The organism is Streptomyces sp. NRRL WC-3605, from assembly GCF_001509795.1.
GTDB lineage: Bacteria > Actinomycetota > Actinomycetes > Streptomycetales > Streptomycetaceae > Streptomyces > Streptomyces viridochromogenes.
In genome coordinates this window covers 55,196-112,866 of the sequence record NZ_LLZN01000024.1, presented here as the reverse complement: position 1 = coordinate 112,866, position 57,671 = coordinate 55,196, and the positions used below count along the sequence as shown (strand labels likewise).

Genomic DNA, 57,671 nt, shown 5'->3' with positions numbered 1-57,671 from the left:
ACGGCGGTGGCACCGCCGGCGGCGTACACCTCGTCGACGCCGAGCAGCGCGCAGGCGGCCAGGATCGTGGGGTGCGGCAGCCCGCCGAACTCGGCCTGGGCCGGGGAGGCGAGCGCGATCGACTCGACGCCGGCCTCCTGGGCCGGGACGACGTTCATGATCACGGACGACGGGTAGACCGAGCGGCCGCCCGGCGCGTACAGGCCGACGCGGTCGACGGGCACCCACTTCTCGGTGACCGAGCCGCCGGGGACGACCTGGGTGGTGTGCGCGGTGCGGCGCTGCTCGCGGTGGACGAGCCGGGCGCGGCGGATGGACTCCTCCAGGGCCGCGCGTACGGCCGGGTCGAGCTCGGCGAGGGCCTTGTCCAGGGCCTCGGCGGGGACCCGCACCTGGTCGAGCCGGACCCCGTCGAACTTCTCGGCGAAGTCGATCAGCGCCGCGTCGCCCCGATGATGCACGGCCTCGCAGATCGGACGCACCTTCTCCATGGCGGCCGAGACGTCGAAGTCGGCTCGAGGCAGCAGGTCGCGCAGTGCGGGGCCCTCGGGGAGGGCGTCGCCGCGCAGATCGATTCGGGAGATCACGTACCCAATTCTCTCAGACCCGCGTCCGGCACCGGGGACGCGTATCAATGGCTGATACAGAGCGTCCGGGAACCCGGAAGATCCTCTTCACGTCTTGCGTTCGGGGCGTCACTCAGCGGGCATGACGGTGGTACGGGGCCACTGACTCGCGAGTAGCCGAGGAGGATGAGAAGGACGTGACCGAGGGGGCCGGCATCCGGGACGGGGACCTGCCGGACGATCTGACCGCCGCCGAGGCCGGGATGTGGCAGGCGTTCCGCAACGGCAGCGTGTACGACCTGAGCAGCGGCGACACGGTCGTCGACGATCCGCACGGCGGGCACCCCTGGGGCGACGAGCGGACCGTGCGGGCCCGCATCGTGTGCTGGCTGCTGCTGGACGGGCCGCCCCCGCTGGCGGGCCGGGTGTCCTCGCTGAAGCTGGTGGGAGTGCAGGTCAGCGGCGCGCTGGACCTGGCGGGCGGCACGGTCGAGCCGTACGTCGAGATGCGCGGCTGCCGCTTCGAGCGGGAGGTCCTGCTGCCGGAGGCGCGGTTCACCACGCTGCGGCTGGTGGACTGCTCGGTGCCGCGCCTGGAGGCGGCGCGGGTGCACACCGAGGGCGATCTGCATCTGCCGCGCTGCCGTTTCCACAACGGGGTGCGGATCACGGACGCCCACATCGGCACGGACCTGCTGCTCAGCCAGGCGGTGGTGTACCGGGACCGCAGCGGCCGTTCGATCGCCGGGGACGGCATGAACGTCGGCCAGGACCTCCAGGCCGAGATGCTGGAGTCGCACGGCGAGCTGAGTCTGCGGGGCGCGAGCATCGGCGTGTCGCTGAGCCTTCGCGGGGCGCGGCTGGTGAATCCGTACACCCGGCTCGCGCTGAACGCGCCCCAGCTGACCGTCGGGCGGACCCTGTACCTGACCCCGGCGGGCGTCGGCAGTCCGCTGCTGAGCGGGCGCACCCCCGCGCGCGGGACACGGGTGCAGCGGTTCGAGTGCCGGGGCGGGGTGCGGCTGGACGACGGGCGGTTCGGGGACGCGGTCGACCTGGAGCGGGCCCGGTTCGTCTTCACGGACGAGCAGGAGCTGTCGATGCGCCGCGTCCAGACGCCGGAGCTGCGCTTCCTCGGGGAGCGGATGGAACGGGGCCGGGTGCTGCTGTCGGGGGCGCGGGTGGTCAACCTGATGGACAGGGCGGACGCCTGGCCGGGGCCGGGGCTGCTGCACATGGGCGGCTTCAGCTACGAGAACCTGGTGCCGCGCGGCCCGTTCCCGCTGGAGCGGCGGCTGGAGTGGGTGGCCGCCGCGACCGCCGAGTACAACCCGGAGCCGTACGAGCTGCTGGCCTCGGTGCTGCGGGCGGGCGGCGAGGACGAGGACGCGCGCGAGGTGCTGCTCGCCAAGCAGCGCCGGCGGCGCGAGACGCTGCCCCCGGCCGGGAAGCTGTGGGGGTACGTCCAGGACTGGATGGTCGCCTACGGCTATCGGCCCGGGCGGGCCGCGGTGTGGATGGCGATTCTCTGGGCGGCGGGCTCGGTGGCCTTCGGGTACGCCGATCATCCGCCGATCAAGGGCGGCGAGCATCCGACGTGGAACCCGACGTTGTTCGCGCTGGACCTGCTGCTGCCGGTGATCGATCTGGGGCAGGTGGGGTTCTGGCAGTTCAGCGGTGTCTGGCAGTGGCTGGCGGCGGCGATGATCCTGCTGGGCTGGATCCTCGCGACGACGGTGGCGGCGGGGGCGACCCGGACGCTGCGGCGCAGCTGAGCCCGGTGGGGCTTTTGATGATGTGGGGATCTGTGCGACCGGTGAGCTGATTTCATGGATGTCCGACTGTTGTTGAACAGTTGACCTTTACCGGTTCTTGACCGACGGCGGTACAACTTTCGCCGTCTTGGCCTTTCCCTCTGGCGCCGGTGTGACCTGCGGACCTTCAATGGTCGACACCATGGCTCTGCTGCTCCCGTTCGGCCGGGCGTCACGGACGCCCGGGCCCTCAGCGCAGCACCCCGCCGCCGGGCTCCCCGCCGACGACGAGGTGCTCCTCGACGCGCCCGACGACCGCCTGGGCCCCGCGCTGGTCGCGGCCGGGCAGGGGTCCCACCGCGCCGCGGCGGACCTCCTCGCCGCCACCCGCGCGCACGGCCGGTGGGAGGACCGCGACCGGTACGTCCTGCGGCTGGCCGCCTTCGCCCGCTCCCGGCCCGAGTGGGTGCAGGCCTGGTACGCGGCAGCCCCGGACGACCCGGACGTCCTGCTGCTGCGCGCCCAGCTCGCCGTGGACCACGCCTGGCGGTCCCCGGCCCGTGCCGAGCTGCTGCGCGGGGTGAGCCCGCTGATCACCGCCGCCGCCCGCGCCGACGACCGCGACCCGGTGCCCTGGCGCCTCGCCCTGGACCACGCGCGCGGCTCCCGCGCCGGGCACACCTACTTCGGGGAGCTGTGGGAGGCGGCCCTGCGCCGCGCCCCGCTGCACTACGGCTGCCATGTCGCCGCCCTGCGCTACCTGGCCTCCTCCTGGCACGGCTCCCACCGCGAGTGCCTGGACTTCGCCGACCGGGCCGCGCAGGACTCCCCCGACGACTCCCTCGTCCAGGCGCTGCCCGCCCGGGCGGCGCTCGCCTACCTGGACGACGGGTGCGGCCCCGGCGTACCCGTCGAGCGGCTGCACGCGGCGGCCGACCGGGCGGTCGCGCTGTCGGCCCGCTTCCCGGCGGCCGACCCGTGGCCCGCCGCCGTGCGCAACAAGCTCACGTACGTCCTGGTCGAGCTCGGCCGCTGGGAGGACGCCCTGGATCAGCTGCGGCTCATCGGGCCCTACGCCACGTCCTACCCGTGGAGCCGGTTCGCGGAGGATCCGCTGAGCCGCTTCCTGGAGGTACGGCAGCAGGTCCGGCGGCGCGCGGGCTCCGCCCCGGCCCGGGGGCGCTCCGGGCACCCACCAGGTGGGCGCGCCGGTCGCGCCGCGCGGCGCGACCACTAGGCTTTGGCGCCGTGACCGTCCGCCTTCCGCTCTTCCCCCTGAACTCGGTGCTCTTTCCCGGGCTCGTCCTGCCGCTGAACGTCTTCGAGGAGCGGTACCGCGCCATGATGCGCGAACTCCTGAAGACCCCCGAGGAGGATCCGCGCCGTTTCGCCGTGGTCGCCATCCGCGACGGCCACGAGGTGGCCACGACCGCCCCCGGGATGCCCGATCCCACCGCCGTGCCCGAGCGCGGCCCCGCCGCCGGCTTCGGCCCCGACCCGCTCAAGGCCTTCCACACCGTGGCGTGCGTCGCGGACGCGGCGACGATCCGGGAGCGGGCCGACGGCACGTTCGAGGTGCTGGCGACGGGCACGACCCGGGTGCGGCTCGTCTCCGTGGACGCGTCGGGCCCGTTCCTGACGGCCGAGCTGGAGGAGCTGACCGAGGAGCCCGGCGACGAGGCGGGAGCGCTCGCCGAAGGCGTGCTGCGGGCCTTCCGACAGTACCAGAAACGTCTCGCCGGGGCCCGCGAGCGGTCCGTGTCGACCACCGCCGACCTGCCGGACCAGCCGTCCGTCGTGTCCTACCTGGTGGCCGCCGCGATGATGCTGGACACCCCGACCAAGCAGCGGCTGCTCCAGGCCCCGGACACCGCGTCCCGGCTGCGCGACGAGCTGAAACTCCTTCGCGCCGAGACCTCGATCATCCGTACCCTGCCCTCGCTCCCGGCGTCGGACCTGACCCGCGGACCGACCAGCCTCAACTGACGCACCACCCTGGGGAACGGCCACCAATGGCGAAGAAGTCGAAGAAGCAGCAGCAGCCGGGCGGCACCCCGGCCACGGTCGCGCTGACCGCGGCCGGTGTCGCGTACACCGTCCACTCCTACGAGCACGACCCCGCACACCCCTCGTACGGCGAGGAGGCGGCGCAGGCGATGGGCGTCTCACCGGACCGGGTCTTCAAGACGCTGGTCGCGGACGTGGACGGCACCCTGACCGTCGCGGTCGTCCCGGTGGCGGGCCAGCTGGACCTCAAGGCGCTGGCGGCGGCGGTCGGCGGCAAGCGCGCCGCCATGGCGGACCCGGCGCTCGCCGAGCGCACGACCGGCTATGTGCGGGGCGGCATCTCGCCGCTGGGCCAGCGCAAGAAGCTGCCCACGGTCCTGGACGCCTCGGCCTCGGGCCACGAAACGATCTGCGTCTCGGCGGGCCGCCGGGGCCTGGAGGTCGAGCTCTCCCCCGCCGACCTTGCCGCGCTCACGGACGCGGTCCTCGCACCCGTCGGGCGCGGGTGAGCCCACGGAACGGGCGTAGATGAGCCCACGGCCTGGCCTGTATGGGCCCTCGACGGCGGGGCCGTCCTCGGTTAAGCACCAAGGACATGTCGAAGAGGACGCGCAAACGGAAGTGGCGTATCAAGAAGGGCCGTTCGAACCACGGACGCCGTCCGGCGTGAGGTGACGGCCCACCGCTCAGGGGGCGGACCCGCCCCCTGGGCCTCCGGCCTCAGGCGGCCGGTGAGCCGTGCGTGTCCTTCGCCTGCCCCTGTGGGGGCTGCTGCTGGTACGGGTCCGGCTCCCGCGGGCCGAACAGCGCCGTCAGCCCGAGGTGCACCACCAGGGCCGCGAGCGGCCAGGCCAGCCAGGCCCCCTTCGCGCCCAGCTTCAGCGGCGCCGAGAAGGTGACGCCCTTGCCCACCGCCTTGGCGTGGGCGATGACGTCCTCCGTGGGGCCGAGCCAGACCCCGATCCGCCAGGCGAGCAGCGACCCGAGGAAGCCGCCCAGGGCCAGCCCCACCACCAGCGGCACACCGCCGCGCCGCCGCCACAGGAACACCGCCACGGCACTCACCAGGCCGAACGCGAGCGCGAGCAGCGTGAACGTTCCGTCCACCCCGATGGCCTGCTCGCCCTCGGAGTCCTTGAAGTACACGACCCAGCCGTCGTCGACGACGTCCCCCACGAGCGGCACGCTGGGCGCCAGCCGCCACCACAGCACGCCCAGCAGCGCGCCGAGGAGCGCGACCACCACGGTGACCACGGCGCCCTCGCGCAGTTCGGTCTTCATACCGGGACCGTCCTGTCCGTACGAGCCCGGCGCGCCGTACGGGCCGGGCGAGCCCTGCGGACTCCCGGCGGCGTCGGATATGGCGTCGTGCGGCACGGCGGCCGTGTACCCGGCAGCGGGCTGCTGCCACCCTCCGGGGGAGGACGGGTCACGCGGCGGCGGCGGAGGAGTCAGCGGAGCGGTCACCCTGCCATCGTGCCAGGCCGCCCCGCGCGGCGCGTCACCGGACGGCCGCCCGGCGGTAGGCCCAGGTGGCGACGGCCAGCGAGACGACGCCGACCACCGCGCACACGGCCAGGTCACCGAGGACGAACCCCCAGGCGGGCGCCTCCCCGAAGGTCCGCGCGAACGCCTCCACGCCGTAGGTCGAGGGCAGCAGGTCGCGGGCGAACCGGACCACCTCGGGCATCCGGTCGGCGGGCAGGACGCCCAGCAGCAGCGCCGCCGACATGCCGAGCTGCCCGAGCAGCGTGGCCAGCTCGGGGCGCGGCGCGAGCAGGCCGAGGGCGGCGCCGAGCCCGGCGAGCGCGGCCCCGGCGAGCGGGATCACCGCGACGAGGATCCACAGGTGGGTCATCGGCAGGCCGAACAGCAGGCAGCCGGTCACCGCGGTCACCACGGTCCCGGGCACCGTGAAGGAGGCGTACGCCCCGGCCGCGCCGAGCACCACGGCCGCGGGCGGCACGGGCAGCGTGGCGTAGTGGTCGAGGCCGCCGCTGGCGCGCAGTTGCCCGAAGTACTGGGCGAGCAGGTTCAGCGCGACGAAGGCGACGACGAGCACCGACGAGCCGGCCACCACGGCCTGCGCCTCGGCCCCGCCGTCGACGACCCCGCGCATCAGGATCATGATCCCGATCGACTGGAAGGTGGCCACGAACAGCAGCGGGATACGCGCGACCCGCGCCCGGGACAGCTGGGCGCGGTACACGGCGCACAGCGACGGCCACAGCCGCGCGCGCGGCCCGAGCGCGGCCGGGGCCCGGCCGGACGTCTCGTCCGCGGCCAGGGCGCCGCCCGGCAGAACCTCGGCGGGTACGACACTCACGTGGCGCTGCTCCCTTTCGCACGGGGGATCGAGACGACGGTGGTCGTGACGCGTACGGCGTCCAGTACGGGTCCGGCGGTCAGCGTGCTCACGCCTTCACCAGCCCCTTCTGCGCGGCACCGCCCAGCGCCAGGTAGACGTCCTCCAGGCTGGGCGTGGCGAGCGTGAAGTCGTCCAGCGCGGCGAAGGCGGCTCCGCCGGTGACGGTGGCGACGACCGTGCGGGCCTCCTCGGGGGCGAGCCGCAGGGTCCAGCGGCGGCCGGATTCGAGGGCGCGGTCCTGGAGCGCGGCGACCTCGGGCACCTCCAGGGGTGCCCGCTCCCGCCACAGCAGCTCGACGCGGACCTCGCCGGCGACACGCTCCTTGAGGCCGGAAGGCGTGTCGCAGGCGATGACGCGGCCCCGGTCGAGGACGGCGACCCGGTCGAGGACGGTCTCGGCCTCGATGACGTTGTGGGTGACGAGGAGCACGGTCGTGCCCCGCTCGGCCCGCCGGCGGTCCACGGCCGACCAGACGGCCCGCCGGGCCACCGGGTCCATCCCCGTGGTCGGCTCGTCCAGGACGAGCAGTGGCCGCTCCCCCACCAGGGCGGAGGCGAAGCAGGCCAGCCGGCGCTGGCCTCCGGAGAGCTTCTTCAGGGGGCGCCCGGCGATCGGGGCGAGCCCAAGTTCGTCGAGGACGGCGTCCCGCTCGGCCCGGGCCCGCCGGGCGTCCAGGCCGCGCAGCCGTCCGGTGGTCTCGGCGGCGAGGGACACGGTCAGCTCGTCGAGGGCCGACGACTCCTGGCCGAGGTAGGCGAGGATGCGCGCCGCCCGCTCGGGGTGGCACACGATGTCGTGCCCGAGGATCTCGACGCTGCCGGAGTCGGGCCGCATCAGCCCGGTCAGCTGCCGTACGAGGGTGGTCTTGCCGGCGCCGTTCGGGCCGAGCAGCCCGAAGATCTCGCCCTGCGCGATGTCGAGCCGGACGTCGTCGGTGGCCCGCAGCGCGGGCGTGCCGGGTGCTCCGCGGCGCCCCCGGACGGCCGGGTAGGTCTTGGTCAGCCCGCGCACGGCACACACGACGTCACCACCGTGCCGAAGTGCCTGTCCCGCGCGCGTACTCACAAGGCACGAGGGTACGGGGTCCGGGTGCCCGATCCGTCCCCGGGGCGGCCGGTCGCGGCGAATCGCCTGCTCGCCGCCCGCGTCGGCACGCCTGGCGCGCGGCGGGGGGGCTCAGTCGGCGGCGGACGCGTGCTCGGCCGTGCGGACGTCGATCTCGCGCCAGAACCCGGCCCGGATCGCGTACCGGTCGTGCTCGTCGATCTGGTCGTCCTTGTGGGCGAGCAGCCCGAAGCGGGCCGCGTACCGCAGCAGCTCGCCGTCGATGCGGTGCGGGATGCGCGGGTACATGGCCGACAGCTTCTGCAGGTGCCCCTGCTCCCCGAGCCGGCCCATCCAGCGGCGCGCGAAGACCTGGCCGACCTCGTACGGGTCGCCGCCGACCGTCGTGATGTCCTCCTCGCGGTCGGCCCAGCGCTGCTCGGCGGTGGTGAGCTGCGCGAGGGTCGGCATGGCAGCGATCTCGGGCGGCTCGGACGCGGTGCCGGGGCGGTCGACCCAGCCCTTGTCCGAGGACCAGCGCAGGGTCGCGTTCGCCGGGGGCTGCGGGTGCTGGACGCCGGGCGCGCGCAGGGCGGCGAGGTCTTTCGGGGTGGGGACGCCCTTGGACGCCGGGACCCGTTCGGGGGCACCGGTGTCCGTGCCGGCGGCCGGGGCGTGTTCGGGCTCCTCGGAAGGGCGTTCCGTCCGCGCGCCGAGCGTGGAGTCCGGCAGCGGCGCCGACAGGATCGCGGCGATCTCCGGGCGGGGCACCGGCGGTGGCGCGCACACGCCGGTGAGTTCCTTGGCGCGTACGGCCTGGGTGATCCAGGCGCGGTCGAGCACCCGGCGTTCGTCCGCCTCGGCGACCAGGTCCTCGGACTGGTTGTAGTCGCCGTCGGCGGCCTGCACGGCCCACAGGTGCACGGCGACGCCGTGCTCCTTGGCGGCCATCATGCCGGGGAGCAGGTCGCCGTCGCCGGTGACCAGCACGACGTCGGAGCAGGCGCGGTTGCGGGCGAGCTCGGTGAGTTCGGCGTGCATCGCGGCGTCCACCCCCTTCTGCGCCCAGCGGCCGTCGCTGCGGGTCAGGGCGCCCAGCCGGACGGTGACCCGCGGCATCACGCGCAGGCGGCGGTGCTCGGGCTGGGGCACGCGGTCGGGGGCGCCGTCGAACCAGTAGATGCGCAGCAGGGGCTGCTGGGTGTCCGACTCGGCGCAGGTGCGCAACGCCTGGATGAGGGCGGCGTGGTCGACGCTGATCCGTGACCGGGAGGGTTCCCCGGCGAGCAGGCTGGCGGCGGCCCCCAGCAGATACCCGGCGTCCACCAGGACGATGCAGCGGTCCACACGACTCACCCTCTTCCCGGGAGGTTTGCTTCAGGCTTCCTTCGAGTCTGCCCGACCGTGCGGGGGTTAACGGGCCGAACTCGATCTTCGGCGTGGCGTTTCGGCGTAACGGGTCGGCGCCTTGGCGGGGCGGGCGTCCCGACAACCGCCACTACACAGGGTAATTATCCGACATGCACTCTTTGTCAGCCTATGTGAATCTGGTCCCGGCCCTGGCCCCTAGATCCCCCACAGGAGGCAGATCACCATGGCCAAGAACAAGAAGCAGGACCGTAAGCAGCCCCAGTCCGCGCGTGGTGCCCGGCAGACCGACACCACGGTGATGGAGTCGCCGGCGGAGCCCGCGCTCGCGCAGGCGAGCCCGGGCGACATCGCCCGCAAGGGCCGGCAGAAGCGCTTCGGCCACAATTGAGATCTGCGTAAGGGTTGTTGAGACCCGGCTACGACGAAGGGGCGCGTCCCGTGCGGGAGGCGCCCCTTTCGTACGGCCGCGGAAGTCCGGTCAGCCGGCCAGGCAGGACGGGCCGAGCAGCACCTTGAGATCGCCGAACAGCGCCGGATCGGGCTTCACCCGGTGCCGGTCGAGCCGCAGCACGGTCGTCCTGGTCGGGCCCTGGAGCTTGATGCGGACCTCGCTCTCGCCCTTGTGGTGGGTGAGGATCTCGCCGAGCCGGCTGACCATCGGCGGGGTGACCCGGGTGGCCGGGATGGTGAGGATCACCGGCGCGTTGGCGCCCGCGTTGGACAGGTCGGGCACCTGGAGCTCCATCGCGACGAGCCGCGGCACGTCCTCGCGCTTGTCGAGCCTGCCCTTGACGAACACGACCGCGTCCTCGACGAGTTGGGTCGACACGAGCTGGTAGGTCGCCGGGAAGAACATGCACTCGATGGAGCCCGCGAGGTCCTCGACCGTGGCGATCGCCCAGGCGTTGCCCTGCTTGGTCATCTTGCGCTGGAGGCCCGAGATAATGCCGCCGATGGTGACGACCGCGCCGTCCGCGTGCTCACCGCCGGTGAGCTGCGAGATGCCCGCGTCCGCCTTGTCGGACAGCACGTGCTCCAGGCCGAACAGCGGGTGGTCGGAGACGTACAGACCGAGCATCTCCCGCTCCTGGGCGAGCAGATAGGTCTTGTCCCACTCCTCGTCGGTGAACTGCACGTCGAGTCCGAAGCCGGGCTCGTCGCTCTGCTCCTCGCCCATCCCGCCGAAGAGGTCGAACTGGCCCTCGGCCTCCTTGCGCTTGACCGCCACCACGTTGTCGATCATCGGCTCGAAGTGGGCCGTGAGGCCCTTGCGGGTGTGCCCGAGGCTGTCGAACGCGCCCGCCTTGATCAGCGATTCGGTGGTCCGCTTGTTGCAGGCGGCCGCGTCGATCTTGTCGAGGTAGTCGGGGAAGGAGGAGTACTTCCCCTTCGCCTTGCGGCTCTTGATGATCGACTCGACGACGTTGGTGCCGACGTTGCGGACGGCTTCCAGGCCGAAGAGGATCACGTCGTCGCCCTGGGCGGCGAAGTTGTGCACCGACTCGTTCACGTTCGGCGGGAGCACGCGGATGCCCATGCGGCGGCACTCGTTGAGGTAGATCGCCGACTTGTCCTTGTCGTCCTTGACGGACGTGAGCAGCGCGGCCATGTACTCGGCCGGGTGGTTCGCCTTGAGGTAGGCGGTCCAGTACGACACCAGGCCGTACGCGGCCGAGTGCGCCTTGTTGAACGCGTAGCCGGCGAACGGGACCAGCACGTCCCACAGGGCCTGGATGGCCTCGTCGCTGTAGCCGTTCTTGCGGGCGCCGGCCTGGAAGATCGTGAAGTTCTTCGCCAGCTCCTCGGGCTTCTTCTTGCCCATCACACGGCGGAGGATGTCGGCCTCGCCGAGCGAGTAGCCGGCGACGATCTGGGCGGCCTTCTGCACCTGCTCCTGGTAGACGATCAGGCCGTAGGTGACGTCCAGGACCTCCTTCAGGGGCTCCTCGAGCTCCTTGTGGATGGGCGTGATCTCCTGCTGCCCGTTCTTGCGCAGCGCGTAGTTCGTGTGGGAGTTCATGCCCATGGGGCCCGGGCGGTACAGGGCCGACACGGCGGAGATGTCTTCGAAGTTGTCCGGCTTCATCAGGCGCAGCAGGGAGCGCATGGGGCCGCCGTCGAACTGGAAGACGCCGAGGGTGTCGCCGCGCTGGAGCAGCTCGAATGTCGTCGGGTCGTCCAGCGGGAGGCTCAGGAGATCGATGTCGATCCCCTTGTTGGACTTCACCATCTTCACGGCGTCGTCCATGATCGTCAGGTTCCGCAGGCCGAGGAAGTCCATCTTCAGCAGGCCGAGCGACTCACAGCTCGGGTAGTCCCACTGCGTGATGGTCACGCCGTCGGTGTGCCGGACCCAGACGGGCACGTGCTCGGTGATGGTCTCGCTGGACATGATCACGCCGGCGGCGTGCACGCCCATCTGCCGGACCAGGCCCTCCACGCCGCGCGCGGTGTCGATGACCTTCTTCACGTCCGGTTCGTTCTCGTACATCGAGCGGACCTCGCCCGCCTCCGAGTACCGGGGGTGGTTCGGGTCGGTGATGCCGGAGAGCGGGATGCCCTTGCCGAGGACGTCGGCGGGCATGGCCTTGGTGATGCGGTCACCCATCGCGTACGGGTAGCCCAGCACGCGCGCGGAGTCCTTGATCGCGTTCTTGGCCTTGATGGTGCCGTAGGTGCCGATCATGGCGACCTTGTCGGCGCCGTACTTCTCCGTCACGTACCGGATCACCTCGACGCGCCGGCGCTCGTCGAAGTCGATGTCGACGTCGGGCATGGAGATGCGCTCGGGGTTGAGGAACCGCTCGAAGATCAGGCCGTGCGGGATGGGGTCGAGGTCCGTGATGCCCATGGCGTACGCGACGATCGAGCCGGCCGCGGAGCCTCGGCCGGGGCCGACCGCGATGCCGTTGTTCTTCGCCCACATGATGAAGTCGGCGACGACGAGGAAGTAGCCGGGGAAGCCCATCGAGATGATGACGTCCATCTCGTAGTCGGCCTGCTTCTGCCGGTCCTCGGGGATGCCGCCGGGGAAGCGGCGCTCCATGCCGCGGCGGACCTCCTCCTTGAACCAGGTGACCTCGGTGTAGCCCTCGGGGATGTCGAACTTGGGCATGAGGTCGCGCTTCTCGAACATGCCCGTGGTGTCGACCATCTCGGCGATCAGCAGCGTGTTGGCGCAGCCCTCCTGCCAGGCGTCCGAGGAGTCGATGGCGTACATCTCGTCCGTGGACTTCAGGTAGTAGCCGGTGCCGTCGAACTTGAAGCGGTCCGGGTCGGAGAGGTTCTTGCCGGTCTGGATGCAGAGCAGGGCGTCGTGGGCGGTCGCCTCGTGCGCGTACGTGTAGTGAGAGTCGTTCGTCACCAGGGGCGGGATGCCGAGCTTCCTGCCGATCTCCAGCAGGCCGTCGCGGACCCGGTGCTCGATGTCGATGCCGTGGTCCATCAGCTCCAGGAAGTACCGGTCCTTGCCGAAGATGTCCTGGTAGTCGGCGGCCGCCTTGAGCGCCTCGTCGAACTGGCCGAGCCGCAGCCGCGTCTGGACCTCGCCAGAGGGGCAGCCGGTGGAGGCCACGATCCCCTCGGACCACTGGGAGATGGTCTCCTTGTCCATCCGGGGCCACTTCTGGAGCCAGCCCTCGGCGTAGGCGTCGGACGAGAGGCGGAAGAGGTTGTGCAGCCCCTTGCTGTTCACGGCCCACATCGTCTTGTGGGTGTAACCGCCGGAACCGGAGACGTCGTCGCGCTTCTGGTGCGGCTGGCCCCACTGGATCTTGCGCTTGTTGCGCCGGGACTCGGGGGCGACATAGGCCTCGATCCCGATGATCGGGGTGATCCCGGCCTTCTGCGCGGAGTGGAAGAAGTCGTACGCCCCGTGGAGGTTGCCGTGGTCGGACATGGCGATATGGGTCATGCCCATCTCGTTGCACGCGTCGAACATGTCCTTCAGCCGCGCGGCACCGTCCAGCAGCGAGTACTGGGTGTGGACGTGCAGGTGCGTGAACGGCGGCTTCGACACGACGTGGCCTCCATGGAAAACACTCGGTGACAGGCGGGCGGACACTTCCGGGGACAGCGTCGAAGTCTATGCCTCGGGACTGACACCTACGGGTCTGCCCCGCGTACCTTCACAACGAGGCCCACCCCCCGAGGCCCGCGGGCACTTTCCGGCGGGCCCGCCCGTTCGATACGACAGAAACGCTGTCGTACACATGCACCAGGAGGCACCCAGCGATGTCGGTCCCCCAGCTCAACGACGAGCAGCGCGGCGACGAGATCCTCGCCGTCTTCGACACCGCGTTCGGCGAGCTCCTGGCCGCCGACCCGGCCGCGTTCCGCGTGAAGTTCCGGAAGATGGCGGCCTCGGCCTTCGCGTTCTACCGGGGCACGGCGGGCCTCTTCTACCACGACCTCGACGCCGAGAAGCGGGGCGGCCCGTACCTGGACGAGCGCACCTCGCGCGTGTGGATCCACGGCGACCTGCACGCGGAGAACTTCGGCACGTACATGGACTCCAACGGCCGCCTGGTCTTCAACGTCAACGACTTCGACGAGGCCTACGTCGGTCCGTTCACCTGGGACCTCAAGCGCTTCGCCGCCTCCGTCGCCCTCATCGGCTACGCCAAGGCGCTCGGCGACGACCAGATCACCGAGCTGGTGCGGATCTACGCGGGCGCCTACCGCGCGCGCATCCACGCCCTCGCGACCGGCGCCAAGAGGGACGAGGTGCCGCCCTTCACGCTGGACACCGCCGAGGGCCCGCTGCTGGGCGCCCTGCGTGCCGCCCGCTCGCTGACCCGCTTCGAGCTGCTGGACTCGATGACGGAGATCCGCGACTTCGAGCGCCGTTTCGCGCCCGGTGGCGGTTCCATCGAGCTGGACGCCGCCACGCGGTACAAGGTGCTCGCGGCCTTCGACGGCTATCTGGAGACGCTGCCGGACGCCTCGCTGGCCCGCCCGGACTCCTACCGTGTGAAGGACGTCGTGGGGCGGCGCGGCATCGGCATCGGCTCGGCTGGGCTGCCGTCGTACAACATCCTGCTCGAGGGCCACAGCGACGCCCTGGAGAACGATGTGGTGATCTACATCAAGCAGGCCCAGACCCCGGCCGTCTCCCGGCACATCACGGATCCGGCGATCGCCGGGTACTTCCAGCACGAGGGCCACCGCACGGTGATCTCCCAGCGCGCCCTCCAGGCGCACGCCGACCCCTGGCTCGGCTGGACGGAGCTGGACGGCGCGGGCCAGCTGGTCGCGGAGGTCTCGCCGTACGCCGTGGACCTGGACTGGAGCGACATCGACGACCCGGAGGAGATCGCGGCCGTCGTCGCCGACCTCGGCCGGGCCACCGCGGCGATGCACGCGGCGGCGGACGACACCTCCGGCGAGTCGCTGGTGCCGTTCTCCACCGAGCGCGCCATCGACGCGGCGATCGCGGCCGACGAGGCGAACTTCTCCGAACTGCTGGTCTCCTTCGCGCACGACTACGGCGCACGCGCGCGCACCGACCACCAGATCTTCGTGGACCTCTTCCGCAACGGCCGGATTCCGGGTCTGTGACGAAAGGGTCGCCCACCGGCCCCCGGGGACCTCTCACAGGCACTCTTTAGGGGTCCCTTACCTCCTCTCATGCCACACTCTTCTTTCGATATGGACATCTCCGGGACCCAGCTGCGAGCGGTACGCGCGGCGCTGTTCACGTCACTCGTGGTGACGCTGAGCACGGCGTCACACGTCCTGCTGTCCCGGGCGCCCCTGCCGCTGAACACGGTGGCCCTGCTGGCGGCCGCCGTGTTCGCCCTGGCCTACGCGCTGGCCGGGCGGGAGCGGAGCTTCGGGCGGATCGCCGCGCTGCTGATCCCGCTGGAGCTGGCGGCCGACACGATCCTCACCACCGGGCAGCACGTCTGCTACGGCAGGGCGGGCGGCCCGGTCGCGGGCCCGCTGGCGTCCGTCGGCTGGGACGTGCTGTGCGGCGACGGCACCCGGGTCGGCGCCCCGCTGGCCCAGGTCACCGGCACCGACCCGGACCGCCTCGGCGGGCTCCTCGCCCACGCGGACCCGGCCACCGCCTGGTTCCTGCTCGCCGCCCACGTGGGTGTGGGCCTCGCCGCCGCGGCCTGGCTGCGCCGGGGCGAGCGGGCGCTGGCCCAGCTGCTGCGCGCGGTCGGCGCGACCACGTTCCGGCCGCTGCTGCTGGCGGTCGCGGCGGTTGCGGTCCGGCTGACCGCACCGGCCCGGCGCCTGCCGCGCCCGGCCCACCGGGCGGCCTCCGCCCGCCTGCTGCTCCTCGTGCACTCCCTGGGACGGCGTGGACCGCCGTGCTCGCCCGCGTTCACGTCCGCGTGAACGCGCTCTGAGCAATACGGCCCACCCGTACGTATCCCGCACACGACGTGTGCGCGTCCCCATGCATGGAGATCACCCAATGAGCAAGCGGAACAGCCAGACGGCGAAGTCGGCGGCCCGAGAGCGCCTGCGCGCCGAACGCGAACGCGAGGCCAAGCGCGCCAAGGTCAGGCGCCAGATCATCGTGGCCGCCTCCGTCGTCGGCGTCCTGGCGGCAGCGGGCGGCATCGGCTACGCGGTCGTCCAGGCGAACAAGCCCGGTTACTGGGAGGCCGCCAAGAACGACAAGCTCGTCAAGCCTGCCAACGCCTCGGGCGAGAACGGCACGACCGTCGTCGTCGGCAAGGACAGCGCGAAGAAGACGCTCGTCATGTACGAGGACCCCCGCTGCCCGGCCTGCGCCCAGTTCGAGCAGACGGTCGGCTCGACCGTCGACAAGGACGTGAAGGACGGCAAGTACAAGATCCAGTACGTCGGCGCGACCTTCATCGACAACAACGTCCCGGGCGAGGGCTCCAAGAACGCGCTCAGCGCGCTGGGCGCGGCCCTGAACGTGAGCCCGGAGGCGTTCCTCGAGTACAAGACGGCGCTGTACTCGACGAAGTACCACCCCGACGAGACCGAGGACAAGTTCAAGGACGACGCGTACCTGATCAAGGTCGCGAACACGGTCGACGCCCTGAAGGACAACAAGCAGTTCCAGACGGCCGTGAAGAAGGGCACCTACGACAAGTGGGCGCTGGTCATGAGCGAGAAGTTCGACTCCGACGGCGGCAAGTACGACTTCCAGGGCACGCCGACGCTCGTCATGGACGGCAAGAAGGTCACCGGCAGCGACGGCAAGAGCGCCCCGATGACCGTCCAGGACTACACCAAGGCCGTGGACGCGGCGCTGAAGGGCTGACGTCCGCCTTCGGGCGCCGGTGACCGCAAGGAAGCCGGACCTCCGTGTGAAGGGCGGGCGAATTTCCTGGAATTCGCCCGCCCGCACGAGTACCGCTCAGTAACCTGATCGGCTGTGACCAGTCGATACAGATCATCCGATCAGTACAACGCGCTCAGCCCACGCCGCCGTTCGGTCGTCAAGGCCGCGGCGGCGACGGCTGTCCTGGCCGGCCCGCTCGCCGGCGCCCTGCCCGCTCGCGCAGTCGACGCGGCCCCCGCCTTCCTGCACGGCGTCGCCTCCGGCGACCCGCTGCCCGACGGCGTCCTGCTGTGGACCCGCGTGACGCCGACGCCCGACGCCCTGCCCGGTTCCGGGGTCGGGCCGGACATCACGGTGAGCTGGACCGTCGCCCTGGACAAGGGGTTCACCAACGTGGTCGCCAAGGGCTCGACCACCGCGACAGCCGCCTCCGACCACACCGTCAAGGCCGACATCCGCGGCCTGTCACCGGCCACCGACTACTGGTTCCGCTTCTCGGCCGGCGGCACCGACTCCCCGGCGGCGCGCACCCGCACCGCGCCGGCGGCGGACGCCCCGGTGGCGAACCTGCGCTTCGGCGTCGTCTCCTGCGCCAACTGGGAGGCCGGCTACTTCTCCGCGTACCGCCATCTCGCGGCCCGCGGCGACCTCGACGCCTGGCTCCACCTCGGCGACTACATCTACGAGTACGGCTCCGGCGAGTACGGCACCCGCGGCAAGGTCGTGCGCCCGCACGCCCCCACCCACGAGATCGTCACCCTCGCCGACTACCGCGTCCGGCACGCCACGTACAAGACGGACCCGGACCTCCAGACCCTGCACACCAGGGCCCCGGTCATCGCGATCTGGGACGACCACGAGTTCGCCAACGACACCTGGTCGGGCGGCGCCGAGAACCACACCGAGGGAGCCGAGGGCGCCTGGGCGGCCCGGCAGGCCGCCGCCAAGCAGGCGTACTTCGAGTGGATGCCGGTGCGCCCGGCGATCGCGGGCACCACCTACCGCCGGCTGCGCTTCGGCAAACTCGTCGACCTGTCCCTGCTCGATCTGCGCTCGTTCCGCTCCCAGCAGGTGTCCCTCGGCAACGGCGAGGTCGACGACCCCGACCGCACGCTCACCGGACGCGCCCAACTGGACTGGCTGAAGGCGAACCTGAAGTCCTCGGACACCACCTGGCGCCTGGTCGGCAACTCCGTGATGATCTCGCCGTTCGCGGTCGGCTCCCTCTCCGCCGACCTGCTCAAGCCGCTCGCCAAGCTGCTGGGCCTGCCGCAGGAGGGGCTCGCCCTCAACCCCGACCAGTGGGACGGCTACACGGACGACCGCCGTGAACTCCTCGCGCACCTGCGGTCGAACGCGATCCGCAACACGGTGTTCCTCACCGGCGACATCCACATGGCGTGGGCGAACGACGTCCCCGTGGACGCCGGCACCTACCCCCTGTCGGCCTCCGCCGCCACGGAGTTCGTCGTCACCTCGGTGACGTCGGACAACCTGGACGACATCGTCAAGGTCCCCGAGGGCACGGTCTCGGCGATCGCCGCCCCCGTCATCCGCGCCGCCAACCGGCACGTCCACTGGGTCGACACCGACCGCCACGGCTACGGGATCCTCGACATCACGGCCGAGCGCGCGCAGATGGACTACTACGTACTGTCCGACCGCGCCAAGCAGGACGCCACGTCCAAGTGGACCCGCTCCTACCGCACCCGCAACGGCACCCAGAAGGTCGAGCGCACGTACGACCCGGTGTGACCAGGCTCTAGAGGGTCTCCAGGAAGCCGAGTGCCACCCTCCAGGTGGCCTCGGCCGCCTCCTCGTCGTAGTCCGGGAGGTCCGGGTCGGTGTAGAGGTGCCCGGCGCCCGCGTACCGGTAGACCTCGACGTCGGCGCCCGCCCGGCCCATCTGGAGGTACCAGGCGCTCAGCCAGTCGTCCGTCTCGAACGGGTCGGGCTCGGCCACGTGCAGCTGCACCGGCAGCTCGTCCACGGAGGCGTTCGCCGCGATGTCAGAGGTGCCGTGCAGGAGCAGCAGCCCGCGGGCCTTGTCGTCGCCGAGCGCCAGCGTCTGCGCGATCGAGGCGCCGAGCGAGAACCCTGCGTAGACCAGCCCCCGGTCCGAGTAGGGGGCCGCGGCCAGCACGGCCCGCTTCAGCAGTTCGTCCTTGCCGATCGACGTGTTGAACTCCATGCCCTCCTCGACCGTCTCGAAGGTGTGCCCTTCGAAGAGGTCCGGCGTCCACACCTCGTGTCCGGCGGCACGCAGCCGGTCCGCGGCCTGCCGCACCGCGGGCCTGAGGCCATAGGTCGAGTGAAACAGCATGATGTTCATGAGGCCATGGTGCCAGCCGGTCCGGCGACGCCGTGACCAGCGCCTCACCGGTCGCGATGTTCAGGCCCCCCGCAGGCTGGTTACGTTCGAGGGATGGAGACGATACTCCGTCCACTGCTCGTGATCGGCGGCTCGGTCCTGCTCACCCTGTTCATCGGGTGGGCCACCGACCTCGTGATGCGCAAGGCCGACGAACGGCACGGCGAGACCCCGCTGTGGGGGCTCCTGCGCCGCGCCCGGGTGCCCTGGCAGGTCGTGCTGTGCGCGGCCCTGCTGAGAGGGTCCTACGACGAGTCCCGGTTGCTGGAGGAGCACCGTGTGGCCGTGGGCCGGGTGCTCACGCTCGTGCTGATCGGGGCGGCGGCCTGGCTGGCGATCCGGATCGCCGCCGCGGTCGTGGAGACCTCGTACAGCCGCTACGCGCGGGTGCACCACGACGCGGCGCGGGTCCGCCGGGTCCGCACCCAGGTGACGCTGATCATGCGGGTGGTGTCCGCGGTCGTCGGCGTGGTGGCGACGGCCGCGATGCTGCTGACATTCCCGGCGTTCCGCGCGGCCGGCGCCTCGCTGCTGGCCTCGGCCGGCATCCTCGGCATCGTCGCCGGTGTGGCCGCCCAGTCCACGCTGAGCAACATGTTCGCCGGCCTGCAGATCGCCTTCGGCGACATGGTGCGCATCGGGGACACGGTCGTCGTGGACGAGGAGTGGGGCACGGTCGAGGAGATCACCCTGACCTTCCTGACCGTACGGACCTGGGACGAGCGCCGGATCACGATGCCGGTGTCGTACTTCACGGCGAAGGCGTTCGAGAACTGGTCGCGCGGCGGCGCCCAGATGACCGGCACCGTCTATCTGCACGTCGACCACTCGGCGCCGCTGGACGCGATGCGCGAGAAGCTCCGCGACATCGTGCGCGAGTGCCCCGCCTGGGACGGCCGCGACTACGGCCTGGTCGTCACCGACTCCACACCCTCCACCATGGAGGTCCGCGCCCTGGTCACCGCGAAGGACGCGGACGACCTGTGGACGGTACGGGTCACGGTGCGCGAGCAGCTGATCCGCTGGCTGACCGAGCGGCATCCGTACGCGCTGCCCCGCGTCAACGCGGCGGACGCGGCCCTGCCGCCCGGCTTCCCGGTCCCCGGCCGGGTCCCGCCGGCCCGCCGTACTCTCCCCCGCGGCCAGCAGCCCTCGGCACGCTCCGAACGCCCCTGACGGCCTCAGTGCCCGCGCTCGGCGCCGCCGTTGACCTGGATGACCTGTGAGGTGATGTGGCCGGCGCCGTGCGACGCCAGCCAGTGCAGCGTGGCGGCCACGTCGCCGGGCGTCCCGGCCCGCCCGTTGGACGTCTCGGCGACGAGCCGGGCGCGCCGCTCCTCGCTCATGGCGTCGCCGAAGAACCCGGTGTCCTCGACGTATCCGGGGGCGACGACGTTCACGGTGATCCCGCGCGGCCCCAGCTGACGGGCCAGGTCGTGGGCGTACGGGTGCAGCGCCGCCTTGGACGCCGCGTACGCCCCGCTGCCCGAGCCGCGGAAGGCGGCGATGGAGCTGAGGAACAGCACCCGGCCGCCGGGGTCGGCGAGCCGGTCCTTCAGGGCCTCGGTGAGCAGCGCGGCGGTCAGCGTGTTCAGACCGAAGTTCAGGGTCCAGTCGTGCAGGACGACGTCGAGCGGTTCGTCGCTCTCCACCCGGGGTTCGAGCCCGCCCGAGCCGCCGGCGCTGTGGATCAGCACGTCCACGGTGCCGAACTCGGAGGCGACGAAGCGCTCCACCGCGCGCGCCCCGCGCGGCCTGCTGAGATCCGCCGCGAAGGTCAGCGCGCCGGGCACCTCCGCCTGCTCCAGGACCTCGGCGCGCCGCCCGAGCAGCAGCACCTGGTCCCCGTCCGCGGCGAACAACCGGGCCGTCGCGAGCCCGATCCCCGTACCGCCTCCACTGATGACAACGTTGCGAGCCATGATCAGATGGTACGAAGCCCGGGGCCCCGGCGGGCGGATCAGCGCAGACTGCGCACGTCCAGATGCCGCAGCACCCGGTCCACCACCTCGGGGACAGCCCCCGGTTCGGTGCGGGCGGCGAGGATCTCGTGGCGGGCCGCGCTCAGCAGTTCGCCCTGGAGGCGCCGCACCCGCTTCAGCCGTTTCGCCCGCTGGTGGTGGGCCTCCCGGCGTTCCTCCTCGCCCAGGTCGGGGCTGATCCGCACGCCGATGTCCAGGGCGCGCCGCAGCATCTGCTCGGCCAGTTCGTCGGGCAGGTCCTCGACGGCCTCGATCTCCCGCAGTCTGCGTTTGGCCGCCTTGGCCGCGCGCGTCGCCAGCGACCGCTCGTACTCCTTCTCCCATTCGCTGTCGGCCTCCACCCCGAGTCGCCGGACCAGCCACGGCAGGGTCAGGCCCTGGAGGACGAGGGTCGCCATGATCACGCCGAACGCGATGAAGACGATCTCGTCCCGGTCCGGGAAGGGCGAGCCGGAGTCGGTCTCCAGCGGGATGGCCAGCGCCAGCGCGACGGACGCCACCCCGCGCATCCCCGACCACCACATGACGACGGTCTCACGCCAGGTCATCGGGATCTCCTCCTCGACGTCCCGTCTGGCGTGCATCCGCTTCGCGAGCCAGCTGGCCGGCAGCAGGTACAGCAGCCGTACGAGGACGACGACGCCGACCACCGCTCCGGCCCAGGTGAGCATCTCGCCCCAGCGCCCGGCCGCCGTGCTGAGCGCGTTGTGCAGTTCGAGGCCGACCAGGCCGAAGGCGACGCCGGTGACCAGCGTGTCGACGATGTCCCAGAAGGTGTGCCCGGCGAGCCGGGTCATCACGTCGTCGGCGTCGGTGGCGTACTCGGCGAGGAACAGCGCGGTGACGAGCACCGCGAGCACCCCGGAGCCGTGCAGTTCCTCCGCCATCACGTAGGAGGCGTACGGCACCAGGAGGGACAGCCCGATCTGCAGGGTGGGGTCGCCCAGCAGGTCCATCAGCTTGTAGGCGCCCCAGCCGAGGGCGAGCCCCACGGCCAGCGCGACCACGGCGGACAGGACCAGGTCGAGCCCGGCCTGCCACGGGGAGAAGGTGCCGCTCACGGCGGCGGCGATCGCCACGTGGTACAGCACGATCGCCGTGACGTCGTTGAACAGGCCCTCGCCCTCCAGGATGGACACCAGGCGGCGCGGCAGCCCGAGCTGGCCCGCCACGGCGGTGGCAGCGACCGGGTCGGGCGGCGCGACGAGGGCGCCCAGCGCCACGGCCGCGGCGATGGGCAGGCCCGGCACGATCGCCTGGGCGACCGCGGCCACGCACACCGTGGTGACGAACACCAGTGCCACGGCGAGCAGGAGGATCGGCCGGACGTTCGCCGCGAACTGCCGCCAGGACGTGCGCCGTACGGCGGCGTACAGCAGCGGCGGCAGCAGCAACGGCAGGATCAGGTCGGGCGGGACGTCCACGTTGGGGACGAACTCCAGCAGCGCGAGGACGATCCCGAGCAGGGTCATCAGCACCGGGGCCGGCAGACCGACCCGGTCCCCGACCGGGACGCTCACCAGGGCCCCGAGCAACAGCACGAACAGCAGGGCCAACTGATCCACGGTCAGCGCTCCGACGGGTAGTCATACGTCCACGGGACAGACCTCAAGCCTGCCACGCCGCGCGCCTCACCAGCGCGTTCGCGCCCTACGGGGTCAGGGCGCGCCGCATCGCGCGGTGGGGTATCCCGGCGTCGGGGAACTCGGGTCCGTACGCCAGGTACCCCAGACGCTCGTAGAAACCCAGGGCGTGGGTCTGCGCGTGCAGGTCGACGGCCGTGAGTCCACTCACGCGGGCCGCGTCCTCGATGGCGCGCACGAGGGCCGCGCCGACGCCGAGACCCCGGGCCCCCTTCGTCACGGCGAGCCGGCCCAGCGACCCCACCAGGGGGTCCCCGCCGGTCTTGGCGGCGGCCGCCTCGCCGTGCAGCAGCCGGCCGGTCCCGAGCGGCAGCCCGTCCTCGCGGACCGCCAGCACATGGACCGCGCCGGCGTCGTAGGCGTCGTACTCGATCTCCGGCGGGACGCCCTGCTCGGCGACGAAGACCTCCTTGCGCACCGCGAAGCACGCCTCGCGGTCGGCGGGGTCCTCGGCGACCCGCACGGTGTACACGGCGCCGCTCATGCCCAGGTCTCCTCGCGCACCTGGTCGAGGGCCTGCTGGAGGTCGGCCGGGTAGTCGCTGGCGAACTCCACCCACTGCCCGTCCCCGGGGTGCTCGAAGCCCAGGCGCACGGCGTGCAGCCACTGGCGGGTCAGCCGCAGCCGCTTGGCGAGCGTCGGGTCGGCGCCGTAGGTGAGGTCGCCGACGCAGGGGTGCCGGTGGGCGGCCATGTGGACGCGGATCTGGTGGGTGCGGCCGGTCTCCAGCTTCACGTCGAGCAGCGAGGCCGCCCGGAACGCCTCGATGAGGTCGTAGTGCGTGACGGACGGCTTGCCGTCGGCGGTGACCGCCCACTTGTAGTCGTGGTTCGGGTGGCGGCCGATCGGCGCGTCGATGGTGCCGCTGGTCGGGTCGGGGTGGCCCTGCACGAGCGTGTGGTACCGCTTGTCGACCGTGCGCTCCTTGAACTGGCGCTTGAGCGAGGTGTACGCGTACTCGGACTTGGCGACGGCCATGAGGCCGGAGGTGCCGACGTCGAGCCGGTGCACGATGCCCTGGCGCTCGGCGGCTCCGGACGTGGAGATGCGGTAGCCGGCGGCGGCGAGCCCGCCGATCACCGTCGGCCCGCTCCAGCCCGGCGAGGGGTGTGCAGCCACGCCGACGGGCTTGACGATCACGACCACGTCGTCGTCGTCATGGACGATCTCCATGCCCTCGACGGGCTCGGCGACGACCTGGACGGGGGCCGGCGCCTGTGGCATCTCGACCTCCAGCCACGCCCCGCCGTGCACCCGCTCGGACTTCCCGACCACCGACCCGTCGACCGTGACCTTCCCCGCCGCGGCCAGCTCGGCCGCCTTCGTACGGGAGAAGCCGAACATGCGGGAGATGGCGGCGTCGACGCGCTCGCCCTCCAGGCCGTCCGGCACGGGCAGGGTACGGATCTCGGGAATCGTGCTCACCCGTCGAGTATGCCGGACGGGGCGGACGACCCCGCACGGGCCTGTGGACAACCCGTGGCCGGCCGCGGCGGCGGTCAGTCCTTGTGGACGGTTCCGTCCGGGTCCAGGCCCCGGAACGACAGCAGCACGATCAGGACGCCGCCGCAGACGATCGCGGAGTCCGCGAGGTTGAACACGGCGAAGTGCTTGGGAGCGATGAAGTCCACGACGGCACCTTCGAAGACACCGGGCGCCCGGAAGATGCGGTCGGTGAGGTTGCCGAGGGCCCCGCCGAGCAGCAGGCCGAGCGCGATCGCCCAGGGCACGCTGTACAGCTTGCGGGCGAGGCGGGCGATCACCACGATCACGGCGGCCGCGATGACCGTGAAGATCACGGTGAAGGCCTCGCCGAAGCCGAAGGCGGCGCCCGCGTTGCGGATGGCCTCGAACTTCAGCCAGTCACCGATGATCTCGATGGGCGGCTGGTGCTCCAGCTCGGCGACCACCCACATCTTGCTGACCAGGTCGAGGACGTACGCGAACGCGGCCATGCCGAAGAGCACGCCGATCCGGCGCCTGCCCCGGGGCCGCTCGGCCGCCGCCGCGTCCTTCTCCCGCCGGTCGGACTGCTCCGGCCCGGCGTCCCCCGCCTCCGGGGTGTCCGGCGTACCGATGATGCGCTCCGCCTCTGCCACGTGAGTCCCTCGACCTAGGTACCTGACTGAGGACGAGAGTACGGCACGTCCCGTGTCACCCGCCTGCCGGTCAGTACCGGCGTTCCTGCTTCTGCTTGCACTCCACGCACAGCGTCGCGCGCGGGAACGCCTGCATCCGGGCCTTGCCGATCGGATCGCCGCAGTTCTCGCACAGACCGTAGGTGCCGGCGTCGAGCCGTTCCAGGGCGTGCTCGGTCTGGGTGAGCATCTCGCGCGCGTTGGCGGCGAGGGCGAGCTCGTGCTCGCGCGTGATGTTCTTCGCGCCGGTGTCCGCCTGGTCGTCGCCGGCCCCGTCCCCGGAGTCCCGCATCAGGCCGGCGAGGGCCCGCTCCGAGGAGGTGATCTCGTCGCGCAGCCGCGTCTCCTCCGCCTGGAGCTCGGCGCGCGCCCCCTCCACCTCCTGCGTCGTCCAGGGGTCCTCGCCCGGACGTACGGCCAGGTCGCCGGGGTCCGCCGCGGCGATGCGCGCCTTGGGAACGGCGGTCTTGGCCGCCGTGGCCGTGCCAGGAGTCTTCTTCGCAACCACTGTCGTGGCTCCCGTCTGCTCCGCGGCCTGCGCCGCGCCCGCCTTCTTGGCCCTGCTCCGGGTGGCCGGCCGCTCCCCGGCCGCCCGTCCCGCGTCCACCGTCCTGCTGCCGGTCCTGCCCGCCGTCTTCCCGGCGGTGCCCTTACCGGTGCCCTGCCCGGCGGCCGCCTTCCGTGTCCCGGCCGTCTGCGGGGCGGCGGCCCCGTCGGCCACGGCCTCGGTCCTGCCCGCGCGGGACGCCGCCTTCTTCGTGGCGCCTCCCGCGCGCGGAGCCGCTGCGGCCTTCCTGGCGGCGGTCCCGGCGGCCGCCTTCTTCGCGCCGACGCCCCCCTCGACCCCCTTGGCGGTCTTCCCGCCGTCCGCGTCCCCGGCGGCGCCGCCGGAGGCCGCACGGCCGGAGCCACCGGCACGGGTCGAACCGCTCGACGCCGACTGCTGTACGGCGGTCTTCTTCGCCACCATGCCGCGGCCCCTTCACATTTTATGATCTTGCTCGCGAATCGTGCTGGGACGATAAATCGACTCGAGTCCCGCGGCAACGGGGCACACCGCCCGATTCGCCCGCCCCGCGCAGGGAGCGCGCCGGACTTGCATCCGTTGTGCCCAGCTCCCCGCCGGGTATGCCGCCGGGAAGAACGTCCCAGGATCCGAACAGGCGTGCCGAGCCATTCGAGTCATCGCGCGCCGCGCCCGCCCGCCCCCGCGCCCCCGCCTTCCGGACCGGAAATCCGGTCGGCCGCCGCCCCCGCGGCGCCGTACACTGGCCTGAGCGAAAAGCGTGGATGGGGACGAGTAGCGGCGTAAGCGGCCCAGAGCGACCCGGGGACGGTGTGAGCCCGGGGGCGAGCGCGACGTGAAGATCACCCCGGAGCCGCCGGAAGAAAGCCGCAGCAGACCACCGCAGCGGTGAGTAGACCCGGTATCGCGACCCCAATGAGGGGGCTCACCGGCGCACACCCCGCACCGGAGGGCCAAGGAGGGTGGTACCGCGGGAGCGCGCCGAACGGCGCACGGAAAGACCCAGCTCTCGTCCCTCCGGACGGAAGGCAGCAAGTCCGCCGGAGGAAGCTCGCTGATGACACAGCCGACGTACCGCCAGGTGCCCGCCCAGGTCGACCTGCCCGCGCTCGAGCACGCGGTGCTCGACTTCTGGCGCGAGCAGAAGATCTTCGCCAAGAGCCTGGAGCAGTCCGAGGGGCGCCCCGAGTGGGTGTTCTACGAGGGTCCGCCCACCGCCAACGGCATGCCGGGCGCCCACCACATCGAGGCCCGCGTCTTCAAGGACGTCTTCCCCCGCTTCCGCACCATGCGCGGCTACCACGTGGCCCGCAAGGCCGGCTGGGACTGCCACGGCCTGCCCGTGGAGCTGGCGGTCGAGAAGGAGCTCGGCTTCTCCGGCAAGCAGGACATCGAGGCGTACGGCATCGCCGAGTTCAACGCCAAGTGCCGTGAGTCGGTGACCCGGCACACCGACGCGTTCGCCGAGCTGACGACCCGCATGGGCTACTGGGTCGACCTCGACGACGCCTACCGCACCATGGACCCGGAGTACGTCGAGTCCGTCTGGTGGTCCCTGAAGGAGATCTTCGGCAAGGGCCTGCTGGTCCAGGACCACCGCGTCGCCCCCTGGTGCCCGCGCTGCGGCACCGGCCTGTCCGACCACGAGCTGGCCCAGGGCTACGAGACGGTCGTCGACCCGTCCGTCTACGTCCGCTTCCCGCTCACCTCCGGCCCGCTGGCCGGCGAGGCCGCCCTGCTGGTCTGGACGACGACCCCCTGGACGCTGGTCTCCAACACCGCGGTCGCCGCCCACCCCGAGGTGACCTACGTGGTCGCCACCAACGGCGAGGAGAAGCTGGTCGTCGCCGAGCCGCTGGTCGAGAAGGCCCTCGGCGAGGGCTGGGAGACCACCGGGCAGTCCTTCACCGGCACCGAGATGGAGCGCTGGACGTATCAGCGCCCCTTCGAGCTGGTGGAGTTCCCGGCCGAGGCCCACTACGTGGTCAACGCCGAGTACGTGACCACCGAGGACGGTACGGGTCTGGTCCACCAGTCCCCCGCCTTCGGTGAGGACGACCTCAAGGTCTGCCGCGCCTACGGCCTCCCGGTCGTGAACCCGGTCCGTCCCGACGGCACCTTCGAGGAGGACGTACCGCTGGTCGGCGGCGTCTTCTTCAAGAAGGCCGACGAGAAGCTCACCGCGGACCTCGACGAGCGCGGCCTGCTGTTCAAGCACATCCCGTACGAGCACAGCTACCCGCACTGCTGGCGCTGCCACACCGCGCTGCTCTACTACGCGCAGCCGTCCTGGTACATCCGCACCACGGCCGTCAAGGACCGTCTCCTCGAGGAGAACGAGGGCACCAACTGGTTCCCGGACACGGTCAAGAACGGCCGCTACGGCGACTGGCTCAACAACAACATCGACTGGGCGCTCTCCCGCAACCGCTACTGGGGCACCCCGCTGCCGATCTGGCGCTGCGAGGACGACCACCTCACCTGCGTCGGCTCGCGCGCGGAGCTGACCGAGCTGACCGGCACCGACCAGTCGGGCCTCGACCCGCACCGCCCGTACATCGACGACGTCACCTTCGCCTGCCCGACCTGCGAGAAGACGGCCACGCGCGTGCCGGAGGTCATCGACGCCTGGTACGACTCGGGCTCGATGCCGTTCGCGCAGTGGGGCTACCCGTACAAGAACAAGGAGCTGTTCGAGGCCCGTTACCCGGCGCAGTTCATCTGCGAGGCCATCGACCAGACCCGCGGCTGGTTCTACACGCTGATGGCGGTCGGCACGCTCGTCTTCGACAAGTCGTCGTACGAGAACGTGGTCTGTCTCGGGCACATCCTCGCCGAGGACGGCCGCAAGATGTCCAAGCACCTGGGCAACATCCTGCAGCCGATCCCGCTGATGGACCAGCACGGCGCGGACGCGGTGCGGTGGTTCATGGCGGCCGGCGGCTCCCCCTGGGCGGCCCGCCGCGTCGGCCACACCACCATCCAGGAGGTCGTCCGCAAGACCCTCCTGACGTACTGGAACACGGTCGCCTTCCAGGCCCTGTACGCCCGTACGTCGAACTGGGCGCCGTCCGCGGCCGATCCGGCCCCCGCCGACCGCCCGGTCCTGGACCGCTGGCTGCTGTCCGAGCTGCACGCGCTCACCGACCAGGTCACCCAGGCGCTGGAGGGCTACGACACCCAGCGCGCCGGCAAGCTGCTCTCGGCGTTCGTCGACGACCTGTCCAACTGGTACGTCCGCCGTTCGCGCCGCCGCTTCTGGCAGGGCGACAAGGCCGCGCTGCGCACCCTGCACGAGGTCGTGGAGACGGTGACCAAGCTCATGGCGCCGCTCACCCCGTTCATCACCGAGCGCGTGTGGCAGGACCTGATCGTGCCGGTGAGCCCGGACGCGCCGGAGTCGGTGCACCTGGCGTCCTGGCCGGAGGCCGACCTGTCGGCGATCGACCCGGAGCTGTCCCGGCAGATGGTCCTGGTCCGCCGCCTGGTGGAGCTCGGCCGCGCCACACGCGCGGAGTCGGGCGTCAAGACCCGCCAGCCGCTGTCGCGCGCGCTGATCGCCGCCACCGGCTTCGACGCCCTGCACCCCGAGCTGCACACGCAGATCACCGAGGAGCTGAACGTCGAGTCGCTGGCGTCGCTGTCCGAGGTGGGCGGCAGCCTGGTGGACACCACGGCCAAGGCCAACTTCCGAGCCCTGGGCAAGCGGTTCGGCAAGCGGGTCCAGGAGGTGGCGAAGGCCGTGGCGGCCGCGGACGCCGCCGCGCTGTCCCTGGCCCTGCGCGATGGCACGGCCTCGGTGGAGGTCGACGGTGAGACGGTCGCCCTGGCCCCGGACGAGGTGATCATCACGGAGACGCCGCGCGAGGGCTGGTCGGTGGCGTCCGACGCGGGTGCCACGGTCGCGCTGGACCTGGAGATCACGGAGGAGCTGCGCCGGGCCGGTCTGGCCCGTGACGCGATCCGCCTGATCCAGGAGGCCCGCAAGAACAGCGGCCTGGACGTGGCCGACCGGATCGCCCTGCGCTGGACGGCGACGGACCCGGCGACGGTCGCGGCCCTCGACGGGCACGCCGGCCTGATCGCCGACGAGGTCCTGGCGACGGACTTCGCCCAGGGCGAGGCGGACGACTCCGGCTACGGGGAGCCGTTCACCGACGAGGGCCTGACCCTGACGTTCCGCCTGCGGAAGGCGTGACGCGGCCCGCTCCGGAACACGAAGGCCCGGCCCACCAAGAATCCTGGTGGTGCCGGGCCTTCGGCGTTGTGTGCGTCGGACATCACACCCAGCTCCGAACAAACGCCGTATAGACCGTGAACACGCGTAGCAAAAGGGCGAGGCCCCGGAACTGAATCCGGGGCCTCGCCCTGAACGCTGCCGACGCCTGAGGCGTACTGCCGTCCGTCAGTTGTCGTCCTCGTCGATGAGGAAACCACGCATCGGCGACGGAGCCTGTCCCATCGGGGACGGGCCCTGCGGCCGGACCGGAGCCATCGGCTGGGTCATCGCCGGGGACATCTGCTGCTGGCCGCCGTAGGACGGGGCAGCCGGGGACGGGGCGCCGCCCATCGTCTGGTTGCCGCCGTACGACGGGGCGCTCGCGCCGGCCGGAGCCATCGAGGGCGCCGGGGACGGCGGCAGGGACGCCGTGGCCGGAGTGCGCGGCGGGGCCAGCGAGTCGTCCGCCTGGGTCTCCAGCTGACGCAGCTGGGACTCGAGGTAGGACTTCAGCCGCGTGCGGTACTCGCGCTCGAAGCCGCGCAGGTCCTCGACCTTGCGCTCCAGCGTGGCGCGGGCGGACTCCAGGGAGCCCATCGCGACGCGGTGCTTCTCCTGCGCGTCCCGCTCCAGGGCGTCGGCCTTGGCACGGGCGTCCCGCTCAAGACCCTCGGCACGCGAACGCGCCTCGCCGACGATCTTGTTGGCCTCGGAACGGGCCTCCGCGATCGCCTGGTCGGCGGTCTGCTGGGCGAGCGACAGGACGCGCGCCGCGCTGTCGCCGCCGGGGCCGCCCTGACCGGGACCGCCCATCGGGCCACCCATCGGACCGCCCATGGGGCCGCCCATCTGCTGCATGGGGGGCTGGCCCATCGGCCCCGGACCCTGGCCCATCGGACCGGGACCCTGCGGGCCACCCTGACCGCCGGGGCCGGCGGGCAGCTGCGGGGCACCGCTCGGCAGCTGGGGCGGACCACCCATGGGGCCACCCATCTGCTGCTGCGGCGGGCCCGATATCCCGGCGGGGACGGGTCCCCCGTGACCGCGCATGCCCTGCTGCGGCATCCCGCCCTGCTGGGGCATGCCGCCCTGCTGCTGGTCCTGCGGGCCGCCAGGGCCGCCCGGGCCCTCCGGAGGCTTGCGCATGTTCTGCTGGTTCTGGGCAGCAGCACGCGTCGCCGCGGCCAGCTTGGCGCGCAGGTCCTCGTTCTCGCGGAGCAGGCGGGTCAGTTCGGCTTCGACCTCGTCGAGGAAGGCATCGACCTCGTCCTCGTCATAGCCTTCTCGGAGGCGGACGGTCGTGAACTGCTTGTTCCGCACGTCCTCGGGGGTCAACGGCATCTCTTCACCTCAACGTAGTCGTCGGCAGTCGGCAGGACCGGATCTGTCACATCGTTCACATCGCGCTCCGCACCAGCGTGATCAGGATGTAGACGATGATCAGCAGCACGAAGAAGGACAGGTCGAGCGCCACGCCCCCGAGACGCAGCGGCGGGATGAACCGCCGCAGAAGCTTCAGCGGTGGATCGGTGACAGTGTAGGTGGCCTCCAGAACGACCACCATCGCCTTGCCGGGTTGCCATGAGCGGGCGAACTGGAAGACGTAGTCCATGACCAACCGGAAGATGAGCACGATGAGGAACACCATCAGCGCGATGTAGAGAACCTGCATGACCACGCTCATGACTGGTGTTTCCCTCTCCCCTGTTCCCTGTCGGGTACTGCTCGTTCCGGTGGTGCGTCTCAGCTCTGGTTGAAGAACCCGCCCTCTGCGATGCGGGCCTTGTCCTCCGCCGTGACATCGACGTTAGCAGGAGACAACAGGAACACCTTCTGGGTCACCCGCTCGATACTGCCGTGAAGACCAAACACCAAACCGGCCGCAAAGTCGACAAGTCGCTTCGCGTCTGTGTCGTCCATCTCAGTCAGATTCATGATCACCGGGGTGCCTTCACGGAAGTGTTCCCCGATGGTACGGGCCTCGTTGTAGGTCCGCGGGTGAAGTGTGGTGATCCGGTACGGCTCTCGTTCCGACACGACCTTGGGCATGATCACCGGTGCGTTCTTCTCCAGGCTTGCGCGTTCTTGTGTGATGGACGCCACGGGCGCGATGCGCGCCGGGCGCCCGGATTCCGCGGACAGCGAAGCCGACCGGGCCACCGGTTCGCGGGGCGCGGGCGGCTGCACGATTCGCACCTCTTCGTCCCTTTGGGACTGATGTGCACTGTGAGATGAGTGGGACGGCTCGTGCCGTCGGTGGTCCCGCTCCGGCTCCGGGTCCAGCTCGGGCTCGAAGTCGTCGTCGGGGTCGAACCCCCGGCCGTCGTACCCATCGTCCTCCACGAGGCCGAGGTAGACCGCCATCTTGCGCATCGCGCCGGCCATTCTCTGAGTCCTCCGCTCTGTGGTGGATCGGCTGACGACTGCCAAGTGCCTTCGATCCACGCGGTCGTTACGCCCGCCTTTCGGCGACATTGACCATATTTTCTGCTGTGGTCCGACTTCTTGGCGACGTTACCCGAGCCTGGGGCGGACTCCGAGTACCGCAGTGCCGACGCGCACATGTGTCGCCCCGGCCGCCACGGCCTCCTCGAGGTCCGCGCTCATCCCTGCCGACACCATGTTCGCAGCCGGATGGGCTCTGCGCAGGTCGGTCGACAAATCCATCAACCGCTCGAACGCCGCTCGTTGGTGCCCGGCGTACTCGCCGGTGAGCGGGGCGACGGTCATGAGTCCCGCGAGCCGCAGCCCCGGAGCCGCGGCCACCGAAGCGGCCAACTCCTCGACGCCGCCCGGCGCCACTCCGCCGCGCTCCCCCCGCTCGCTCTCTCCGGCGTCCAGCGCCACCTGGATCAGGCAGCCCAGCTCGCGCTCCCGCCGCACGGCCTCCTTCGACAGCGCCGTCACCAGACGGGCCCGGTCGACGGACTGCACGACATCGGCATAACCGGCCACGGAACGGACCTTGTTGGTCTGCAACTGGCCCACGAAGTGCCAGGTGAGGGGCAGGTCCGCGCAGGCGGCGGCCTTGGGGGCCGCGTCCTGGTCGCGGTTCTCGGCGACGTGTCGCACGCCGAGTTCCGACAGCAACCGCACGTCGTCGGCGGGGTAGGTCTTGGTGACCACGATCAGGGTCACCTCGTCGCGGGAGCGCCCGGCGGCCGCACAGGCGGCCTCGATACGGCGCTCCACTTTCGCCAGGTTTTCGGCGAGTTCGTGCTTTCGGTCCGTCATGTCCATTCAGTCCAGCCAGACATATCCCGCGAGTCGCCCCGTGGTGCGGTCGCGGCGGTACGAGAAGTGATCGGCCGACTCCCGGGTGCACACCGGCGACTGCTCCCGGTCGCGCACCCCGAGCCGGGCGAGCTGGGCGTGCACTCCGGCGGCGACGTCCACCGCGGGGGTGCCCCAGCTCGTCTCGGCGTGCGCCGCCGGCTCGACGGCGGCCACCTCGGCGCGCATCTCCCCGGGCACCTCGTAGCACCGGCCGCACACGGTGGGCCCCGTGCGGGCGACGATCCGGGCGGGGTCGGCGCCCAGCGAGGTCATCGCGCGCACCGCCGCCGGGACGACCCCGGCGACCATGCCGGGCCGTCCGGCGTGGGCCGCGGCGGCGATCCCGGCGACCGGGTCGGCCAGCAGCACCGGCACGCAGTCCGCTGTCAGGACGGCGAGGGCGAGTCCGCGCCGGGCCGTGACGATCGCGTCGACCTCGGGCACCGGGGCGTCGCCCCACGGTCCGTCGACCACGGCGACGTCGGTCCCGTGCACCTGGTTCATCCAGACGACGCCGTCCGGGCCGAGCCCGAGCGACTTCGCGGCGATCTCGCGGTTGGCCCGGACGGCCTCGGGGTCGTCGCCGACCGCCCCGCCGAGGTTGAGCTCCTCATACGGAGCGGCGCTCACCCCGCCCCACCGGTCGGTGAAGGCGAAGTGGGCGCCGCTCACTGTGTCGCGCTGTCCTATCACGTCAGAAGGATCACTTGAGGAAGTCCGGGACGTCCAGCTCTTCCGCCGCGCTGTCGGCGTAGGTCCGCGACGGCGGGACCGGCGGGGCGACCGGGACGTCGGCCACCGGCTCCGGCGCCGGCTCGGGCTCCTCCTTCGGCGTCACGCTGCCGAGGGAGCCGAAGGACGGACGGCTCTCGGGCTGCGGCCGGGCCGCCGGGGCGGGCTCCTCGCGGCGCGCCGGGGAGGACGAGGCCGATCCGAGGACGTTGTCCCGGCGGGCCGGCGGCTGGCCGCCGTCGAAGCCGGCCGCGATCACGGTGACCCGCACCTCGTCGCCGAGGGCGTCGTCGATGACCGCGCCGAAGATGATGTTGGCCTCGGGGTGGGCGGCCTCGCTGACCAGCTGGGCAGCCTCGTTGATCTCGAACAGGCCGAGGTCGGAGCCGCCGGAGATGGAGAGCAGGACACCGCGGGCGCCGTCGATGGACGCCTCGAGCAGCGGCGAGGAGATCGCCATCTCGGCCGCGGCCACCGCGCGGTCGTCGCCGCGGGCCGAGCCGATGCCCATGAGGGCCGAACCCGCCTCGGACATGACCGACTTGACGTCGGCGAAGTCGAGGTTGATCAGGCCCGGGGTGGTGATGAGGTCGGTGATGCCCTGGACACCGGAGAGCAGGACCTGGTCGGCCGACTTGAAGGCGTCCAGGACGGAGACCTGGCGGTCCGAGATGGACAGCAGGCGGTCGTTCGGGATGACGATGAGGGTGTCGACCTCTTCGCGCAGTTCCGCGATGCCGTCCTCGGCCTGGTTGGCGCGGCGCCGGCCCTCGAAGGTGAACGGGCGGGTGACCACGCCGATGGTGAGCGCGCCCAGGGAGCGGGCGATGTTGGCCACGACGGGCGCGCCGCCGGTGCCGGTGCCGCCGCCTTCACCGGCGGTCACGAAGACCATGTCGGCCCCCTTGAGGACCTCCTCGATCTCCTCGCGGTGGTCCTCGGCGGCCTTGCGGCCCACGGCCGGGTTCGCTCCGGCGCCGAGTCCGCGGGTGAGTTCGCGGCCGACGTCGAGCTTGACGTCGGCGTCGCTCATCAACAGAGCTTGCGCGTCGGTGTTGATGGCGATGAACTCGACGCCCTTGAGACCGACCTCGATCATCCGGTTGATGGCATTGACACCACCGCCGCCGACACCGATGACTTTGATGACTGCGAGGTAGTTCTGCGGTGCTGCCACGTCGAAGGCCTCTCGCCTCGAGTTACGGGTCACCGGAGGTCGGAAGCGGTGCGCTTCGCGAACCCGGTGACTGATGCCGAATGGGACGGTCCATAGCGCCGACCCGAACCCTAACCCTGAAGTTTAGGGTTACCAGTGTGTCTGTTCCCTGAAGTCTTCTGAACAGGACACTAAGTCGACAAGTGGCGCACGTTCAACGAACACGCCGAACCTCCCGTTTTTCTTTTCACCCTATGTGATCAGCCGTGTCGCTGCCCAACCAGGGTGCTGGCCTGCGCGGATGTGCGTCAACTCCCTGATGACGCCGGGGCCGTGGGGACACTGACGTCGAAGTGCCGCGCACGCGGGGAGGCTTTCATGAGAGCGTGGAGTGTGCGAGCCTTCGCCGCGCCGTTCTCGCCGCTGCCCCAGGCCACGGTCGTGCCGCCGGCCAGGACGAGCGAGATGTCGTCGTAGGAACGGACCTTGACGACCTGGGTGCCCCGTGCGACGGACGCCGGGAGGGCGCCCGCGACCCGCACCGCCTCCCGCACCAGCCGGGCCTCGCCGAAGCGCCGCAGGCTCGCCGCGGCGGAACTCGACCGGGAGACCGTCAGTTGCAGCGCGGGGACGCCTTTCGGGGCCGCGGGGACCGTGGCGAAACGGACGCCTTTCTTGTCCACTTCGACGAACTTTCCGCCGCTTTGAACAATGAGGACCGGAGTACGTTCCACCACTTTCAGAGCGATTCCGTGCGGCCAGTCGCGCACCACCTCGACCTCGTCGATCCGCGGGAGTTCGCGGCGCAGGCGCGCCTCGATCGCCCCGGTGTCGACGGAGACGAGCGGCGCACCCACGGGCACGTCGGCCGTCTCGCGCACCTGCTCCGGCGTCAGGACCCGGGTCCCGGACACCGGCACCCGCTCGACGCGCAGCCACGAGGAACCGTAGAGCACCCAGACGGAACCGGCGCCGAGGAGCACCAGGACGACGGAAAGAATGATGATCGTACGAAGGCGGGACAGCCTCAACCGCCGCCGGGTGAGGGGCGGGTCGGACGACTCCTGCTGGCGTTCACCGCGCTCGGCGGTCGTCGATCCGGCCACGCTCCCTACCCTCCGTCATACGGTCACTGGCGGCGGTGCGAGGCGATCGCCTCGTACACCATGCCGACGAGCAGGTCGTCGGCGTCCCGGCGGCCGAACTCGCTTGCGGCGCGGGACATCTCGTACAGCCGGTGCGGGTCGGCGAGCACGGGCAGGACGTTCTGCTGCACCCACTCGGGGGTGAGTTCCGCGTCGTCGACCAGCAGGCCGCCGCCGGCCTTCACCACCGGCTGGGCGTTCAGCCGCTGTTCGCCGTTGCCGATGGGCAGCGGGACGTAGGCGGCCGGGAGTCCGACGGCGGAGAGTTCGGCGACGGTCATCGCGCCCGCGCGGCAGAGCATCATGTCGGCCGCGGCGTACGCGAGGTCCATCCGGTCCAGGTAACTTACCGGGATGTAGGGGGGCATCCCCGGCATCTGCTGCACCTGCGGCAGTTCGTTCTTCGGGCCGACCGCGTGCAGGATCTGGATACCGGCCTGCTGGAGGTAGGGCGCGACCTGCTGGACGACCTCGTTGAGGCGGCGGGCGCCCTGCGAGCCGCCGGAGACCAGCAGCGTCGGCAGGTTGGGGTCGAGCCCGAACATCGCGCGGGCCTCGGGGCGGACGGCCGCCCGGTCGAGGGTGGCGATGGTGTGGCGCAGCGGGATGCCGATGTAGCGGGAGTTGCGCAGCTTGCTGTCCGGGGTGGCCACGGCGACCTGGGCGGCGTAGCGCGAGCCGATCTTGTTGGCGAGGCCGGGACGCGCGTTGGCCTCGTGGATGACGATCGGCACGCCGAGGCGCTTGGCGGCGAGGTAGCCGGGCAGGGCGACGTAGCCGCCGAAGCCGACGACGGCGTCGGCCTTGGTGCGCTCGAGGATCTGCTCGGTCGCCTTGATCGTGCCGCGCAGCCGGCCCGGGACGGTGATCAGCTCGGGGGTCGGCTTGCGCGGCAGCGGCACGGCGGGGATCAGCGCGAGCTCATAGCCCCGCTGCGGTACGAGCGTGGTCTCCAGACCGCGTTCCGTGCCCAGGGCCGTGATCCCCACGGTCGGGTCCTGCCTGCGCAGGGCGTCCGCGAGGGCGAGCGCGGGCTCGATGTGGCCGGCGGTCCCCCCACCGGCGAGTACGACATGCACCGAAATTCACCGCTCTCCGGACGAGCGCGCCGCCGAGGCACGCCGTCGCATCGTGTTCCATCTCCGAGGCCCCTGAACAAGCCCGGCGCCTCCCGCACGCTTTTTACCAAAGCGTGGTTGCCGTACGGAAAGCGCTGCCCGCGCAGCGGGCTCGTCGCGCGCGAACGCGATCAGCAGCCCGATGGCGAACATGGTCGGCAGCAGGGCGGATCCTCCGTAGGAGAACAGCGGGAGGGGGACACCGGCGATCGGCAGCAGGCCGAGCACCGCACCGATGTTGATCACCGCTTGCGCGGTGATCCAGGTGGTCACACCTCCCGCGGCATACCTGACGAAGGGGTCCTCCGTGCGTCCGGCCACGCGGATACCCGCATAGCCTAGAGCCGCGAACAGACCCAGCACCGACAGCGTCCCCGCCAGGCCCAGTTCCTCACCGGTGACGGCGAAGATGAAGTCCGTGTGGGCTTCGGGGAGTTGGCCCCATTTCTCCACACTCGCCCCGAGTCCGGAACCGAAGATCCCGCCGGACGCGAGCGCGTAGATGCCGTGCACGGCCTGCCAGCAGTCGACGGGCCCGGACTGGGGCTCCGTCGCGCCGAGGCACTGCAGGCGGGCCATCCGGTTCGCGCTGGTCTTGATCAGCAGCAGGCCGATCGCGCCGGCGACGGACAGCACCCCCACGAACAGCCGGGTCGGCGCCCCCGCCAGCCACAGCAGGCCGAACAGGATCGCGGACAGGATGATCGCGGTGCCCATGTCGCCGCCGAGCATGATCAGCCCGAGCAGCATGAAGGCGACCGGCACCAGCGGCACCAGCATGTGCTTCCACTGGGCCAGCAGCTTCTTGTCCTGCTTGCGGGCGATCAGGTCGGCGCCCCACAGCACCAGCGCCAGCTTGCCGAACTCGCTGGGCTGGATCTGGAAGGAGCCGCCGAGGGCGATCCAGTTCTGGTTGCCGTTGACCGCGACTCCTATCCCCGGCACCTGCACCAGCGCCATCAGGAAGACGGCGCCCGCGAGGATCGGGTAGGCCAGCGCGCGGTGCAGCTTCACCGGCATCCGGGAGGCGGCGAGCAGCAGCCCGGCGCCGATCGCCGCGGCCAGCAGCTGCTTGCGGAAGAAGTAGGAGCCGGGCAGCGACATCTGCAGCGCGGTGATCTGGGAGGCCGAGTAGACCATCACCAGGCCCAGCACGGTGATCAGGAGGCTGCCGCCGAAGATCAGGTAGTAGGCGGTCAGCGGCCGGTCCCAGGCCTTGCGCAGCCGCCGGACGAGCCGCTGGACGGCGTTGTCGCGCACCGGGCGCGCGGCCGCCGGGCGCCGTACGGTCCGCTGGACGGGGGGCCGTCCGGTACGGCTACCGGGCATCGGCGCTCACCGCCTCGTCAAGGGCGTACGTCCTGTCCGGCCACATCCGAGTCACGCGTCCCTCCAAGGGTCCCGAAGCACCCGCTGTGGCCGAGACCCGCCGTCAGGCGCCCGCGCCGAGTTCGCGGACCGCCGCCGCGAACGCGTCACCGCGCTGGTTGTAGTTGGCGAACATGTCCATCGAGGCACACGCCGGAGCGAGGAGCACCGTGTCGCCGGGCTGTGCGAGCCGCCGCGCCTCCTGGACTGCCGCGAGCATCGCCCCAGTGTCGGTCCGTTCGAGGTCGACGACGGGTACTTCCGGCGCGTGTCGCGCCAGGGCTTCGCGGATCAGGGCACGATCGGCGCCCATGAGCACGGCGCCGCGCAGCCGCGGCGCGGACTTGGCGACCAGTTCCTCGAACTCGGCGCCCTTGGCGAGGCCGCCCGCGATCCACACGATGGACTCGTACGCCGCCAACGACGCCTCGGCGGCGTGGGTGTTGGTGGCCTTGGAGTCGTCGACGTACGCGACGCCGTCCACGTCCGCCACGTGGGCGATGCGGTGGGCGTCCGGGGTGAAGGCCCGCAGCCCGTCCCGTACGGCCCGCGGGGGCACCCCGAAGGCGCGCGCGAGGGCCGCCGCCGCGAGGGCGTTGGCGATGTTGTGCGGGGCCGGCGGATGGACGTCCGAGACCTCGGCGAGCTCCTGGGCGTTCTTGTGCCGGTCCTCCACGAAGGCGCGGTCGACGAGGATGCCCTCGACGACGCCGAGTTGGGAGGGGGCCGGGGTGCCGAGGGTGAAGCCGATGGCCCGGCAGCCCTCCTCGACGTCCGCCTCGCGCACCAGGTCCTCGGTGGCCTTGTCGGCCGCGTTGTAGACGCAGGCGACCCGATTGCCCTCGTAGACACGGCCCTTGTCGGCGGCGTACGCCTCCATGGAGCCGTGCCAGTCGAGGTGGTCGGGCGCCAGGTTCAGCACGGCGGCGGAGTGGGCGCGCAGGGACGGCGCCCAGTGCAGCTGGTAGCTGGAGAGTTCGACGGCGAGGACGTCGTACTGCTCGTCCCCGAGGACCGCGTCCAGCAGGGACACCCCGATGTTGCCCACCGCCGCCGTGCGCAGTCCGGCCGCCCGCAGGATGGCGGCGAGCATCTGGACGGTGGTGGTCTTGCCGTTGGTGCCGGTGACGGCGAGCCAGGGGGCCGCGTCCGGGCCCCGCAGCCGCCAGGCGAGTTCGACGTCGCCCCAGATCTCCACGCCGGCCGCGCGGGCCGCCTCGAACAGCGGCTTGTCCGGCTTCCAGCCGGGCGCGGTGACGACGAGTTCGGTGCCGTCGGGCAGGGTCGCCCCGTCGCCGAGCCGCACGGTGACGCCCAGCGCCTCCAGTTCGGCGGCCTGGGCGCGGGCCCGGTCGTCGTCGCCGTCGTTGACGACGGTGACGACGGCGCCGAGGCCGCGCAGCACCTTGGCCGCCGGGATGCCGGAGACGCCGAGCCCGGCGACGGTGACGTTCTTCCCCTGCCAGTCGGTCACTTGTCCGCTGCCCATCCCGCGTAGAAGAGACCCAGTCCGACGATCACACAGATGCCCTGGATGATCCAGAAACGGACCACGACAAGGACTTCGGACCAGCCTTTGAGTTCGAAGTGGTGCTGCAGTGGCGCCATACGGAAGACGCGCTTGCCGGTGAGGCGGAACGAACCGACCTGGATGACCACCGACATGGTGATGAGCACGAACAGGCCGCCGAGGATGGCCAGCAGCAGCTCGGTGCGCGAGCAGATGGCGAGACCGGCGAGCGCGCCGCCGAGGGCCAGCGAACCGGTGTCACCCATGAAGATCTTGGCGGGTGACGTGTTCCACCACAGGAAGCCGAGGCAGGCGCCCATCAACGCCGAGGAGACGACGGCGAGATCGAGTGGATCGCGCACTTCGTAACAGGCGCCCGGGTTGGTCAGGGTCCCCGCGTTGGCGCAGGACTCCTGGAACTGCCAGACGCCGATGAACGTGTAGGCGCCGAAGACGAGCACGGAGGCGCCGGTGGCGAGGCCGTCCAGACCGTCGGTCAGGTTCACGCCGTTGGACATGGCCAGGATCATGAACAGCGCCCAGACGACGAACAGCACCGGGCCGATGGACCAGCCGAAGTCCTGCACGAAGGAGAGCTTGGTGGACGCCGGGGTGTTGCCGCGGTTGTCGGCGAACTGCAGCGACAGGACGGCGAAGGCGATGCCGCCGAGCAGCTGGCCGGCCATCTTCGCCTTGGCCCGCAGACCCAGCGAACGCCGCTTGACGATCTTGATGTAGTCGTCCAGGAAGCCGACCAGGCCCATGCCGGCCATGAGGCCGATCACGAGGATGCCGGAGAACGTCGGCGGCTTGCCGGTGATCAGCTTCGACAGGAAGTACGCGGCGATCGTCGCCAGGATGAAGGCGATACCACCCATGGTCGGCGTACCGCGCTTGCTGTGGTGCTCGCGCGGGCCGTCGTCCCGGATGTACTGGCCGTAGCCCTTGCGGGCCAGCAGCTTGATCAGCAGCGGAGTGCCGACCAGGGTCAGGAACAGACCGATGACACCCGAGAACAGGATCTGATTCATCATCGGGCGGCGACCTCACCCTCGGTACCGCCCGCGAGCAGCGCCTCGGCGACGCTCTCCAGACCGACCGAACGGGACGCCTTCACGAGCACGACGTCCCCTGGGCGCAACTCGCTGCGCAACAGGTCGACCGCCGCCTGTGCGTCGGACACGTGCACCGACTCCTCACCCCACGAACCCTCGTTATATGCGCCCAGTTGCAGCCAGGACGCTTCCCTGCCCCCGACCGCGACGAGCTTGCCGACATTGAGCCGGACGGCGAGCCGTCCGACCGCGTCGTGCTCGGCGAGCGCCTCGTCCCCGAGCTCGGCCATCTTGCCGAGCACCGCCCACGTACGACCCCCCTTTGCCCGTGAGGCTTCGCCCATCGCCGCGAGGGCGCGCAGAGCGGCTCGCATGGACTCGGGGTTCGCGTTGTAGGCGTCGTTGACGACCGTCACGCCGTCCGGGCGCTCGGTGACCTCCATCCGCCAGCGGGAGAGGGAGCCCGCCTCGGAGAGTGCGGTGGCGATCTCTTCCGCGGACATGCCCAGCTCATGGGCGACGGCGGCCGCGGCGAGCGCGTTCGACACGTGGTGCTCACCGTACAGGCGCATGGTCACATCGCTGCACCCGGAGGGTGTGTGAAGGGCGAACGAAGGCTGTCCGCTGTCCGTGAGTCGCACGTTCTCGGCGCGAACGTCCGCTTCGCCCGACTCTCCGAAAAGGACCACCTTCGCCTTCGTACGGGAGGCCATGGCCCGCACGAGGGGGTCGTCGGCGTTGAGGACCGCGATGCCGCCCTCCTCGGCCGGGGGGAGGCTCTCGACGAGTTCGCCCTTCGCCTGGGCGATCTGCTCACGCCCGCCGAACTCGCCGATGTGCGCGCTGCCGACGTTGAGCACCAGGCCGATCCTGGGCGGCGTCAGCTCGGTCAGGTAGCGGATGTGGCCGATGCCCCGCGCGCCCATCTCCAGGACCAGGAAGCGCGTCTCCTCGGTGGCGCTGAGGGCGGTGAGGGGCAGCCCGATCTCGTTGTTGAGCGAGCCCGGCGTGAACACGGTCGGCGCCTTGTGGCGGAGCACCTGGGCGATGAGGTCCTTGGTGCTGGTCTTGCCGGCGGAGCCGGTCAGCGCCACGAGGGTCGCGCCGAGCCGGCGGACGACGTGACGGGCGAGGGCTCCGAGGGCCTTCTGCACGTCCGGTACGACGATCGCGGGCACGCCCACCGGGCGTGAGCCGAGGACGGCGGCGGCGCCGGCCGCCACGACCGCCTCGGCGAAGTCGTGGCCGTCGGCGCGCTCGCCGACGAATGCGACGAAGAGACTGCCGGGCTCCACCTCACGGGAGTCCCGGACGACGGATCCGGTGACCTGGACCGACGGATCCGGTATGTCGTACGTCTGCCCGCCGACGACTTCTGCGATCTCGGCGAGAGAGAGGGCGATCACAAGTTCATCCCTGGGTCTTCTTGATGGCTTCGCGCAGCACCTGGCGGTCGTCGAAGGGACGGACCACCCCGGCGATGTCCTGGCCCTGCTCGTGGCCCTTGCCCGCGATCAGCACGGTGTCCCCGGGCTGCGCGCGGGCGACGGCCGCGGCGATCGCGGCGGCCCGGTCCTCGAAGACCTGCACCTCGCCGCGCTCGTGCGCCGGCACGGAGGCGGCGCCCCGGAGCATGGCCGCGAGGATCGCGAGGGGGTCCTCGGAGCGGGGGTTGTCGGAGGTCAGGACGGCGGTGTCGGCGAGCCGCGCCGCGGCCGCGCCCATCGGCTCCCGTTTCGTCTTGTCCCGGTCGCCGCCGCAGCCGAGCACGACGTGCACCTTGCCCTCGGTGACCTTGCGCAGGGCCCTGAGGACGGACTCGACGGCGTCGGTCTTGTGGGCGTAGTCCACGACCGCGAGGTACGGCTGCCCGGCGTCCACCCGCTCCAGCCTGCCCGGCACGCCCGGTACGGCGGCGATGCCGTCGGCGGCGGTCTGCGGGTCGAGGCCGGCCGCGGCCAGGGCGACGATCGCGGCGAGCGTGTTGGCCACGTTGAACGGGCCGGCCAGCGGCGAGGTGGCCGCGATCCGCTCGTCCTTCGGGCCGATCACCGTGAACCGCGCGTCCATGGGGCCGATCCGGACGTCCTCGGCGCGCCAGTCGGCGTCGGGGTGCCCCTCGGCGGAGAAGGTGACGACCGGTACGCCGGCCTCCTTCACGAGCCTGCGGCCGTACTCGTCGTCGAGGTTGACCACGCCGAGCCGGCTGCGCGCCGGGGTGAACAGCTGCGCCTTGGCCTGGAAGTAGTCCTCCATCCCGGAGTGGAACTCCATGTGCTCCGGGCTGAGGTTGGTGAAGACGGCGATGTCGAAGACGCAGCCGTCGACCCGCCCGAGCACCAGGGCGTGGCTGGAGACCTCCATGGCGACCGCCTCGACGCCGCGTTCGCGCATGACGGCGAACAGGGCCTGGAGGTCGGTGGCTTCCGGGGTGGTGCGCTCGGACTTGATCCGCTCGTCGCCGATGCGCATCTCGACCGTGCCGATCAGGCCGGTCGAACGGGCCGTCCTGAGGCCGCCCTCGACGAGATAGGCGGTGGTGGTCTTGCCCGAGGTGCCGGTGATGCCGATCTGGAGCAGGTCGCGGCCCGGCCGGCCGTAGATGGTGGCGGCGAGTTCGCCCATCCGGCCGCGCGGGTCGTCGACGACCAGGACCGGCAGGCCGGTCGCGGCGGCGCGTTCGGCGCCGGTCGGGTCGGTCAGCACGGCGACCGCGCCGAGGCCGGCGGCCTGGGTCACGAAGTCGGCGCCGTGCAGGCGGGCGCCCGGGAGGGCGGCGTACAGGTCGCCGGGGCGGACGGCACGCGAGTCATGGGTGATGCCCGTGACCTCGACGGAGCCGTCCGGCTGTGCCGGCGCGGCGGCACTCAGCTGATCGGCGAGTTCCGCCAGGGGTGTGGCGGAGACCTGTACCGGCCTGGGCGGTCCCGGATACGTCACGGGGTGCCCCTTCTGGGTGGTTTGGGACTGATCAGCGTGTGGCACGGCGGTGAGCGTACCGGGCGTACCCCCCTGCGGGCGAAGTGAGGGGCGGGGGGTGCCGTGGTTCCCGGGGTCGGGGGTGATCGTTGTCACGGGGCGGTTCCTGGCTGCTCGGTGCTGATCAGATGGTCAGGGTTTGTAGGAGACCGGAAGGCTGGCGGGCTTGGCCCCGGTCGGCGGGACCTGGAGGGTCTTCAGCGCGAACTCCATGACCTGCTTGTAGATGGGGCCGCAGATCTGGCCGCCGAAGTAGTTGCCCTGCGTGGCGTTCTGGATGGCGCAGTACACGGTGATCCGGGGCTTGTCCGCGGGTGCGAAACCGGCGAACGACGAGGTGTAGCCGCGGTACTTGCCGGTGGCCGGATCCACTCGGTTCGCCGTACCCGTCTTGCCCGCGACGCGGTAGCCGGGGATGCGCGCCTTGGTGCCGGTGCCCTCGCGGTCGTCCACGACGGACTCCAGCATCCGGGCGAGCGTCTTCGCCGTCTTGGCGCTGATCACCCGGGTCTTCCTGGGCTCGGGCACCTCGGTGAACTGCCCGTCGGGGCCCTTGGTGCCGCGGACGAGCGTGGGTTCGACGCGGACTCCGCCGTTGGCGATCGTCGAGTAGATGGACGCCGCCTGCATGGCGTTGAGGGACAGGCCCTGGCCGAAAGGAATCGTGTACTGCTGCGACGTCGACCACTTGCCGGGCGCGGCCAGGATGCCCGGTGTCTCGCCGGGGAAGCCGAGCCCGGTGTAGCTGCCGAGGCCGAACTTGCGCAGGTAGTCGTAGAGGACCTTGTTGGCCTTCGGCTGGGTCTTGCCGAGCTGGCCGGTGGCGAGGATCGTGCCGATGTTGCTGGACTTGGCGAGCACGCCGTTGAGCGTGAGGTGCCAGGTCTCGTGGTCGATGTCGTCCTTGAAGAGCCGGTCGCCGCGGTGCAGCCGGTTCGGTACGACGACGTGTGTGCCGGGGGTGGCCACGCCCTCCTCCAGCACGGCGGCCATCGACATGATCTTGGCGGTGGAGCCGGGCTCGTAGGCGTCCTGCAGGGCCGCGTTGCCCATGTTGGCGCCACTGGCCTCGGCCAGGTCGTTGGGGTCGAAGCCGGGCGCGTTGGCCATGGCGAGGACCTCGCCGGTGCGGGTGTCCTGGACGATCACGTACCCGCGGTCGGCCTTGGACTTCGCGACCTGTTCGGTGATCGCGTTCTGCGCGGCCCACTGGATGTCGCGGTCGATGGTGAGCTCGACGTCGCTGCCGGGCACGGCCGGGGTCTCGGTGGCGCTGACGGTGGGGACCTGGCGCCCGCCGGACTGCGCGTAGCGGATCTCGCCGTCCTTGCCGGACAGCTCCTCGTTCAGCTGCTGCTCGACACCGCCGCCGCCCTTGCCGTCGGCGTTGACCCAGCCCAGTATCCCGGCGGCGAGGTCGCCGTTGGGGTACACGCGCTTGCTGCTGGCGACCGACAGGACGCCGCCGAGGACGTTCACCGTGGCCTTGTCGGCCTCGGACTTGGTGGCCAGCGCGGCCTTCAGGTCCTTGATCTGCTTCCAGACCTGCGGCGTCTGGCGGCTGGCCAGCAGGGTGTAGCGCAGGTTCCTGTTCGCCGGGCGGAGCTTCTTGACGAGGGCGTCCTGCTCCTGGCCGAGGATCGGCGCGAGCAGGGCGGCCGCCTGCTCGGGGCCGTCGTCGACGCCGAGCTCCTCGCGGGTGAACAGGGTGGGGTCGGCCGTGATGTCGTACGCGTCGACGCTGGTCGCGAGGGCCACGCCGTTGCGGTCGGTGATGCCGCCGCGCTCGGCGGCCAGGGTGTAGCCGACGTAGCGGTTCTTCTGGGCCTTGGCGGCGTACGTGCTCGCGTCGACGCCCTGCACCTGGAGCAGGCGCACCACGAAGGCGCTCAGCACGAGGGTGAGGGCCAGGCCGACCATGCGCAGCCGGGGCCTGGCGCTGCCGAGCCGGATGGTGCCCTGGGCGCCGGGGCGGGGCCGGGCCGGGCGGCGGGCCGGGCGCGAGCCGGGTCCCGGGCGCCGCTGCGCGCCGCCGGAGCGGGCGGGCTTGGCGGGTCCGGGCACACGGCGGCGCGGCGGTTCCCTGTCGGACACTTCCGTCACCTGCCGGGGGTCGGGTACGGGGAGGGCTGTGCGTCGGTGGGGTTCGGGGCCGGGGTGGGCGTGCCCTGCGGCGAGCTGTCCGCCGGGTCGGGTTCGGCGGGTGCCGCGCCGGGTGCCGTCGGGTCGCCGGCGAGGGCCTCGGGGGCGAGTACGAGCGGGTCGCGCGCGGCGGCGGGATCGACGGCGGCGGCGCTGGGGACGCCCTTGACGGTGCCGTCGGGGTCGAGGAACGCGGGGTCGCCGCCGGGCACCATGCCGAGTTCACGGGCCCGGCGCTGGAGGGCGTCGGGCGCGGAGTACGCGTCGATGTCGCGTTGCAGGGACTGCTCCTCGTCGGTGAGGGACTTCGTCTCCCGTTCGAGGTCGTCCAGCCGGAACGCGCCCTCGCTGAGGGCGGAGTTCAGCACGAGCAGCCCGATGAGTCCGCCTCCGAGGAGGAGGACGACGAGCAGGACGAAGGGGGCGCGGGCGGCTCGCCCGGCCCCGGCGGGCAGGAGCCGGGCGAGCCGGGCCGCCCGGCCCCTCAGTTCGGGTTTCCTGCTCACGCGCCCTCCCCGATCCGGTGCTCCGGCCCGGTGGCGTGCCGTCCGGGACCGGGCGTCCGCCCCTGCCTGCCGTCCGTCATTCGATGGACTCCCTGATGCGCTCGGCGCCGCGCAGCCGCGCCGGTGCGGCACGGCGGTTCTCGGCGACCTCTTCCTCCGTGGGAAGTTCGGCACCGCGTGTCAGCAGCTTGAGCCGGGGCTGGTAGCGCTCGGGCACGACGGGCAGCCCGGGCGGGGCGGTGCTGGCGGCGCCGGCCGCGAGGACCTGCTTGACGAGCCGGTCCTCCAGCGAGTGGTACGACAGCACGGCGATCCGCCCGCCCACGGCGAGGGCGTCCACGGCGGCCGGGATCGCCCGCTCCAGGACCGACAGCTCGCCGTTGACCTCGATGCGCAGCGCCTGGAAGGTGCGCTTGGCCGGGTTGCCGCCGGTGCGCTTGGCGGCCTGCGGCAGCGCGTTGCGGATGAGCTCCACGAGCCGGGCGCTGTTGGTGAACGGCTCCTTGTCGCGTTCGCGCACCACGGCGGCCACGATCCGCTTGGCCTGCTTCTCCTCGCCGTAGGCACGCAGGATGCGGACGAGCTCGCCGGGCGGGTAGGTGTTCAGGACCTCGGCGGCGCTGATGCCGGTGGTCTGGTCCATGCGCATGTCGAGCGGGGCGTCCTGCGCGTAGGCGAAGCCGCGGTCGGCCTCGTCGAGCTGCATGGAGGAGACGCCGAGGTCGAACAGGACGCCCTGGACGCGCGGGATGCCGAGGCGGGCGAGGACGTCCGGGAGCTCGTCGTAGACCGCGTGCACGAGGCGGGCGCGCTCGCCGTAGGGCGCGAGCCGTTCGCCGGACAGGCGCAGCGCCTCGGTGTCCCGGTCGAGCGCGACGAGCCGGGCCTCGGGGAAGCGCCGGAGCAGGGCCTCGCTGTGTCCGCCGAGACCGAGGGTGCAGTCGACGACGACGGCTCCCGGCTCCTGGAGGGCGGGGGCCAGCAGGTCGAGGCACCGCTGGAGCATGACCGGTACGTGCCGGTCCTCCCGTCGCCCGCCGTCCGTGTTCGGAAGCGCTTCGCGCCCTGTCACTCTTGGGCCCTCTCAGATCCGGCGGCGCACGCACCGCCGGGTCTCCCGCCGCTCGTGAAGGGGAGGTCTGCCGGCGCCTGGAGCGTCAGCCGACCGGGAGCGGGAGGAGGCCGAGCCGTACGTACGCGCCGCGCACGCGGGGAGGTCTCCGGAAAGTCGCCGGAGCCTCCGGGGTTTGCTGTCCAGCAGGGGGAGTCTCGCCTCCCGCTTCGCGTCACTTTAGTCCACGGTGTGGCGCGGTCAATCAACCGGCCTGCGCGTCGCCGACCGAGGTCACGATGGCGCCGCACGGGCGGCGAAACCGCCCGTATGGGGGCACTCACACGACCCCTGTGGGTTAGCTCACAACAAGCCTCGATGACGTTCTTTGTCCCCTCTCACGACAGGACCGGCGCCGTGGTGACCAGTAACGTCATGGGTATGACGACTTCTGCATCGGTACCCGCCGGCTCCGACAACGCGATAGACCGCAGTGGGACGGTCACCGACCGGCTCGTCGACGCCAACGCGCAGTACGCGGCCGAGTTCACCGACCCGGGCATGGACGCGCGACCGGTCCTGCACGTGGCGGTCGTGGCCTGTATGGACGCCCGGCTCGACCTGCACGCCGCGCTGGGCCTGGAGCTCGGCGACTGTCACACCATCCGCAACGCGGGCGGCGTGGTCACCGACGACGTGATCCGCTCCCTCACCATCAGCCAGCGGGCGCTCGGCACCCGCAGCATCGTCCTGATCCACCACACCAACTGCGGCCTTGAGTCCCTCACCGAGGAGTTCCGGCACGACCTGGAGATGGAGGTCGGCCAGCGCCCGGCGTGGGCGGTGGAGTCCTTCCGCGACGTCGACCAGGACGTCCGCCAGTCCATGCAGCGGGTGCGCACCTCGCCGTTCCTGCTGCACAAGGACGATGTGCGCGGCTTCGTCTTCGACGTGAAGACGGGTCGGCTTCGCGAGGTCGACGCGGGCTGACCCGGCCCCGCGCCACCTCGGGGTGACACCGGAGGCACCGCTGGTGACCTTCGGTTTCACCTGTCGTTCCACTGTCGATTCCGCGCTCCGGCGCGTACAAAAACCCCTAGAACCGACATAACGCAGGCAGTTGTCCACAGTCGAGTGACACGAATCGGTAACGGCAGCAAGAATGCGAGTGTGGCAGCACGCGGAACGTTTCACGCGTGGTGCCCGTGTTCCAGGGGAGGGCCGGTCCGCCGTGTGTCGGCCCGGGAAGAACGGGCCGAGGAGGGCCGGGTGACGACCTATGACGATCGAGCGAGCCTCACAGATCTGACCGCCACAGCGGAGCGTGTCCGCAGTTCGGTGGAGGGTGTGATCGAGGGCAAGCCCGAGGTCGTACGGCTTTCGCTGACCGTACTGCTCGCCGAGGGGCATCTTCTGATCGAGGATGTCCCCGGCGTGGGCAAGACCATGCTGGCCAAGGCACTGGCGCGATCCATCGACTGTTCGGTACGGCGGATCCAGTTCACGCCCGACCTGCTGCCGTCCGACATCACGGGTGTGTCCATCTGGGACCAGCAGCGCAAGGACTTCGAGTTCAAACCGGGCGCGATCTTCGCGCAGATCGTGATCGGCGACGAGATCAACCGCGCCTCGCCGAAGACCCAGTCCGCGCTCCTGGAGTCCATGGAGGAGCGCCAGGTCACCATCGACGGGCAGACCTACGAGCTGCCCAGCCCCTTCATGGTGGTGGCCACGCAGAACCCGGTCGAGATGGAGGGCACCTACCCGCTGCCCGAGGCGCAGCGCGACCGCTTCATGGCCCGGGTGTCCGTCGGCTATCCCAGCGTGGAGGCCGAGCTGCAGATGCTGGACGTGCACGGCGGGGTGTCCCCGCTGGAGGACCTCCAGCCGGTGGCCCACGCGCACGACATCGTCAAGCTCATCGACGCCGTGCGCGGTGTCCACGTGGCCGAACCGGTGCGCCGGTACGCGGTGGAGCTGGTCGCGGCCACGCGCATCCACCCGGACCTCAGACTCGGCGCCTCCCCGCGCGCGACGCTGCACCTGCTGCGCGCGGCGAAGGCGTCGGCCGCTCTCAACGGCCGGGACTACGCGCTGCCGGACGACGTCCAGGCCCTCGCCACCGCCGTCCTGGCCCACCGTCTGCTGCCCACCGCACAGGCCCAGCTCAACCGCCGCACCTCCGAGCAGGTCGTCCAGGAGATCCTGCAGCGCACCCCGGTGCCGGCGGCTCCCCACCAGCAGAGCGGCTTCGGCGGTCTCGGCCGCGGCGCCGCCGCGTACGGCCAGCAGCCGCCGCGGAGGCTGGGATGACCTCCGGCGAGGCCGGCCCGGCCGACGCGGACCGCGGTGACCACAGCGGGGTCCGCACGGCACTGGCCGGTCTGACGACGCGCGGGCGGTCGTTCCTCGCCGCGGGCGTCGCGGCCGCCGTCTGCGCCTACGTGCTCGGGCAGAGCGATCTGCTGCGCGTCGGGCTGCTGCTCGCCGCGCTGCCGCTGGTCTGCGCGACCGTGCTGTACCGCACCCGCTACCGGGTCGCGGGCAGCCGGCGCCTGTCCCCCGCGCGCGTGCCGGCGGGCAGCGAGGCCCGTGTGCACCTGGGCATCGAGAACGTCTCCCGGCTGCCCACCGGACTGCTGATGCTCCAGGACCGGGTTCCGTACGTCCTCGGGCCCCGGCCCCGCTTCGTGCTGGACCGGGTGGAGGCCGGAGGGCGGCGCGAGGTGTCCTACCGGGTGCGCTCGGACCTGCGTGGCCGCTATCCGCTGGGCCCGCTGCAGCTGCGCCTGAGCGACCCGTTCGGCATGTGCGAGCTGACCCGCTCCTTCTCGGCGTACGACGACCTCACCGTCGTCCCGCGCGTGGAGCCGCTGCCGCCGGTCCGCTTCGGCGGCGAGGCGAGGGGCTACGGCGACGGGCGGCAGCGCTCCCTGGCGCTGGCCGGCGAGGACGACGTGATCCCGCGCGGCTACCGCTACGGCGACGACCTGCGCCGGGTGCACTGGCGCTCCACCGCCCGCTACGGCGAACTCATGGTGCGCCGCGAGGAGCAGCCGCAGCGCTCCCGCTGCACCGTGCTGCTCGACACCCGGGGCGATGCCTACCAGGGCGCCGGCCCCGACTCGGCGTTCGAGTGGGCCGTCTCCGGGGCGGCCTCCGTCCTGGTGCACATGCTGGAGCGAGGCTTCAACGTACGGCTGCTGACGGACACCGGCTCGTCGGTGCCCGGCGAGGGCGCGGACGGGTTCGTGGGCGCCAGCCAGGAGTCGGCGGACGCCGCCGGGCTGATGATGGACACCCTCGCGGTGATCGACCACTCCGACGGCACCGGCCTGTCGCGCGCGTACGACGTGCTCCGCGGCGGCAACGAGGGACTGCTGGTCGCCTTCTTCGGCGACCTGGACGAGGAGCAGGCGGCGGTGGCCGCCCGGATGCGGCAGCGCAGCGGCGGCGCGATCGCCTTCGTGCTGGACAGCGCGACGTGGATGCGGGAGGCGACGGACGTCCCCGCGCCCCCGACCTCCCGGCAGGAGGAGCGGCTGCACCTGCTGCGCGACGCCGGGTGGACGGTCGTGGGCGTGCCGCGCGGCGTCTCGCTGGAAGAGATGTGGCGGCAGGCGGACCAGGAGCGCGGCGGGCTCACCGCGGCCGGTGGCGGGGAGGCATGGCGATGAGCGGGCGGACACGGATGGCGCTGTGCGCCGCGGCGGCCACCCTGATGGCGTCCTGCGCCCTGCTGCCGCTGGTCATGTCGGTGAGCTGGCTGGTGCAGGCGGCCCTGCTGCTGTCGATCCAGACCGGGGTGGGCATGCTGACCCGGCGGGTGCCGCTGGCCCGGCCGCTGACCGTGGCGACCCAGGCCGTCGTCGCGCTGGCGCTGCTGACCCTGGCGTTCGCGAGCAGCCAGGCCGTGCTCGGGGTGGTCCCCGGCCCGGAGGCGTTCCGTCACTTCGGCGACCTGCTCCAGGCGGGCGGCGAGGACGTCGGCCACTACTCGGCTCCCGCCCCGCTCACGCCGGGCATCCGGCTGATGCTGGTCGGCGGTGTCCTGGTCATCGGGCTCGCGGTGGACGCCGTCGCGGTGACGTTCCGCAGCGCCGCCCCCGCCGGGCTGCCGCTGCTCGCGCTGTACTCGGTGGCCGCCGGGCTGTCGGAGGGGGCGGCGGACGGGCTGTGGTTCGTGGTCGCCGCCGTCGGCTATCTGATGCTGCTGCTGGCCGAGGGACGCGACCGGCTCTCGCAGTGGGGCCGCGTCTTCAGCGGGGCCCCACGCCACCCCGGCGCGGCACCGGGCGCGGCCGTGGCGCCGGTGCGCACGGGACGGCGGATCGGGGTGCTCGCCCTGGGCATCGCCCTGGTCGTGCCGCTGGCCCTGCCCGCCATGAACGGCGGCCTGCTCGGCCCGGCGGGCACGGGGATCGGCGCCGGCAGCGGGAACGGCGGGACGATCTCCGCCGTGAACCCGCTGGTGTCGCTGCGCGACAGCCTGAACGTGGAGGAGGACCGCCAGGTCCTGTCCCTGCGGACCGACTCCACCGACATCTCGAACATGTACCTGCGGATCGTGTCCCTCGACGACTTCGACGGCACCACGTGGCAGCCGTCCAAGCGGACCATCGAGGCGGTGCCCGAGCCGTTCCCCACCCCCTTCGGGCTGGGGCCCGACATCAAGCGCACCGAGATCGCGACGACCGTCCGGGCCGCCGACTGGTACGCGCAGAACTGGCTGCCGATGCCGTACCCGCCGAGCGGGGTGCAGATCCCCGGCGACTGGCGGTACGAGCCGCTCGGCATGACGGTCGTCGGCGACCGCCGGCAGACCACGCGCGGCGTCACCTACAGCGTGCGTTCCCTGGACGTGCGCCCGACGGCCAAGCAGCTGGCGGAGGCGCCCGAGGCGCCGACCGCGCTGCGGCGCGAGTTCACGCAGCTGCCCGACTCGCTGCCGGACGTGGTCGCCCGCACCGCGCGCGAGGTCACCGACGGCGCGACGAGCCGGTACGACCAGGCGGTCAAGCTCCAGGACTACTTCTCGCTGACCGGCGGCTTCCAGTACGACACCGACGTCAAGGTGGGCAGCGGCCCGGGGGCGATCGCCCGCTTCCTGAAGGACAAGGAGGGCTTCTGCGTCCACTTCTCCTTCGCGATGGCGGCGATGGCCCGCTCGCTGGACATCCCGGCCCGGGTCGCGGTGGGCTTCGCGCCCGGCACCCCGCAGGGCGACGGCACGGTGTCGGTCGGGCTGCGGGACGCGCACGCGTGGCCCGAGCTGTACTTCGAGGGTGTGGGCTGGACCCGTTTCGAGCCGACGCCGACCCGTGGTTCGGTGCCGTCGTACACCCAGCCGGACACGTCCAGCAGCGCGCAGCCGGACGAGGCGCGCCCCTCGCAGTCGGCGAGCGAGGCGCCCTCCGCGTCCGCGTCGGAGAGCGACAGCTGCGCGGGCCGGCGCCCGGAGCTGTGCGCGAGCGAGTCCCCGGCACTGGCCCTGGGTTCGGACGACGACGGCCCCCGCTGGTACGTGGCGCTGGCCTGGGCGCTCGGCGGGCTGCTGGCCCTGCTGATCCCGCTGTCGCCGGCGCTGTGGCGGCTGCGGACCCGGGCGGCCCGGCTCGGCGGGCACGGCCGCTCGGACGAGGAGTCGGCCCTGCACACCCTGGCGGTCTGGCAGGAACTGACCGACACGGCGTGGGACTTCGGGATAGCCCCGGACGACAGCCGGACACCGCGCAGGACGGCGGACCGGATCGTCCGGCTCGGCCGGCTCGATCCTCCGGCGGCGGAGTCCGTCCACCGCATCGCGGACGCCGTGGAGCAGGTCCTCTACGCACCGAGTCCCCGCCCGGTGGCCGGTCTGGCGGAGGAGGTCCGCCGGGTGCGCGCCGATCTGGCGTCGAAGGTGAGCCGGCCGACCCGGGTGCGGGCGTTGCTCGCGCCGCGTTCGACCGTGCGGGTGGTGTGGGCCCTGTCGGAGCGCTGGGCCGCGGTGAAGCAGCGCGCGGCGGCAGCCCGGCCGACCTGGCGCCGCCCGTCGTCGCCTGGTCAGCGGGGGTGACGGCCGGCTGAGCCGGGAGTACGGCGCCGGGTGACCGCGAGGCGGGCAGCCCGGCGCCCCCGGCATCGCGCGGGCTGCGTGCCCTGGACGCCTGGAGAAAGGCCCTGGCCCCCGGAAGAGCCCTGGTCTCCGGAAGAGCATTGGTCTCCGGCCAAGCCCTGCCCTTGGGGGCAGCCCTGCTCTTCGGAAGAGCCCGGGCCTCTGAGGACATGCGTCAGGGGGTGACCACCGTCCGGTGGTCACCCCCTGACGTCGTCACGGGAGCCGCGGCTAGTGGCCGCCCTGCTCGTCTCGGCGGCGCTGCCAGCGCTGCTCGATCCTGTCCATCATGGAGCGCCTCTGCCGGGCGGGCCGGGCCGCGTGCGGGCCGCCCGCGGGCTGCTCGCCCGGCTTGGGGGCCTTGCGCCAGCCGGTCACGGCGAGGACCGCACAGCCAAGCATCACCAGGAAGCCCACCACACTGAGCCACACCTGCTTGGCGACCATTCCAGCCATGAGGAGCGCGATACCTACGAGGAAGCCCGCGACCGCCTGGTAGACCCGTCGCCGGGTGTACGTGCGCAGCCCGCTTCCCTCAAGCGCTGTCGCGAACTTCGGATCTTCGGCGTACAGCGCTCGCTCCATCTGCTCGAGCATGCGCTGCTCGTGCTCCGAGAGCGGCACGGAGTCCTCCTCATCGTGCAGTCGCCGGGGCGACCCGGGGGGTCCCTTCAGGATAGGCAGGGAATCGCCCCCGTGAAACCCGCCCCTCTACGCCAATTGGCCAACCGGGCCCCGGCATGGCGCCCCGGCTCGCTGAGATCTACTTTCCCCAGCGGCCGACCCGTCATGCCGGAACGGTCTCCCTCGATCATACGGCGCCGGACGCCCGGACGGGGGGCCTGTGGCGTACTCCATGTGCGGCCAAGTCCCTGATCAAGGCATGCCCGGCGGGGTGAACGCGGCTTCCGCTCAGGCCCCGGCCGTCTCCGGCGTCTCGCCGAGCACATGGAGCTGGGTGGCCACCGAGTGGAACGCGGGCAGCTCGGCCGCCGCCTCCTCCAGCTTCAGCAGCGCCTCCAGCGCACCGGGCTCGGTGTCCACGAGCACGCCCGGTACGAGGTCGGCGAAGACCCGCACCCCGTGCACGGCGCCGACCCGCAGGCCCGCGCCCTCGACGAGTCCTGTGAGCTGCTCCGCGGTGAAGCGCCGGGGCACCGGGTCGCCCTGGCCCCAGCGGCCGTCGGGGTCCTCCAGGGCCCGCTTGGCCTCCGTGAAGTGGCCGGCGAGTGCCCGGGACAGCACCGCGCCGCCGAGTCCCGCGGCGAGCAGACTGAGCACGCCCTCGGTGCGCAGCGCGGCCACCGCGTTGCGCAGGCCCTCGGCGGGGTCGTCGACGTACTCGAGCACGCCGTGACACAGCACGACGTCGTACGCGCCGCGCTCGGCCACGTCGAACAGGCCGTGGGCGTCGCCCTGGACGCCCTGCACGCGGTCGGCCACGTCGGCCTCGGCGGCGCGCCGCTCCAGGGCGAAGAGCGCGTTGGGGCTGGGGTCGACGACGGTGACGCGGTGCCCCAGGCGGGCCAGGGGCACCGCGAAGTTGCCGCTGCCGCCCCCGGTGTCCAGGACGTCCAGCGCGGGGCGGCCGGTGGCCTTGACCCGGCGGTCCAGGGCCTCCTGGAGGACCTCCCAGACCACGGCGGTGCGCAGGCCGGAGCGGGGCCGGGAGGGGCCGGAGCGCGGTGTCCCCTGGGGGTGCTGGGCGGAGACGGGCGGGCGCATCGGGTCCGACACGGCGATTGACTCCTCGGCGCGGGACCGCCGTCTGCACGGCGGAGCGAACGGTCTGCCTCACCGGGCCGGATGACGGGCGCGGGGAGGCTGCAGGCTCCTCCCACCCTATTGCCTCCCGGGCGCCGGGCGGCCATCGCGGTGCCGGGCGGGCCCGGGCGTCCCGCCCACCGGACTCCCTCACCCACCTCCCCGCCGGCCAGGGCGGCCGTACCTCCCGGAGGGCTGCCGCGGGCGGGGGTCCGCGGGCTCAGCCCGCGTCCGGCATCTCCGCGGAGCGTGGGGGGCCGGCCGGGTCGGCCTCGGCGTCCTGGCGGGGCTGGGGCAGGACCGGCTGGAGCACCAGCATCCGCTCGACGAGGCGCAGGAACATCGCCACGTCGCGGATGAGGTCGTCGGCGTCCCGGCGGCCGGCCGCGCCCCGGATGCCGGCCTCGGCGCGGGCGCGGCGCTCGGCACCGGAGGCGAACAGCGCGCTCCACTCGGCGAGTTCGGGCGCTATCTCGGGGAGCACTTCCCAGGCGCTCCGGATCCTGGCCCGGCGCCTGGGCGTGGGCTCCGGGCGGCCGCGTGCGGCGAGCACGGCGGCGGCGACGCGCAGGGCGGCCAGGTGGGCCGTGGCGTAGCGCTCGTTCGGGGTCTCGAGGACGGTGGCCTCGTCCAGCCCGGCGCGGGCCTGGGCGAGCAGGTCGAGGGCGGCGGGCGGGGCCGTGGCCCTGCGGAGCACGGGGTGGACGTCGCCGGCGGGGCCGGTCAGCGAGGGGGCAGGGCCGGTGGCGCGGCGCCGGCGGGCGGCGGCTGCGTGCGAGCTGGCCATGACGAACCTCCTGTCGTCTGTGTGACGGCATGCCCCGATACGGGTTGCCGTATGTGCCCATCGTGGGGTACGGCACTGACAATCCGTTCCGACCTGCGGTTTTGCCTCGCTCGCAAGTTCGGGCTACCTTTTGCACTGACCAGTCAGTTCAAACAAATGAGGGGGCGGGGATGGGGGGAACCGTGACAGCCGACGGCGTCACGGCCCGGAATCTCGGGCTTCGGGGACCGCGCGGGTGGGCGTTCCGCGCGGTCTCCTTCGAGGCCGGGCCCGGTTCGCTGATCACGATCGAGGGGCCGTCCGGCAGCGGCCGTACCTGTCTTCTGCTGGCCCTCACGGGGCGGATGAAACCCACCGAGGGCACGGCGGCGGTCGACGGGACGGAGCTGCCCCGGCGGATGGCGGCGGTGCGGCGCGTCAGCGCCCTGGCCCATGTGCCCGGGGTGACCGACCTCGACCCGGCCCTGACCGTCGCCGAGCACCTGCGGGAGCGCGCGCTGCTCCAGCGGCGGTTCGGCGACTCGCTGCGCGCGCTGCTGCGCCCGCGCCAGGAGGGACGCGAGGCGCGACGGCAGCGGATCGAGGCCGCCCTGACGGCGGCGGGCCTGGACCTGGAGTCCCTGCCCAAGGGCCCGCGCACCGCCGTGCGCGATCTGGAGCGTGCCGAGGCGCTGCGGCTGTCCCTGGCGCTCGCGCTCCTCGCGCGCCCGCGCGTGCTCGGCGTCGACGACACCGACCTGAAGCTCTCGGACGCCGAACGTGCCGAGGTGTGGGCGCTGCTGAAGTCGATCGCGGAGTCCGGGACCACGGTCCTGGCGGTGTGCAGCGAGGCCCCGGACGGCACGGTGCGGGTGTCCACCGCGCCCGCGGACGAGGCCGAGGGACAGGACGACGACAAGACCGACGGGAAGGAGGCCGCCGATGCGCTCGCCGAGGCTGGCCGCGCTTGAGCTGCGGCGCTTCGGCCGGGGGAAGCTCCCCCGTGCCGCGCTGGTCGCCCTGCTGGTGCTGCCCCTGCTGTACGGCGCGCTGTACCTGTGGTCCTTCTGGGATCCGTACGGCCGCCTCGACCGCATCCCCGTCGCCCTGGTGAACGAGGACAAGGGGGCGACCGTGAGCGGGAAGAAGCTCACGGCGGGCGACGACATCACCGAGGGGCTGCACGAGAGCGACACCTTCGACTGGCGCGAGGTGAGCGCCACCGAGGCCGAGAAGGGTGTCGAGGACGGCACGTACTACCTGTCGCTGACCATGCCGTCCGACTTCAGCGAGCGGATCGCCTCCAGCGCGGGCAAGAGCCCGGAGACGGGCGCCCTGCAGGTACGCACGAACGACGCCAACAACTACATCGTCGGGCAGATCTCGCGGACCGTGTTCAGCGAGGTGCGCGACGCGGCGTCCACCAAGGCGTCCCGGTCGTTCCTGGACCGGATCTTCGTGTCGTTCTCCGACATCCACGGCGAGACCGTGAAGGCCGCGAACGGCGCCGACAAGCTGGAAGGCGGCATCGGCAAGGCCGAGAAGGGCTCCAAGGACCTCGCCAAGGGCCTCAAGGACGCCAAGGACGGCAGCGGCAAGCTGTCGTCGGGGCTGACGAGGCTCGACAAGGGCGCGGGGGACCTGGAGAACGGCTCGCGGCGGGTCGCCGCCGGCACCCGGACGCTGGCCGACAAGGTCAACGCCGTCGACAAGAAGGTCGGCCCGTTCCTGGCGGACAACGAG

The 57,671-nt window shown here is 72.0% G+C and carries 49 protein-coding genes (2 of these 49 running past the window's edge); 17 read left to right on the top strand and 32 right to left on the bottom strand.

Going from position 1 to position 57,671, the window contains the following annotated elements:
• A protein-coding gene (hisD, locus tag ADL34_RS05500; protein ID WP_062675007.1) for a histidinol dehydrogenase crosses the window boundary here: on the bottom strand, positions 1-587 show its start. The gene continues 739 nt to the left of window position 1, outside the view; only the first 587 of its 1,326 coding nucleotides appear in the window; its start codon is at positions 585-587; its stop codon lies off the left edge, out of view.
• Between the two features lie 176 nt (positions 588-763).
• On the opposite strand from hisD, the gene ADL34_RS05495 reads away from it, so the two are divergent.
• The 4 genes from ADL34_RS05495 (at position 764) to ybaK (ending at position 4,836) form a co-directional block, all read left to right on the top strand.
• Positions 764-2,341 (top strand): hypothetical protein, encoded by a 1,578-nt coding sequence (locus tag ADL34_RS05495; RefSeq protein WP_062675005.1) that lies wholly within the window; start codon positions 764-766, stop codon positions 2,339-2,341.
• 169 nt (positions 2,342-2,510) lie between these two features.
• On the top strand, positions 2,511-3,557 hold the full coding sequence (locus ADL34_RS05490) for a hypothetical protein (RefSeq protein ID WP_062675003.1): 1,047 nt from the start codon (positions 2,511-2,513) through the stop codon (positions 3,555-3,557).
• An 11-nt stretch (positions 3,558-3,568) separates the two neighbouring features.
• The gene (locus ADL34_RS05485; protein ID WP_062675001.1) at positions 3,569-4,306 is read left to right on the top strand and encodes an LON peptidase substrate-binding domain-containing protein; all 738 of its coding nucleotides are present in this window, start codon (positions 3,569-3,571) and stop codon (positions 4,304-4,306) included.
• 26 nt (positions 4,307-4,332) lie between these two features.
• A complete protein-coding gene (ybaK, locus tag ADL34_RS05480) occupies positions 4,333-4,836 on the top strand; it encodes a Cys-tRNA(Pro) deacylase (RefSeq protein WP_062674999.1) in 504 nt (167 codons plus the stop codon).
• Positions 4,837-5,047: 211 nt separating this feature from the next.
• Here the strand turns inward: ybaK and ADL34_RS05475 are convergent, their stop codons facing one another.
• From ADL34_RS05475 to ADL34_RS05460, 4 genes are all read right to left on the bottom strand, one after another.
• The gene (locus tag ADL34_RS05475) at positions 5,048-5,794 is read right to left on the bottom strand and encodes a DUF2567 domain-containing protein (protein ID WP_079034512.1); all 747 of its coding nucleotides are present in this window, start codon (positions 5,792-5,794) and stop codon (positions 5,048-5,050) included.
• A 34-nt stretch (positions 5,795-5,828) separates the two neighbouring features.
• Positions 5,829-6,653, bottom strand: a complete 825-nt coding sequence (locus ADL34_RS05470) for an ABC transporter permease (protein ID WP_062674995.1) — start codon at positions 6,651-6,653, stop codon at positions 5,829-5,831.
• Positions 6,654-6,741: 88 nt separating this feature from the next.
• The gene (locus tag ADL34_RS05465; protein ID WP_062674993.1) at positions 6,742-7,716 is read right to left on the bottom strand and encodes an ABC transporter ATP-binding protein; all 975 of its coding nucleotides are present in this window, start codon (positions 7,714-7,716) and stop codon (positions 6,742-6,744) included.
• A 156-nt stretch (positions 7,717-7,872) separates the two neighbouring features.
• Positions 7,873-9,087 (bottom strand): NYN domain-containing protein, encoded by a 1,215-nt coding sequence (locus tag ADL34_RS05460; protein ID WP_062674990.1) that lies wholly within the window; start codon positions 9,085-9,087, stop codon positions 7,873-7,875.
• Positions 9,088-9,334: 247 nt separating this feature from the next.
• On the opposite strand from ADL34_RS05460, the gene ADL34_RS36320 reads away from it, so the two are divergent.
• Positions 9,335-9,499 (top strand): hypothetical protein, encoded by a 165-nt coding sequence (locus ADL34_RS36320; RefSeq protein WP_086868444.1) that lies wholly within the window; start codon positions 9,335-9,337, stop codon positions 9,497-9,499.
• A gap of 90 nt (positions 9,500-9,589) precedes the next feature.
• On the opposite strand, the gene dnaE is transcribed toward ADL34_RS36320, so the two are convergent.
• The gene (dnaE, locus tag ADL34_RS05455; protein ID WP_062674988.1) at positions 9,590-13,129 is read right to left on the bottom strand and encodes a DNA polymerase III subunit alpha; all 3,540 of its coding nucleotides are present in this window, start codon (positions 13,127-13,129) and stop codon (positions 9,590-9,592) included.
• A 215-nt stretch (positions 13,130-13,344) separates the two neighbouring features.
• Here dnaE and ADL34_RS05450 point away from each other — a divergent pair, with 215 nt between their 5' ends.
• From ADL34_RS05450 to ADL34_RS05435, 4 genes are all read left to right on the top strand, one after another.
• Complete coding sequence (locus ADL34_RS05450) at positions 13,345-14,670, top strand: DUF2252 domain-containing protein (RefSeq protein ID WP_062674987.1); 1,326 nt, start codon at positions 13,345-13,347, stop codon at positions 14,668-14,670.
• A 90-nt stretch (positions 14,671-14,760) separates the two neighbouring features.
• Complete coding sequence (locus ADL34_RS05445) at positions 14,761-15,459, top strand: hypothetical protein (RefSeq protein ID WP_062674985.1); 699 nt, start codon at positions 14,761-14,763, stop codon at positions 15,457-15,459.
• 79 nt (positions 15,460-15,538) lie between these two features.
• Positions 15,539-16,363, top strand: a complete 825-nt coding sequence (locus ADL34_RS05440; protein ID WP_062674984.1) for a thioredoxin domain-containing protein — start codon at positions 15,539-15,541, stop codon at positions 16,361-16,363.
• Between the two features lie 114 nt (positions 16,364-16,477).
• Entirely contained in the window at positions 16,478-18,139 is a 1,662-nt protein-coding gene (locus tag ADL34_RS05435; RefSeq protein ID WP_062674982.1) for an alkaline phosphatase D family protein, read from the top strand.
• 7 nt (positions 18,140-18,146) lie between these two features.
• On the opposite strand, the gene ADL34_RS05430 is transcribed toward ADL34_RS05435, so the two are convergent.
• Positions 18,147-18,716 (bottom strand): dienelactone hydrolase family protein, encoded by a 570-nt coding sequence (locus tag ADL34_RS05430; RefSeq protein WP_062674980.1) that lies wholly within the window; start codon positions 18,714-18,716, stop codon positions 18,147-18,149.
• Between the two features lie 93 nt (positions 18,717-18,809).
• On the opposite strand from ADL34_RS05430, the gene ADL34_RS05425 reads away from it, so the two are divergent.
• Positions 18,810-19,931, top strand: coding sequence for a mechanosensitive ion channel family protein (locus tag ADL34_RS05425; RefSeq protein WP_062674978.1), 1,122 nt, complete (start codon positions 18,810-18,812; stop codon positions 19,929-19,931).
• A 5-nt stretch (positions 19,932-19,936) separates the two neighbouring features.
• Here ADL34_RS05425 and ADL34_RS05420 read toward each other — a convergent pair whose 3' ends face one another.
• The 6 genes from ADL34_RS05420 to ADL34_RS05395 all read right to left on the bottom strand — a co-directional run bounded on the left by ADL34_RS05420 (position 19,937) and on the right by ADL34_RS05395 (position 25,488).
• Positions 19,937-20,677: an SDR family oxidoreductase gene (locus ADL34_RS05420; RefSeq protein WP_062674977.1), complete on the bottom strand. Its 741-nt coding sequence runs from the start codon at positions 20,675-20,677 to the stop codon at positions 19,937-19,939.
• A gap of 38 nt (positions 20,678-20,715) precedes the next feature.
• Positions 20,716-22,302 carry a Na+/H+ antiporter gene (locus ADL34_RS05415; protein WP_062674973.1) on the bottom strand — a complete coding sequence of 529 codons (1,587 nt, stop codon included), beginning with the start codon at positions 22,300-22,302 and terminating at the stop codon, positions 20,716-20,718.
• A gap of 85 nt (positions 22,303-22,387) precedes the next feature.
• Positions 22,388-22,864, bottom strand: coding sequence for a GNAT family N-acetyltransferase (locus ADL34_RS05410; protein WP_062674971.1), 477 nt, complete (start codon positions 22,862-22,864; stop codon positions 22,388-22,390).
• On the bottom strand, positions 22,861-23,805 hold the full coding sequence (locus ADL34_RS05405; RefSeq protein ID WP_062674969.1) for an RluA family pseudouridine synthase: 945 nt from the start codon (positions 23,803-23,805) through the stop codon (positions 22,861-22,863). The genes ADL34_RS05410 and ADL34_RS05405 overlap by 4 nt, the downstream gene beginning before the upstream one ends.
• A gap of 74 nt (positions 23,806-23,879) precedes the next feature.
• Positions 23,880-24,479 carry a signal peptidase II gene (gene lspA, locus ADL34_RS05400; protein ID WP_062674968.1) on the bottom strand — a complete coding sequence of 200 codons (600 nt, stop codon included), beginning with the start codon at positions 24,477-24,479 and terminating at the stop codon, positions 23,880-23,882.
• Between the two features lie 70 nt (positions 24,480-24,549).
• On the bottom strand, positions 24,550-25,488 hold the full coding sequence (locus ADL34_RS05395; RefSeq protein WP_062674966.1) for a TraR/DksA family transcriptional regulator: 939 nt from the start codon (positions 25,486-25,488) through the stop codon (positions 24,550-24,552).
• Positions 25,489-26,101: 613 nt separating this feature from the next.
• On the opposite strand from ADL34_RS05395, the gene ileS reads away from it, so the two are divergent.
• A complete protein-coding gene (gene ileS, locus ADL34_RS05390) occupies positions 26,102-29,242 on the top strand; it encodes an isoleucine--tRNA ligase (protein WP_062674964.1) in 3,141 nt (1,046 codons plus the stop codon).
• 207 nt (positions 29,243-29,449) lie between these two features.
• Here the strand turns inward: ileS and ADL34_RS05385 are convergent, their stop codons facing one another.
• The 16 genes from ADL34_RS05385 to rsmH form a co-directional block, all read right to left on the bottom strand.
• Complete coding sequence (locus ADL34_RS05385) at positions 29,450-30,604, bottom strand: DivIVA domain-containing protein (RefSeq protein WP_062674962.1); 1,155 nt, start codon at positions 30,602-30,604, stop codon at positions 29,450-29,452.
• A gap of 55 nt (positions 30,605-30,659) precedes the next feature.
• Positions 30,660-30,947, bottom strand: a complete 288-nt coding sequence (locus ADL34_RS05380; protein WP_062674960.1) for a YggT family protein — start codon at positions 30,945-30,947, stop codon at positions 30,660-30,662.
• Between the two features lie 59 nt (positions 30,948-31,006).
• The gene (locus ADL34_RS05375) at positions 31,007-31,648 is read right to left on the bottom strand and encodes a cell division protein SepF (protein ID WP_055621612.1); all 642 of its coding nucleotides are present in this window, start codon (positions 31,646-31,648) and stop codon (positions 31,007-31,009) included.
• A gap of 129 nt (positions 31,649-31,777) precedes the next feature.
• On the bottom strand, positions 31,778-32,497 hold the full coding sequence (locus tag ADL34_RS05370; protein ID WP_062675063.1) for a YggS family pyridoxal phosphate-dependent enzyme: 720 nt from the start codon (positions 32,495-32,497) through the stop codon (positions 31,778-31,780).
• A gap of 6 nt (positions 32,498-32,503) precedes the next feature.
• On the bottom strand, positions 32,504-33,232 hold the full coding sequence (gene pgeF, locus ADL34_RS05365) for a peptidoglycan editing factor PgeF (RefSeq protein ID WP_062674958.1): 729 nt from the start codon (positions 33,230-33,232) through the stop codon (positions 32,504-32,506).
• 10 nt (positions 33,233-33,242) lie between these two features.
• Positions 33,243-34,448 (bottom strand): cell division protein FtsZ, encoded by a 1,206-nt coding sequence (ftsZ, locus tag ADL34_RS05360; protein WP_062674956.1) that lies wholly within the window; start codon positions 34,446-34,448, stop codon positions 33,243-33,245.
• 287 nt (positions 34,449-34,735) lie between these two features.
• Positions 34,736-35,533 carry a cell division protein FtsQ/DivIB gene (locus tag ADL34_RS05355; protein ID WP_062674955.1) on the bottom strand — a complete coding sequence of 266 codons (798 nt, stop codon included), beginning with the start codon at positions 35,531-35,533 and terminating at the stop codon, positions 34,736-34,738.
• 23 nt (positions 35,534-35,556) lie between these two features.
• Entirely contained in the window at positions 35,557-36,651 is a 1,095-nt protein-coding gene (gene murG, locus ADL34_RS05350; RefSeq protein ID WP_062674953.1) for an undecaprenyldiphospho-muramoylpentapeptide beta-N-acetylglucosaminyltransferase, read from the bottom strand.
• Between the two features lie 6 nt (positions 36,652-36,657).
• Entirely contained in the window at positions 36,658-38,019 is a 1,362-nt protein-coding gene (ftsW, locus tag ADL34_RS05345) for a putative lipid II flippase FtsW (RefSeq protein WP_062674951.1), read from the bottom strand.
• Positions 38,020-38,122: 103 nt separating this feature from the next.
• A complete protein-coding gene (gene murD / locus ADL34_RS05340; RefSeq protein ID WP_062674949.1) occupies positions 38,123-39,547 on the bottom strand; it encodes a UDP-N-acetylmuramoyl-L-alanine--D-glutamate ligase in 1,425 nt (474 codons plus the stop codon).
• Complete coding sequence (gene mraY / locus ADL34_RS05335) at positions 39,529-40,602, bottom strand: phospho-N-acetylmuramoyl-pentapeptide-transferase (RefSeq protein ID WP_062674947.1); 1,074 nt, start codon at positions 40,600-40,602, stop codon at positions 39,529-39,531. Before mraY ends, murD begins: the two co-directional genes overlap by 19 nt.
• The gene (locus tag ADL34_RS05330; protein ID WP_062674945.1) at positions 40,599-42,029 is read right to left on the bottom strand and encodes a UDP-N-acetylmuramoyl-tripeptide--D-alanyl-D-alanine ligase; all 1,431 of its coding nucleotides are present in this window, start codon (positions 42,027-42,029) and stop codon (positions 40,599-40,601) included. Before ADL34_RS05330 ends, mraY begins: the two co-directional genes overlap by 4 nt.
• Before the next feature lie 4 nt (positions 42,030-42,033).
• Complete coding sequence (locus tag ADL34_RS05325) at positions 42,034-43,563, bottom strand: UDP-N-acetylmuramoyl-L-alanyl-D-glutamate--2,6-diaminopimelate ligase (protein ID WP_062674943.1); 1,530 nt, start codon at positions 43,561-43,563, stop codon at positions 42,034-42,036.
• 171 nt (positions 43,564-43,734) lie between these two features.
• The gene (locus ADL34_RS05320; protein WP_400092582.1) at positions 43,735-45,696 is read right to left on the bottom strand and encodes a peptidoglycan D,D-transpeptidase FtsI family protein; all 1,962 of its coding nucleotides are present in this window, start codon (positions 45,694-45,696) and stop codon (positions 43,735-43,737) included.
• A gap of 5 nt (positions 45,697-45,701) precedes the next feature.
• Positions 45,702-46,250: a septum formation initiator family protein gene (locus ADL34_RS05315; protein ID WP_062674939.1), complete on the bottom strand. Its 549-nt coding sequence runs from the start codon at positions 46,248-46,250 to the stop codon at positions 45,702-45,704.
• A 76-nt stretch (positions 46,251-46,326) separates the two neighbouring features.
• Complete coding sequence (rsmH, locus tag ADL34_RS05310) at positions 46,327-47,322, bottom strand: 16S rRNA (cytosine(1402)-N(4))-methyltransferase RsmH (RefSeq protein ID WP_267891535.1); 996 nt, start codon at positions 47,320-47,322, stop codon at positions 46,327-46,329.
• A 420-nt stretch (positions 47,323-47,742) separates the two neighbouring features.
• Here rsmH and ADL34_RS05305 point away from each other — a divergent pair, with 420 nt between their 5' ends.
• The 4 genes from ADL34_RS05305 to ADL34_RS05290 all read left to right on the top strand — a co-directional run bounded on the left by ADL34_RS05305 (position 47,743) and on the right by ADL34_RS05290 (position 53,359).
• Positions 47,743-48,291, top strand: a complete 549-nt coding sequence (locus ADL34_RS05305; RefSeq protein WP_062674936.1) for a beta-class carbonic anhydrase — start codon at positions 47,743-47,745, stop codon at positions 48,289-48,291.
• A 279-nt stretch (positions 48,292-48,570) separates the two neighbouring features.
• The gene (locus tag ADL34_RS05300) at positions 48,571-49,614 is read left to right on the top strand and encodes an AAA family ATPase (RefSeq protein WP_062674934.1); all 1,044 of its coding nucleotides are present in this window, start codon (positions 48,571-48,573) and stop codon (positions 49,612-49,614) included.
• Positions 49,611-50,978, top strand: coding sequence for a DUF58 domain-containing protein (locus ADL34_RS05295; RefSeq protein WP_062674932.1), 1,368 nt, complete (start codon positions 49,611-49,613; stop codon positions 50,976-50,978). Before ADL34_RS05300 ends, ADL34_RS05295 begins: the two co-directional genes overlap by 4 nt.
• The gene (locus ADL34_RS05290) at positions 50,975-53,359 is read left to right on the top strand and encodes a transglutaminase TgpA family protein (protein ID WP_062675061.1); all 2,385 of its coding nucleotides are present in this window, start codon (positions 50,975-50,977) and stop codon (positions 53,357-53,359) included. The genes ADL34_RS05295 and ADL34_RS05290 overlap by 4 nt, the downstream gene beginning before the upstream one ends.
• Before the next feature lie 270 nt (positions 53,360-53,629).
• Here ADL34_RS05290 and ADL34_RS05285 read toward each other — a convergent pair whose 3' ends face one another.
• The 3 genes from ADL34_RS05285 to ADL34_RS05275 form a co-directional block, all read right to left on the bottom strand.
• On the bottom strand, positions 53,630-54,022 hold the full coding sequence (locus ADL34_RS05285) for a DUF3040 domain-containing protein (protein WP_062674930.1): 393 nt from the start codon (positions 54,020-54,022) through the stop codon (positions 53,630-53,632).
• Positions 54,023-54,310: 288 nt separating this feature from the next.
• On the bottom strand, positions 54,311-55,135 hold the full coding sequence (locus ADL34_RS05280; protein WP_062674928.1) for a methyltransferase: 825 nt from the start codon (positions 55,133-55,135) through the stop codon (positions 54,311-54,313).
• A 247-nt stretch (positions 55,136-55,382) separates the two neighbouring features.
• Positions 55,383-55,949: an SAV_6107 family HEPN domain-containing protein gene (locus ADL34_RS05275; protein ID WP_062674926.1), complete on the bottom strand. Its 567-nt coding sequence runs from the start codon at positions 55,947-55,949 to the stop codon at positions 55,383-55,385.
• A 170-nt stretch (positions 55,950-56,119) separates the two neighbouring features.
• Between ADL34_RS05275 and ADL34_RS05270 the strand changes: the two genes are divergently transcribed.
• Positions 56,120-56,899 carry an ATP-binding cassette domain-containing protein gene (locus ADL34_RS05270; protein WP_062674925.1) on the top strand — a complete coding sequence of 260 codons (780 nt, stop codon included), beginning with the start codon at positions 56,120-56,122 and terminating at the stop codon, positions 56,897-56,899.
• Positions 56,871-57,671 carry the 5' end (the start) of a YhgE/Pip domain-containing protein gene (locus tag ADL34_RS05265; RefSeq protein WP_062674923.1) on the top strand. It continues 1,284 nt past the right edge of the window, so 801 of the gene's 2,085 nt are visible here — the first part of the coding sequence; its start codon is at positions 56,871-56,873; its stop codon lies off the right edge, out of view. The genes ADL34_RS05270 and ADL34_RS05265 overlap by 29 nt, the downstream gene beginning before the upstream one ends.

Bases quoted from the DNA above. Each gene is read 5' to 3' on its own strand.
- ADL34_RS05490 (WP_062675003.1), top strand. From the start codon at position 2,511: ATGGTCGACACCATGGCTCTGCTGCTCCCGTTCGGCCGGGCGTCACGG.
- ybaK (WP_062674999.1), top strand. From the start codon at position 4,333: ATGGCGAAGAAGTCGAAGAAGCAGCAGCAGCCGGGCGGCACCCCGGCC.
- ADL34_RS36320 (WP_086868444.1), top strand. From the start codon at position 9,335: ATGGCCAAGAACAAGAAGCAGGACCGTAAGCAGCCCCAGTCCGCGCGT.
- ADL34_RS05450 (WP_062674987.1), top strand. From the start codon at position 13,345: ATGTCGGTCCCCCAGCTCAACGACGAGCAGCGCGGCGACGAGATCCTC.
- ADL34_RS05445 (WP_062674985.1), top strand. From the start codon at position 14,761: ATGGACATCTCCGGGACCCAGCTGCGAGCGGTACGCGCGGCGCTGTTC.
- ADL34_RS05440 (WP_062674984.1), top strand. From the start codon at position 15,539: ATGAGCAAGCGGAACAGCCAGACGGCGAAGTCGGCGGCCCGAGAGCGC.
- ADL34_RS05430 (WP_062674980.1), bottom strand. From the start codon at position 18,716: ATGAACATCATGCTGTTTCACTCGACCTATGGCCTCAGGCCCGCGGTG.
- ADL34_RS05425 (WP_062674978.1), top strand. From the start codon at position 18,810: ATGGAGACGATACTCCGTCCACTGCTCGTGATCGGCGGCTCGGTCCTG.
- ADL34_RS05420 (WP_062674977.1), bottom strand. From the start codon at position 20,677: ATGGCTCGCAACGTTGTCATCAGTGGAGGCGGTACGGGGATCGGGCTC.
- ADL34_RS05410 (WP_062674971.1), bottom strand. From the start codon at position 22,864: ATGAGCGGCGCCGTGTACACCGTGCGGGTCGCCGAGGACCCCGCCGAC.
- ADL34_RS05395 (WP_062674966.1), bottom strand. From the start codon at position 25,488: ATGGTGGCGAAGAAGACCGCCGTACAGCAGTCGGCGTCGAGCGGTTCG.
- ileS (WP_062674964.1), top strand. From the start codon at position 26,102: ATGACACAGCCGACGTACCGCCAGGTGCCCGCCCAGGTCGACCTGCCC.
- ADL34_RS05385 (WP_062674962.1), bottom strand. From the start codon at position 30,604: ATGCCGTTGACCCCCGAGGACGTGCGGAACAAGCAGTTCACGACCGTC.
- ADL34_RS05380 (WP_062674960.1), bottom strand. From the start codon at position 30,947: ATGAGCGTGGTCATGCAGGTTCTCTACATCGCGCTGATGGTGTTCCTC.
- ADL34_RS05375 (WP_055621612.1), bottom strand. From the start codon at position 31,648: ATGGCCGGCGCGATGCGCAAGATGGCGGTCTACCTCGGCCTCGTGGAG.
- ADL34_RS05370 (WP_062675063.1), bottom strand. From the start codon at position 32,497: ATGACGGACCGAAAGCACGAACTCGCCGAAAACCTGGCGAAAGTGGAG.
- ftsW (WP_062674951.1), bottom strand. From the start codon at position 38,019: ATGCCCGGTAGCCGTACCGGACGGCCCCCCGTCCAGCGGACCGTACGG.
- murD (WP_062674949.1), bottom strand. From the start codon at position 39,547: ATGGGCAGCGGACAAGTGACCGACTGGCAGGGGAAGAACGTCACCGTC.
- mraY (WP_062674947.1), bottom strand. From the start codon at position 40,602: ATGATGAATCAGATCCTGTTCTCGGGTGTCATCGGTCTGTTCCTGACC.
- ADL34_RS05305 (WP_062674936.1), top strand. From the start codon at position 47,743: ATGACGACTTCTGCATCGGTACCCGCCGGCTCCGACAACGCGATAGAC.
- ADL34_RS05295 (WP_062674932.1), top strand. From the start codon at position 49,611: ATGACCTCCGGCGAGGCCGGCCCGGCCGACGCGGACCGCGGTGACCAC.
- ADL34_RS05290 (WP_062675061.1), top strand. From the start codon at position 50,975: ATGAGCGGGCGGACACGGATGGCGCTGTGCGCCGCGGCGGCCACCCTG.
- ADL34_RS05275 (WP_062674926.1), bottom strand. From the start codon at position 55,949: ATGGCCAGCTCGCACGCAGCCGCCGCCCGCCGGCGCCGCGCCACCGGC.
- ADL34_RS05270 (WP_062674925.1), top strand. From the start codon at position 56,120: ATGGGGGGAACCGTGACAGCCGACGGCGTCACGGCCCGGAATCTCGGG.